At 31.7% G+C, this 57,671-nt stretch carries 61 protein-coding genes (1 of these 61 running past the window's edge); 27 read left to right on the top strand and 34 right to left on the bottom strand.

Translation table 11 applies throughout. The features are described 5' to 3' along the window. From O9267_RS00305 to O9267_RS00295, 3 genes are all read right to left on the bottom strand, one after another. Window positions 1-364, bottom strand: the start of a protein-coding gene (locus O9267_RS00305) for a D-2-hydroxyacid dehydrogenase (RefSeq protein WP_298175144.1). The gene continues 590 nt to the left of window position 1, outside the view; the window shows 364 of its 954 coding nt (coding positions 1-364); its start codon is at window positions 362-364; its stop codon lies beyond the left edge, outside the window. Between the two features lie 72 nt (window positions 365-436). Further along, complete coding sequence (gene serC / locus O9267_RS00300) at window positions 437-1,507, bottom strand: 3-phosphoserine/phosphohydroxythreonine transaminase (RefSeq protein WP_298175143.1); 1,071 nt, start codon at window positions 1,505-1,507, stop codon at window positions 437-439. Window positions 1,508-1,640: 133 nt separating this feature from the next. After that, a complete protein-coding gene (locus O9267_RS00295; protein WP_298175142.1) occupies window positions 1,641-2,699 on the bottom strand; it encodes an acyl-CoA reductase in 1,059 nt (352 codons plus the stop codon). 143 nt (window positions 2,700-2,842) lie between these two features. On the opposite strand from O9267_RS00295, the gene O9267_RS00290 reads away from it, so the two are divergent. The 3 genes from O9267_RS00290 to ychF all read left to right on the top strand — a co-directional run bounded on the left by O9267_RS00290 (window position 2,843) and on the right by ychF (window position 5,654). Further along, window positions 2,843-3,193, top strand: coding sequence for a 4Fe-4S dicluster domain-containing protein (locus O9267_RS00290; RefSeq protein WP_298175141.1), 351 nt, complete (start codon window positions 2,843-2,845; stop codon window positions 3,191-3,193). Window positions 3,194-3,303: 110 nt separating this feature from the next. Beyond that, a complete protein-coding gene (locus tag O9267_RS00285; protein WP_298175140.1) occupies window positions 3,304-4,470 on the top strand; it encodes a hypothetical protein in 1,167 nt (388 codons plus the stop codon). An 89-nt stretch (window positions 4,471-4,559) separates the two neighbouring features. After that, on the top strand, window positions 4,560-5,654 hold the full coding sequence (gene ychF, locus O9267_RS00280) for a redox-regulated ATPase YchF (protein WP_298175139.1): 1,095 nt from the start codon (window positions 4,560-4,562) through the stop codon (window positions 5,652-5,654). Window positions 5,655-5,718: 64 nt separating this feature from the next. On the opposite strand, the gene O9267_RS00275 is transcribed toward ychF, so the two are convergent. Next, window positions 5,719-6,150, bottom strand: a complete 432-nt coding sequence (locus O9267_RS00275; protein WP_298175138.1) for a DUF3592 domain-containing protein — start codon at window positions 6,148-6,150, stop codon at window positions 5,719-5,721. A 237-nt stretch (window positions 6,151-6,387) separates the two neighbouring features. On the opposite strand from O9267_RS00275, the gene O9267_RS00270 reads away from it, so the two are divergent. The 3 genes from O9267_RS00270 to O9267_RS00260 are packed head-to-tail and all read left to right on the top strand — an operon-like array spanning window position 6,388 to window position 12,110. Beyond that, window positions 6,388-8,247 carry a DNA topoisomerase IV subunit B gene (locus O9267_RS00270; protein WP_298175191.1) on the top strand — a complete coding sequence of 620 codons (1,860 nt, stop codon included), beginning with the start codon at window positions 6,388-6,390 and terminating at the stop codon, window positions 8,245-8,247. 10 nt (window positions 8,248-8,257) lie between these two features. After that, the gene (locus O9267_RS00265; protein ID WP_298175137.1) at window positions 8,258-9,361 is read left to right on the top strand and encodes a PDDEXK nuclease domain-containing protein; all 1,104 of its coding nucleotides are present in this window, start codon (window positions 8,258-8,260) and stop codon (window positions 9,359-9,361) included. Between the two features lie 37 nt (window positions 9,362-9,398). Next, on the top strand, window positions 9,399-12,110 hold the full coding sequence (locus O9267_RS00260; protein ID WP_298175136.1) for a DNA gyrase/topoisomerase IV subunit A: 2,712 nt from the start codon (window positions 9,399-9,401) through the stop codon (window positions 12,108-12,110). Between the two features lie 56 nt (window positions 12,111-12,166). On the opposite strand, the gene O9267_RS00255 is transcribed toward O9267_RS00260, so the two are convergent. From O9267_RS00255 to O9267_RS00245, 3 genes are read right to left on the bottom strand one after another with little or no spacing between them, the layout of a single operon-like run. Continuing rightward, on the bottom strand, window positions 12,167-12,739 hold the full coding sequence (locus tag O9267_RS00255; protein WP_298175135.1) for a hypothetical protein: 573 nt from the start codon (window positions 12,737-12,739) through the stop codon (window positions 12,167-12,169). After that, window positions 12,736-13,221 carry an RNA polymerase sigma factor gene (locus tag O9267_RS00250; RefSeq protein WP_298175134.1) on the bottom strand — a complete coding sequence of 162 codons (486 nt, stop codon included), beginning with the start codon at window positions 13,219-13,221 and terminating at the stop codon, window positions 12,736-12,738. Before O9267_RS00250 ends, O9267_RS00255 begins: the two co-directional genes overlap by 4 nt. A gap of 1 nt (window position 13,222) precedes the next feature. Then, the gene (locus O9267_RS00245; protein WP_298175133.1) at window positions 13,223-14,059 is read right to left on the bottom strand and encodes an alpha/beta hydrolase; all 837 of its coding nucleotides are present in this window, start codon (window positions 14,057-14,059) and stop codon (window positions 13,223-13,225) included. 173 nt (window positions 14,060-14,232) lie between these two features. Here O9267_RS00245 and O9267_RS00240 point away from each other — a divergent pair, with 173 nt between their 5' ends. After that, a complete protein-coding gene (locus tag O9267_RS00240) occupies window positions 14,233-15,906 on the top strand; it encodes a formate--tetrahydrofolate ligase (protein ID WP_298175132.1) in 1,674 nt (557 codons plus the stop codon). A 140-nt stretch (window positions 15,907-16,046) separates the two neighbouring features. Here the strand turns inward: O9267_RS00240 and lgt are convergent, their stop codons facing one another. The 7 genes from lgt to O9267_RS00205 form a co-directional block, all read right to left on the bottom strand. Continuing rightward, entirely contained in the window at window positions 16,047-16,961 is a 915-nt protein-coding gene (gene lgt / locus O9267_RS00235) for a prolipoprotein diacylglyceryl transferase (RefSeq protein ID WP_298175131.1), read from the bottom strand. Between the two features lie 6 nt (window positions 16,962-16,967). After that, on the bottom strand, window positions 16,968-17,900 hold the full coding sequence (locus O9267_RS00230) for a retroviral-like aspartic protease family protein (RefSeq protein WP_298175130.1): 933 nt from the start codon (window positions 17,898-17,900) through the stop codon (window positions 16,968-16,970). 27 nt (window positions 17,901-17,927) lie between these two features. Then, window positions 17,928-18,680, bottom strand: a complete 753-nt coding sequence (gene tpiA / locus O9267_RS00225) for a triose-phosphate isomerase (protein WP_298175129.1) — start codon at window positions 18,678-18,680, stop codon at window positions 17,928-17,930. Further along, window positions 18,680-19,180, bottom strand: a complete 501-nt coding sequence (locus O9267_RS00220; RefSeq protein WP_298175128.1) for a TlpA disulfide reductase family protein — start codon at window positions 19,178-19,180, stop codon at window positions 18,680-18,682. Before O9267_RS00220 ends, tpiA begins: the two co-directional genes overlap by 1 nt. Before the next feature lie 57 nt (window positions 19,181-19,237). Beyond that, on the bottom strand, window positions 19,238-20,353 hold the full coding sequence (locus O9267_RS00215) for a MauE/DoxX family redox-associated membrane protein (protein WP_298175127.1): 1,116 nt from the start codon (window positions 20,351-20,353) through the stop codon (window positions 19,238-19,240). Window positions 20,354-20,485: 132 nt separating this feature from the next. Next, window positions 20,486-20,842: a four helix bundle protein gene (locus tag O9267_RS00210; protein ID WP_298175126.1), complete on the bottom strand. Its 357-nt coding sequence runs from the start codon at window positions 20,840-20,842 to the stop codon at window positions 20,486-20,488. A 73-nt stretch (window positions 20,843-20,915) separates the two neighbouring features. Then, window positions 20,916-21,455, bottom strand: coding sequence for a DUF1599 domain-containing protein (locus O9267_RS00205; RefSeq protein ID WP_298175125.1), 540 nt, complete (start codon window positions 21,453-21,455; stop codon window positions 20,916-20,918). A gap of 165 nt (window positions 21,456-21,620) precedes the next feature. On the opposite strand from O9267_RS00205, the gene folP reads away from it, so the two are divergent. Together folP and O9267_RS00195 are read left to right on the top strand one after the other, a co-directional pair. After that, window positions 21,621-22,451 (top strand): dihydropteroate synthase, encoded by an 831-nt coding sequence (gene folP / locus O9267_RS00200; RefSeq protein WP_298175124.1) that lies wholly within the window; start codon window positions 21,621-21,623, stop codon window positions 22,449-22,451. A 15-nt stretch (window positions 22,452-22,466) separates the two neighbouring features. Beyond that, entirely contained in the window at window positions 22,467-23,114 is a 648-nt protein-coding gene (locus tag O9267_RS00195; RefSeq protein WP_298175123.1) for a hypothetical protein, read from the top strand. Window positions 23,115-23,191: 77 nt separating this feature from the next. On the opposite strand, the gene rlmH is transcribed toward O9267_RS00195, so the two are convergent. Continuing rightward, window positions 23,192-23,665, bottom strand: a complete 474-nt coding sequence (gene rlmH, locus O9267_RS00190) for a 23S rRNA (pseudouridine(1915)-N(3))-methyltransferase RlmH (RefSeq protein WP_298175122.1) — start codon at window positions 23,663-23,665, stop codon at window positions 23,192-23,194. Between the two features lie 6 nt (window positions 23,666-23,671). Then, window positions 23,672-23,845 (bottom strand): hypothetical protein, encoded by a 174-nt coding sequence (locus tag O9267_RS00185; RefSeq protein ID WP_298175121.1) that lies wholly within the window; start codon window positions 23,843-23,845, stop codon window positions 23,672-23,674. Between the two features lie 106 nt (window positions 23,846-23,951). Between O9267_RS00185 and nadC the strand changes: the two genes are divergently transcribed. Genes nadC through priA form a run of 4 tightly spaced genes read left to right on the top strand, consistent with a single transcriptional unit; the run spans window position 23,952 to window position 28,633 of the window. Beyond that, window positions 23,952-24,809, top strand: a complete 858-nt coding sequence (nadC, locus tag O9267_RS00180; protein ID WP_298175120.1) for a carboxylating nicotinate-nucleotide diphosphorylase — start codon at window positions 23,952-23,954, stop codon at window positions 24,807-24,809. A gap of 10 nt (window positions 24,810-24,819) precedes the next feature. Beyond that, the gene (locus O9267_RS00175; protein ID WP_298175119.1) at window positions 24,820-25,755 is read left to right on the top strand and encodes a YihY/virulence factor BrkB family protein; all 936 of its coding nucleotides are present in this window, start codon (window positions 24,820-24,822) and stop codon (window positions 25,753-25,755) included. After that, entirely contained in the window at window positions 25,748-26,170 is a 423-nt protein-coding gene (locus O9267_RS00170; RefSeq protein ID WP_298175118.1) for a DUF2147 domain-containing protein, read from the top strand. The genes O9267_RS00175 and O9267_RS00170 overlap by 8 nt, the downstream gene beginning before the upstream one ends. Window positions 26,171-26,185: 15 nt before the next feature. Next, window positions 26,186-28,633 (top strand): primosomal protein N', encoded by a 2,448-nt coding sequence (gene priA / locus O9267_RS00165; RefSeq protein ID WP_298175117.1) that lies wholly within the window; start codon window positions 26,186-26,188, stop codon window positions 28,631-28,633. Here the strand turns inward: priA and O9267_RS00160 are convergent. After that, on the bottom strand, window positions 28,630-29,325 hold the full coding sequence (locus O9267_RS00160) for a LytTR family DNA-binding domain-containing protein (protein WP_298175116.1): 696 nt from the start codon (window positions 29,323-29,325) through the stop codon (window positions 28,630-28,632). The genes priA and O9267_RS00160 overlap by 4 nt on opposite strands. A 168-nt stretch (window positions 29,326-29,493) precedes the next feature. On the opposite strand from O9267_RS00160, the gene rpsF reads away from it, so the two are divergent. The 5 genes from rpsF (at window position 29,494) to ligA (ending at window position 33,274) form a co-directional block, all read left to right on the top strand. After that, entirely contained in the window at window positions 29,494-29,835 is a 342-nt protein-coding gene (rpsF, locus tag O9267_RS00155; RefSeq protein WP_298175115.1) for a 30S ribosomal protein S6, read from the top strand. A gap of 4 nt (window positions 29,836-29,839) precedes the next feature. Then, window positions 29,840-30,136, top strand: a complete 297-nt coding sequence (gene rpsR / locus O9267_RS00150; RefSeq protein ID WP_298175114.1) for a 30S ribosomal protein S18 — start codon at window positions 29,840-29,842, stop codon at window positions 30,134-30,136. A 66-nt stretch (window positions 30,137-30,202) separates the two neighbouring features. After that, window positions 30,203-30,643, top strand: a complete 441-nt coding sequence (rplI, locus tag O9267_RS00145) for a 50S ribosomal protein L9 (protein WP_298175113.1) — start codon at window positions 30,203-30,205, stop codon at window positions 30,641-30,643. A gap of 95 nt (window positions 30,644-30,738) precedes the next feature. Then, window positions 30,739-31,209 carry a DUF6495 family protein gene (locus O9267_RS00140; protein ID WP_298175112.1) on the top strand — a complete coding sequence of 157 codons (471 nt, stop codon included), beginning with the start codon at window positions 30,739-30,741 and terminating at the stop codon, window positions 31,207-31,209. Window positions 31,210-31,282: 73 nt separating this feature from the next. Next, a complete protein-coding gene (ligA, locus tag O9267_RS00135; protein ID WP_298175111.1) occupies window positions 31,283-33,274 on the top strand; it encodes an NAD-dependent DNA ligase LigA in 1,992 nt (663 codons plus the stop codon). Between the two features lie 113 nt (window positions 33,275-33,387). Here ligA and O9267_RS00130 read toward each other — a convergent pair whose 3' ends face one another. From O9267_RS00130 to O9267_RS00080, 11 genes are all read right to left on the bottom strand, one after another. After that, a complete protein-coding gene (locus O9267_RS00130; protein ID WP_298175110.1) occupies window positions 33,388-34,113 on the bottom strand; it encodes an acyl-ACP thioesterase domain-containing protein in 726 nt (241 codons plus the stop codon). Between the two features lie 3 nt (window positions 34,114-34,116). Next, window positions 34,117-34,713 (bottom strand): hypothetical protein, encoded by a 597-nt coding sequence (locus O9267_RS00125; RefSeq protein ID WP_298175109.1) that lies wholly within the window; start codon window positions 34,711-34,713, stop codon window positions 34,117-34,119. Between the two features lie 3 nt (window positions 34,714-34,716). Further along, window positions 34,717-35,394: a hypothetical protein gene (locus O9267_RS00120; protein ID WP_298175108.1), complete on the bottom strand. Its 678-nt coding sequence runs from the start codon at window positions 35,392-35,394 to the stop codon at window positions 34,717-34,719. 12 nt (window positions 35,395-35,406) lie between these two features. Continuing rightward, window positions 35,407-36,333 (bottom strand): tRNA (adenosine(37)-N6)-dimethylallyltransferase MiaA, encoded by a 927-nt coding sequence (gene miaA / locus O9267_RS00115; protein ID WP_298175107.1) that lies wholly within the window; start codon window positions 36,331-36,333, stop codon window positions 35,407-35,409. 113 nt (window positions 36,334-36,446) lie between these two features. After that, window positions 36,447-37,808 (bottom strand): exonuclease domain-containing protein, encoded by a 1,362-nt coding sequence (locus O9267_RS00110; RefSeq protein ID WP_298175106.1) that lies wholly within the window; start codon window positions 37,806-37,808, stop codon window positions 36,447-36,449. Window positions 37,809-37,895: 87 nt separating this feature from the next. Beyond that, window positions 37,896-38,264: a four helix bundle protein gene (locus O9267_RS00105; RefSeq protein WP_298175105.1), complete on the bottom strand. Its 369-nt coding sequence runs from the start codon at window positions 38,262-38,264 to the stop codon at window positions 37,896-37,898. 53 nt (window positions 38,265-38,317) lie between these two features. Then, on the bottom strand, window positions 38,318-38,986 hold the full coding sequence (locus O9267_RS00100) for a YggS family pyridoxal phosphate-dependent enzyme (protein ID WP_298175104.1): 669 nt from the start codon (window positions 38,984-38,986) through the stop codon (window positions 38,318-38,320). 115 nt (window positions 38,987-39,101) lie between these two features. Next, window positions 39,102-40,322, bottom strand: coding sequence for a DUF1015 domain-containing protein (locus O9267_RS00095; protein WP_298175103.1), 1,221 nt, complete (start codon window positions 40,320-40,322; stop codon window positions 39,102-39,104). 146 nt (window positions 40,323-40,468) lie between these two features. Continuing rightward, complete coding sequence (locus O9267_RS00090; protein ID WP_298175102.1) at window positions 40,469-41,359, bottom strand: 3-hydroxyacyl-CoA dehydrogenase NAD-binding domain-containing protein; 891 nt, start codon at window positions 41,357-41,359, stop codon at window positions 40,469-40,471. 9 nt (window positions 41,360-41,368) lie between these two features. Further along, window positions 41,369-42,373 (bottom strand): PDDEXK nuclease domain-containing protein, encoded by a 1,005-nt coding sequence (locus tag O9267_RS00085; protein WP_298175101.1) that lies wholly within the window; start codon window positions 42,371-42,373, stop codon window positions 41,369-41,371. A 3-nt stretch (window positions 42,374-42,376) separates the two neighbouring features. Further along, window positions 42,377-43,345 carry a Gfo/Idh/MocA family oxidoreductase gene (locus tag O9267_RS00080; protein WP_298175100.1) on the bottom strand — a complete coding sequence of 323 codons (969 nt, stop codon included), beginning with the start codon at window positions 43,343-43,345 and terminating at the stop codon, window positions 42,377-42,379. Window positions 43,346-43,487: 142 nt separating this feature from the next. Between O9267_RS00080 and O9267_RS00075 the strand changes: the two genes are divergently transcribed. Next, window positions 43,488-44,129, top strand: a complete 642-nt coding sequence (locus tag O9267_RS00075; RefSeq protein ID WP_298175099.1) for a protein-L-isoaspartate(D-aspartate) O-methyltransferase — start codon at window positions 43,488-43,490, stop codon at window positions 44,127-44,129. A 1-nt stretch (window position 44,130) separates the two neighbouring features. Beyond that, complete coding sequence (locus O9267_RS00070; protein WP_298175098.1) at window positions 44,131-45,417, top strand: T9SS type A sorting domain-containing protein; 1,287 nt, start codon at window positions 44,131-44,133, stop codon at window positions 45,415-45,417. 47 nt (window positions 45,418-45,464) lie between these two features. Here the strand turns inward: O9267_RS00070 and O9267_RS00065 are convergent, their stop codons facing one another. Together O9267_RS00065 and smpB are read right to left on the bottom strand one after the other, a co-directional pair. After that, complete coding sequence (locus O9267_RS00065; protein ID WP_298175097.1) at window positions 45,465-46,514, bottom strand: Fic family protein; 1,050 nt, start codon at window positions 46,512-46,514, stop codon at window positions 45,465-45,467. Between the two features lie 75 nt (window positions 46,515-46,589). Further along, window positions 46,590-47,042, bottom strand: coding sequence for an SsrA-binding protein SmpB (smpB, locus tag O9267_RS00060; protein ID WP_298175096.1), 453 nt, complete (start codon window positions 47,040-47,042; stop codon window positions 46,590-46,592). 148 nt (window positions 47,043-47,190) lie between these two features. On the opposite strand from smpB, the gene O9267_RS00055 reads away from it, so the two are divergent. The 3 genes from O9267_RS00055 to O9267_RS00045 all read left to right on the top strand — a co-directional run bounded on the left by O9267_RS00055 (window position 47,191) and on the right by O9267_RS00045 (window position 49,837). Then, the gene (locus tag O9267_RS00055; protein WP_298175095.1) at window positions 47,191-47,856 is read left to right on the top strand and encodes a hypothetical protein; all 666 of its coding nucleotides are present in this window, start codon (window positions 47,191-47,193) and stop codon (window positions 47,854-47,856) included. A 135-nt stretch (window positions 47,857-47,991) separates the two neighbouring features. Further along, window positions 47,992-49,521 carry a S8/S53 family peptidase gene (locus O9267_RS00050; RefSeq protein WP_298175094.1) on the top strand — a complete coding sequence of 510 codons (1,530 nt, stop codon included), beginning with the start codon at window positions 47,992-47,994 and terminating at the stop codon, window positions 49,519-49,521. Between the two features lie 88 nt (window positions 49,522-49,609). After that, window positions 49,610-49,837, top strand: coding sequence for a VF530 family protein (locus tag O9267_RS00045; RefSeq protein ID WP_298175093.1), 228 nt, complete (start codon window positions 49,610-49,612; stop codon window positions 49,835-49,837). Here the strand turns inward: O9267_RS00045 and O9267_RS00040 are convergent. Beyond that, on the bottom strand, window positions 49,834-50,940 hold the full coding sequence (locus tag O9267_RS00040; RefSeq protein ID WP_298175092.1) for a hypothetical protein: 1,107 nt from the start codon (window positions 50,938-50,940) through the stop codon (window positions 49,834-49,836). The two genes, O9267_RS00045 and O9267_RS00040, sit on opposite strands and share 4 nt — an antisense overlap. Before the next feature lie 154 nt (window positions 50,941-51,094). After that, window positions 51,095-52,297: an aminotransferase class I/II-fold pyridoxal phosphate-dependent enzyme gene (locus tag O9267_RS00035; RefSeq protein WP_298175091.1), complete on the bottom strand. Its 1,203-nt coding sequence runs from the start codon at window positions 52,295-52,297 to the stop codon at window positions 51,095-51,097. 188 nt (window positions 52,298-52,485) lie between these two features. Between O9267_RS00035 and O9267_RS00030 the strand changes: the two genes are divergently transcribed. The 4 genes from O9267_RS00030 (at window position 52,486) to O9267_RS00015 (ending at window position 54,035) form a co-directional block, all read left to right on the top strand. Beyond that, the gene (locus O9267_RS00030) at window positions 52,486-52,944 is read left to right on the top strand and encodes an Lrp/AsnC family transcriptional regulator (RefSeq protein ID WP_298175190.1); all 459 of its coding nucleotides are present in this window, start codon (window positions 52,486-52,488) and stop codon (window positions 52,942-52,944) included. Window positions 52,945-53,059: 115 nt separating this feature from the next. After that, window positions 53,060-53,305: a type II toxin-antitoxin system ParD family antitoxin gene (locus O9267_RS00025; protein WP_298175090.1), complete on the top strand. Its 246-nt coding sequence runs from the start codon at window positions 53,060-53,062 to the stop codon at window positions 53,303-53,305. Then, the gene (locus tag O9267_RS00020) at window positions 53,305-53,604 is read left to right on the top strand and encodes a type II toxin-antitoxin system RelE/ParE family toxin (RefSeq protein WP_298175089.1); all 300 of its coding nucleotides are present in this window, start codon (window positions 53,305-53,307) and stop codon (window positions 53,602-53,604) included. Before O9267_RS00025 ends, O9267_RS00020 begins: the two co-directional genes overlap by 1 nt. Before the next feature lie 11 nt (window positions 53,605-53,615). Beyond that, window positions 53,616-54,035, top strand: a complete 420-nt coding sequence (locus tag O9267_RS00015; RefSeq protein ID WP_298175088.1) for an META domain-containing protein — start codon at window positions 53,616-53,618, stop codon at window positions 54,033-54,035. Window positions 54,036-54,212: 177 nt separating this feature from the next. Here O9267_RS00015 and O9267_RS00010 read toward each other — a convergent pair whose 3' ends face one another. Together O9267_RS00010 and pckA are read right to left on the bottom strand one after the other, a co-directional pair. Next, window positions 54,213-55,880: a putative transporter gene (locus O9267_RS00010; RefSeq protein ID WP_298175087.1), complete on the bottom strand. Its 1,668-nt coding sequence runs from the start codon at window positions 55,878-55,880 to the stop codon at window positions 54,213-54,215. A 63-nt stretch (window positions 55,881-55,943) separates the two neighbouring features. Then, window positions 55,944-57,545, bottom strand: coding sequence for a phosphoenolpyruvate carboxykinase (ATP) (pckA, locus tag O9267_RS00005; protein WP_298175086.1), 1,602 nt, complete (start codon window positions 57,543-57,545; stop codon window positions 55,944-55,946). Window positions 57,546-57,671 lie beyond the last annotated feature (126 nt).

Below are 57,671 nucleotides of genomic sequence, written 5' to 3'. Positions count from 1 at the left end.
TTCTATTTGAATCGTGTAAGAAACGAACTCCAGTAAATAAATGTGCAAAAACCAATTCTGCTACACTTTCTGAAGAAGATGCTGGTGTATTGATAACATGTTTTCCGTTTGCACGAGCATATTCTACATCTATATTATCCATTCCAACGCCACCACGACCAATGATTTTTAGGTTAGGACAAGCATCGATAATATCTTTACGAACTTTGGTAGCACTTCGTACCAAAATTACATCAACATTGTTTGTATTGATGAAATTGGCAACTTGTTCTTGAGCTACTTTGGTAGTAATTACTTCAAATCCACCTTTTTCTAAAGCTTTGATTCCGCTTTTTGAAATTCCGTCGTTGGCTAATACTTTCATAATTTGGTTTATGAGTTTAATAGTTTATGAGTTTAAAAGTTAGAAAACTCAATTATAATTTATTTTTGTTTTTTATATTTTAGCTTCAAGCTCTTTCATTACATCAACCAAAACTTGTACGCTTTCCAGTGGCAAAGCATTGTACATTGAAGCACGATAACCTCCAACTGAACGATGTCCAGGCAATCCTGAAATCCCTGCTTCTTTCCACATTTTGTCAAAAATAGGAGCGTGGTTTTCATCGTTTAATAAGAAAGTAGCGTTCATGATACTTCTATCTTCAATAGCTGCAGTTCCTCTAAATAATGGGTTTCTGTCGATTTCTGTATATAATAAATTGGCTTTAGCATCATTGATTTTCTCAATTGCTGCAATTCCGCCAAGGTTTTTCAACCATTGTAATGTTAATAGTGAAGCGTAAACTGGGAAAACAGGTGGCGTATTGTACATACTTTCTGCTTTAATATGTTTTTCATAATCCAACATACTTGGGATATATCTTCCAGATTTCCCTAAAATTTCTTCTTTAACAACTACTAATGTTGTTCCTGCTGGTCCCATATTTTTTTGTGCTCCAGCATAAATCAAATCAAATTTTGAAAAATCTAAAGTTCTTGAAAAAATATCCGAACTCATATCGCAAACCACGGGAACATTTGTTTGCGGAAATGACTTCATTTGTGTTCCAAAAATGGTATTGTTGCTTGTACAATGAAAATAAGAAGCATCTTCAGGAACAGCATATCCTTTCGGAATATGATTGTAATTTTGCTCTTTTGATGAAGCTACAATTAAAGTTTCTCCAAAATGTTTGGCTTCTTTTATCGCATTACTTGCCCAAGTTCCAGTGTCTAAATAAGCTGCTTTTCCATCGGTTTTCATTAAATTATAAGGAACCATTAAGAATTCTAAACTGGCTCCACCAGCTAAAAATAAGGCTTGATATCCTTTTCCTTCTAATCCTAAAAGTTCTAAAACTAAAGCTCTTGCTTCGTCCATAACGGCTACAAAATCTTTGCTTCTGTGCGAAATTTCTAAAATGGATAAATCGGAATTATTAAAATTTAAAATGGCTTGTGCTGATTTTTCAAATACTTCTTGAGGAAGAATGCATGGTCCAGCGCTGTAGTTGTGTTTTTTCATTGTTAAGTTAATGCAAATTTAAGGCGCAAATTTCGTAAATAGCTTACGAAAAAGCGGTTAGAATTTGGCAATAATTGGACTATGTTATTAACGAAAACGTTATAGTTTATAACAATTTTTGAGAAAAATGCAATCAAATTTGCTGAAGAAATGCTAAAGTGTCAATAGTATCGGCGTAATCCCAAAGATTTGGTTTTTGAGTTTCACCAAAAGCGATGGAGTTTTCCACAATGCCTTTAGAAACAATACATTGAATTTGATCAGAATCGTTTTCTAATTGTTTTTTGATATCTTCTAAATTTTCATAATATTCATAAAAAACAGATGAAATAGGCGAAGCATAACTCGAATCTTCTTTCAAAGTTAAAAATTCGTTATCCAACAATTTGAAGTTGCTCATTAAGAAAACTGCTTTATTGTAATCGTAGTTATTGGAATATTTTTCGTAAAAAATAACATCTTTATATTCGTAAATAGCTTTAAAAAATGGTTGAAAATCATAGTTTTTTGGAACAAATAGTTTAGAAACATTGCGACAACCTAAACCAAAATACCTAAAAATATCTTCTCCAAGATTAACCAAATCTTCATGCGTTTCGTTTCCATTTAAAACGACTACAGAATTCCTGTTTTTTCTAATAATACTCGGTTTGTCTTTGAAATAAAATTCAAAATAACGTGCTGTATTATTGCTTCCAGTTGCAATTACCGCATCAAAATTTTCTAATTTTCCATCGGTAAATGTGATGTAATTTTCAATTTCAGGATTTACCGAAATTAAGTAGTTAGCTAAAAATTTAATTAAATGTTGGTCATTTGATGAAGTCTTGACCAAAACTTTATGACCAGAAATCAAAACGGACAGAAAATCATGAAACCCAACAAGTGGAATATTTCCAGCAAGAATCAATCCAACTGTTTTTGATTTCACATTAGAAAAATCGTAGGGTGAAAGCCACTTGTCTAAATTTTCTTCTGTCAATGCATTTGCCCATGAATTGATGGCAAAATAGACTTGTTCTGGTGTGAACCAACCATTGTGTGATTGTGATAATTCAATTAAATTTATAAAATCATCATAGAACAAATCATTATTTAGAACAGTTTCATTTTTAGCAGTTTTTTCATAAGAAAATTGAGTTAAAAACTTACCTAATTCAACAAAACATCTTTTTTTCTCGATTTGTAACATTTGTAACTTGTTTATGAATGGTTTTGATTGTAATTTTGCACAAAATTATGAAATAGAAATTTGGCAATAGCCAAAAGTTTAAAAAGTTATAAGTTTTTTTAAACTAATAAACTTTTAAACTAATAAACTTTTAAACATTAAAAATGGCAATTATAATAACAGACGAATGTATCAATTGCGGTGCTTGTGAACCAGAATGCCCAAATACTGCAATATATGAAGGAGCAGACGATTGGAGATATAAAGATGGAACAAAGTTGAGAGGAAAAGTAATTCTTCCAGATGGTACAGAAGTTGATGCAGATGCTGCTCAAACGCCTATTTCAGATGATTTATACTATATTGTTCCAGGAAAATGTACCGAATGTAAAGGTTTTCACGAAGAACCTCAATGTGCGGCAGTTTGCCCAGTAGATTGTTGTATTCCAGACGACAATCATGTTGAAAATGAAGAAACACTTCTTAATAGACAATCATTTTTGCACAACGAATAAAACTTTTGTTTGATTAACTTTACATTAAAAAGTGTATTTTATCGATAAAAAAATACATTTTAAAGTGTTTTTAACAAAAAAGTCCTATTTTTGTTAAAACCTTATAATAAATGAAAAGGAATTTTGCTTTATTTTTTTTATTTATTTCACTCCATTTATTTTCGCAAAGTGTCGAAAAAACTATTATTCTAAAGGATATTGATAGCAATCAACCTGTAGAAGATGCTACTGTTTATGTTGTTAAAAGTAAACAAACACTGTTAAGTAATGCTGAAGGTAAAGTAACTTTTGAACTAAAAGGCGGTTCCAATATTATTATTTCGCATACTTCTTATGTAGGATCTACGGTTAGAACTTCTATTTTAAAAGAAAAAGAAAATGTTGTTTATTTAAAAAGTAATCTGAATGATTTGGATGAAATTATCTTAAGTAAGCAACATCCCCAAAAAGTTTTAAAATCATTAATTAGAAATTCTGTTAATCAACTTATTGCACCTGCAAGACTAAAAGTGTATTCAAGAGAGTTTTTTAAGTTAAATGGAAATTATTCTTATTATACTGATGGATTGATGAATTTTCAGATTTTTAGTAAATCCAAAGATTTTAAATCTAATATTTTAGTTGAACAAAACCGATCTTTTGGTCTAGTAGAGGAAGAAATAAGTAATAATTTATTGGGTTATAATTTTAATAACATAATGGAAAATTATTATAACTTCAAATACCTAAATCCATTATTAGAACCGAAAGCTCTCAAAGATTATGATTTTTTGATAAAAGTTTATTCTTCCAATAAAGATTATTATGTAATGTCGGCAACGCCAATAGATAATGCCAAAGGTTTACTTGATGATTTCAAAATTGTGTATGATCCTGAAAAGAAAATGATAATTGAAGTTAGCTCGGTTATTTCCCCTTTTACATTAGCAAAATCTAAAGAGAAAACAGCTGTTGGTTCTAAAAATATATATAAATCAATTTTTAAAACTATTTACAGAATTGATGGTTCTGATTATTATTTGATGTCATCAAAAGAAGAAATTGGTTTTGAGCGAATTGATAAAAATAAAACGACCGAAATTGAAGTTAGAAATTATTTTGTAACCACTAATTTTAGTAATCAAAATTATAGTTTCAAAGAAAGTGATGTTTTTAAAGACAAAAATCTTTTTAATAAAAAAAATAAAATTTTAACCGATTATTGGACAGATTCAGGGCTTGTTCCAACCGATGAAGAGTTGGAAATTATTAAAAGTATCGAGCTTAGACAAGAATAAACGACTTTCAATAATAGACAATTTCCTCACCTTTTGAAACTTGGTTTTAATACGTTATATTTGCACACTTTTAAAAATAAAACCCAAAAATGAAAGCAGGAATTGTAGGATTACCAAACGTAGGAAAATCAACTTTATTTAATTGTTTATCAAATGCTAAAGCGCAAAGTGCTAACTTTCCGTTTTGTACAATAGAGCCTAATATTGGTGTGGTAAACGTTCCAGATCCACGAATTGTTCGTTTGGAAGAATTGGTAAAACCACAAGCAGTTCAAATGGCAACTGTTGATATTGTTGACATTGCAGGATTGGTAAAAGGAGCAAGTAAAGGTGAAGGTTTAGGAAATCAATTTCTTGGAAACATTAGAGAATGTAATGCTATTATCCACGTTTTGCGTTGTTTTGATAACGATAATATTGTGCATGTTGACGGAAATGTAAATCCAATTCGTGATAAAGAAACGATTGATATCGAATTACAATTAAAAGATTTAGAAACAGTTGAAAAACGTTTAGAAAAAGTAAATCGTGCAGCCAAAACTGGAAATAAAGAAGCGCAAGTTGAAAAAGCACTTTTAGATAGAATTCGTGAAGCTTTATTACAAGCAAAATCGGCTAGAACAGTTGTTCCTCAAAATCAAGATGAAGAAGAATTGATGCAAGATTTTCAATTAATTACAAATAAATCAGTACTTTATGTTTGTAACGTTGATGAAAGTTCAGCTGTAAACGGAAACAAGTATGTTGATCAAGTTCGTGAATTAGTAAAAGACGAAGAAGCTGAAGTAATCATCCTTTCAGTAGGAGCAGAAGCAGATATTACTGAATTAGAAAGCTACGAAGAAAGACAAGTTTTCTTGGAAGATATGGGACTGACTGAACCTGGTTCGGCTGTTTTAATTCGTGCAGCTTACAAATTATTGAAACTTCAAACGTATTTTACAGCTGGAGTTAAAGAAGTTCGCGCTTGGACAATTAACATTGGCGATACAGCTCCAAAAGCAGCAGGAGTAATCCACACTGATTTCGAAAAAGGCTTCATCCGTGCCGAGGTTATTGCATTTGAGGATTATTCTACATTAGGTTCTGAATCAAAATGTAAAGAAGCAGGAAAACTAAGAGTGGAAGGAAAAGAATATATTGTTAAAGATGGTGATGTGATGCATTTTAGATTCAACGTTTAGTTTTAGAAAATAGAAAAAAGAGAATAGAAAATAGACTAGCCGCAAAAGTGATTTTGCGGTTTTTTTATAGATTCATTTCAATATATCCTAACAAGCTTAAAACACTTATTAAACAAAACAAAAATCCAATTAAAAGCATAAAAATTAAGCTAAAATTATTAAAATTAGTTTCACTTTCTATTATAATTCTATTTGGAATATTTTTATCGTAAATAATAGATATTTTTTGATCAATTTTATCATTATAAGTTTTAAATATGCTTAAATCAGTAGTAGCATAATAAAATGGTTTTTCTACAAAACTTTCTCCTTCCCTTGTTTTGTATTGAATATAAGGCTGTTTGTGTCCATCACTGTCAGCTTTATAAGAAATGATTTTTCCTTCTGTGTAAGCTCCAGTTTTCTTTATGTTTTTTAAGAAAATAAAATAATCAAGACTTTTCAAAAAAATCATCAAACCAAGTAGGAGAAATGAAAGCGCAGGTTTTACAAACATAAATATTACAAATATACCAACGTAATAGTTCCAATATTTGTCAAGATATTTCATTTTCTTCTTTTCTAATTCCCAAATATATAAAATAAATCCCCAAAATTCATCCTCTATTTTCTATATTCTATTCTCTATTTTCTTACTTCAAATTGTCAAAAACATTCTTAATAACTTCTATAAAAACCATTGAAAAATCAGCTCGAAATGCACTATATTAGCACAAAATCGATACATTTTAAAATGGCTCAAGAAACACAATATAACGAAGACAATATACGCTCACTCGATTGGAAAGAACACATCCGAATGCGTCCCGGAATGTACATTGGGAAACTCGGTGACGGTTCATCTCCAGATGACGGAATTTATATTTTATTAAAAGAAGTAATCGACAATTGCATCGACGAATTCGTTATGGGTGCAGGAAAAGTGATCGAAGTAACCATCAAAGATAAATTGGTAACCGTTCGCGATTACGGTCGTGGAATTCCATTAGGAAAAGTAGTTGATGTAGTTTCCAAAATGAATACCGGTGGAAAATACGATTCTAAAGCGTTTAAAAAATCGGTTGGTTTGAATGGAGTTGGTACCAAAGCCGTGAATGCTTTGTCCAATTATTTCCGTGTGGAATCGGTTCGTGATAACCAACAAAAAGCAGCCGAATTCTCTGAAGGAAATCTTCAAGTAGAAGAGGAAGTTACCGAAACCACAAAACGTAAAGGTACAAAAGTGGCCTTCATTGCTGACGAAGTTATTTTTAAAAATTATAAATACCGAAACGAGTATATTATCAAAATGCTCAAAAATTATTGTTATCTAAATCGTGGATTAACAATATATTACAATGGTGAAAAATACCTTTCAGAATTCGGTTTAAAAGATTTATTAGAAGAAACAATTACGGAAGAAGATATGCAATATCCAATTATTCATCTTGAAGGTGAAGATATCGAAATTGCACTAACGCACAGTAAGTCACAATATTCCGAAGAATACCATTCGTTTGTAAACGGACAAAACACAACACAAGGTGGAACGCACTTAAACGCTTTTCGTGAAGCTATTGTAAAAACCATTCGTGAATATTATAACAAAGGTTTTGAAGCTTCAGATATTCGTAAATCCATTGTTTCTGCGGTTTCCATTAAAGTGGAAGAACCAGTTTTCGAATCGCAAACCAAAACCAAATTGGGTTCTAACGATGTTGGTCCGAATGGTCCGACGGTTCGTACTTTTATTCACGATTTTATAACAACCAAACTAGATAATTTTTTACATAAAAATCCAGAAGTTGCCGATTTACTTTTGCGCAAGATTTTACAAGCGGAGCGCGAACGTAAAGAACTTTCAGGAATTAGAAAATTAGCGAAAGACAGAGCAAAAAAAGCAAGTTTACACAATAAAAAATTACGCGATTGTCGTGTGCATTTAACCGATGCTAAAAATCCAAGAAGTTTAGAAAGTACACTTTTCATTACCGAAGGAGATTCGGCTTCGGGTTCGATTACCAAAAGTCGCGATGTGAATACACAAGCCGTTTTTAGTTTGCGTGGTAAACCTTTGAATTCTTACGGAATGTCGAAGAAAATTGTCTACGAAAACGAAGAATTCAATTTGCTTCAAGCGGCATTAGATATTGAAGAAAGTATCGAAGATTTACGTTACAACAATATCGTAATTGCAACCGATGCCGATGTCGATGGAATGCACATTCGTTTGTTATTGATTACCTTTTTCCTTCAATTTTTCCCAGAAATGATAAAAGAAGGACATTTGTATATTTTACAAACTCCATTATTCCGTGTTCGAAATAAAAAAGAAACCATCTATTGTTATTCTGATGAAGAACGTCGCGATGCCATAGAAAAACTAAAACCAAAACCAGAAATCACACGATTCAAAGGATTAGGAGAAATTTCGCCTGATGAGTTCAAACATTTCATTGGAGAAAGCATTAGATTAGATCCAGTAATGTTGGACAAAGCCACATCAATAGAAACGTTGTTAGAATTCTATATGGGTAAAAACACGCCAGACAGACAGATTTTCATTATCAACAACCTGAAAGTGGAATTGGATAAGGAATTAGTGGAGAAATAAATTTAGAATTTTGTCAAAAGAACTTCAAAATAAAGAGTTATTCCAACAAGTAGTTGTGTTATTGCAAAATGCACAACAACAAGTTTTGCGTACGGTAAATTCAACAATGACCTACACGTATTTCGAAATTGGAAGAATGATTGTCGAAGAGGAACAAAACGGAAAAGAACGCGCCGAATACGGAAAACAAATCCTAAAAGGACTTTCTCAACAATTGACAAATGAGTTTGGGAAAGGGTTTTCGTTAAGTAGTTTAGAGCAAATTAGAAAATTTTATTTGATTTATTCAAATTCGACTATGCTCTTACGGATATTAAATATTCAAATTCCACAGACACTGTCTACGGAATTGGATTCGCAAAAAACGCAGTCACTGTCTACGGAATTCAAAAATATTGATTTTCAAACACTTATATCTTTTTTTAAACTTACTTGGTCACATTATACTTTTCTAATGCGAATTGATGATGAAAAAGAAAGAAGTTTCTATGAAATCGAATCTGAGAAACACAATTGGAGTGTACGTGAATTAAAACGTCAATATGATTCAGCTTTGTATACACGATTGGCTTTAAGTAGAGATAAAGAAGGTGTTTTAAAATTATCAGAAGAAGGTCAGATTATTGAAAAACCAAAAGACATTATAAAAGATCCTTATATTTTAGAATTCTTAGGATTACCAGAATTACATAATTATTCTGAATCCGAATTAGAACAAGAAATAATCAATAAATTAGAACATTTTCTATTAGAATTAGGTGAAGGTTTTGCCTTTGTCGCGCGTCAAAAACGAATTACATTTGATGATAAACATTTCTACATTGATTTAGTATTTTACAATAGAGTTTTAAAAAGTTTTGTTTTAATCGATTTGAAAATTGGCGAATTAAAACATCAAGATTTAGGTCAAATGCAAATGTATGTCAACTATTATGACAGAGAAATGCGTCTTGAAGGAGAAAACAAAACCATTGGAATTGTACTTTGTCAAAACAAAAGTGATTTGGTTGTAGAATACACATTACCAGATAATAACGAACAAATTTTTGCAAGTAAATACAAAACAATTTTACCAAGCAAAGAAGATTTAATAAAATTAATTAATAGTAAATAGAAGTTAATTTAAACAGATACTGAAATATTCAGCATAAATGAAAGACGAAGAAGAAGATAACATTAACGAAGAAGAAACTAACGACGAGTTAGAATCGACCAACGACGAAATTGCTGACGAAGGCTTTGAGGACATCGTTTCTACAGGCAAAAATCACTTTTACGAAAACGACGAGAATCCAGAAGATACCATCACCAAAGTTACAGGAATGTACAAAGATTGGTTTTTGGATTATGCTTCCTACGTAATTCTCGAGCGTGCTGTGCCTGCTATTGAAGATGGTTTCAAACCAGTGCAACGTCGTATTATGCACTCGCTGAAAGAGTTGGATGATGGTCGTTACAATAAAGTGGCGAATGTCGTTGGACATACGATGCAGTATCATCCTCACGGTGATGCGAGTATTGGTGATGCGATGGTGCAAATTGGTCAGAAAGAATTACTTATAGATTGTCAAGGAAACTGGGGAAATATTCTAACAGGCGATAGCGCTGCAGCTTCGAGATATATTGAGGCACGTTTATCTAAATTCGCTTTAGAAGTTTTGTATTCTCCAAAAATTACCGATTGGGGTGTTTCTTACGATGGTCGTCGTGCTGAGCCGAACAATCTTCCTGTAAAATTCCCATTGCTTTTGGCTCAAGGTGCAGAAGGAATTGCGGTTGGACTTTCTACTAAAGTGTTGCCTCACAATTTCAACGAATTGATTGATGCTTCGATTAAAATTTTAAAAGGAAAACCTTTTACATTATATCCAGATTTTCAAACGGCAGGAATTGCTGATGTTTCTAATTATAACGATGGTTTACGTGGCGGACGTGTTCGTGTTCGTGCCAAAATATCGCAATTGGACAAGCAAACATTGGTGATTACTCAAATTCCGTTTTCAACCAATACGTCGACTTTGATTGATAGTATTTTGAAAGCCAACGAAAAAGGTAAAATCAAAATCAAGAAAATTGAAGATAATACCGCTGCAGAAGTTGAGATTCTAATTCACTTATTTCCCGGAGTTTCTCCAGATAAAACGATTGATGCTTTGTATGCTTTCACAGCGTGCGAAACATCTGTGGCACCTTTGGGCTGTGTGATTGAAGATAACAAACCTTTGTTTATTGGAGTTTCTGATATGTTGAAAATTTCGACTGAAAGAACGGTTGATTTATTGAAGAAAGAACTCGAAATTCAATTAGAAGAGCTTAAAAATAAATGGCATTTCTCGACTCTAGAAAAGATTTTCATTCGTGAAGAAATGTATATTGATTTCAAATTGTATTCTGATAGAGAATCACTTTACGAATACATGTACAAACGATTTGAGCCATTCAAAAAATCATTTGTACGGGAAATTGAAGATGAAGATTTGCAGAAATTAACCCAAATTCCGATGATTCGTATTACTCGTTTCGATTCGGATAAAGCGGATGATTTTATTGCCAAATTGGAAGACGAAATGAAAGAAGTGCAACATCATTTAGATAATCTAATTGATTTTGCAATAGATTATTTTGCCAAATTAAAAGAGAAATACGGAAAAGGTCGCGAACGTCTAACCGAATTGAGAAGTTTTGAAAATATTGAAGCTACCAAAGTGGTTTTAAGAAATACAAAATTATATGTAAACAAAGAAGAAGGTTTCTTTGGAACAGGTTTGAAAAAAGACGAATACGTTGCCGATTGTTCTGATATTGATGATGTTATCGTTTTCTTGCGCGATGGAAAAATGATGATTTCTAAAGTAGATGACAAAAAATTCGTAGGAAAAGATATCATACACATTGACGTATTTGATAAAAATGACAAGCGAACTATTTATAACATGATTTATCGTGATGGTAAAAATGGTTCAACATTTATAAAACGTTTCAATGTTTCTGGTGTTACTCGTGATAAATTTTACGATTTAACACAAGAAAAACCAGGTTCACAAGTGTTGTATTTTTCTGCCAATCCAAATGGTGAAGCTGAGGTTGTAACGATATTATTGCGTCAAGTTGGAAGTGTAAAAAAACTAAAATGGGATGTCGATTTTACCGATATTGCTATAAAAGGTCGTGCTTCTCGCGGAAATACAGTGACTAAATATCCAATTAAGAAAATCGAATTGAAGGAGAAAGGAATTTCTACTTTGCGTCCGAGAAAAGTTTGGTTTGATGATACCGTTCAAAGATTGAATGTTGATGGAAGAGGCGAGTTGTTGGGTGAATTCCGACCAAATGATCGTTTGTTAATCATCAATCAATCTGGAAAATTGAAAACCATTATTCCAGAACTGACTACGCATTTTGATGAAGATATGATTGTGCTAGAAAAATGGAATCCGAAGAAACCTATTTCTACAATATATTATGATGGAGAAAAGGAACGTTATTTCATTAAACGATTTTTGGTCGAAAACGAAAATAAAGAAGAAGTTTTCATCACCGAACACGAAAAATCACAATTAGAAATTGTTTCTACCGATTGGCGTCCAGTGGCGGAAATTATTTTTGCAAAAGTAAAAGGCGTTCAAAAAGACAATCAAACAATTGATTTAGAACAATTTATTGCGGTAAAAGGAATTAAAGCAATAGGAAATCAATTGACGACTGATAAATTAAAACAAGTCAATCTTTTGGAACCATTGCCTTATGAAGAACCAGTAGAAGAAGTTCCAGAAGAAATGGAAGTTCCAGGTGAAGATAGTGTGATCGAAGATATTCAAACCGAATTGGATGATGACGGACAAATTACTTTGTCATTAGAATAATAAAAAAGCCTTTCATTGAATATGCCCCAAAAGTTAGACACTATTTGGGGCATTTTTTAGTATTCAATATTTTTTAAGAAAGCTAAAATTTTCATTTCTTTTTTTAATTTTTTGTTTAGAAAGAACGCAAAAACTATCAGAAATCCGTAGCCGCTTATTAGAAGATAGATGAAAAAAGGTGTAGAAAATTGTTCTTGAAACGTTGGTATTAATAGCGAAAACCCAATTGTATATACTATGTAAATAATTGGCGTTGCAATAAAGTGAATACCTTTTCTCCATGTGTAAAATAATGCTGCATTTTTGCTATACTCTAATAAAGATGTTTCAATATTTAAAGTATTAAATTTTTTAACACTTATCAATTCCAAAATGATTCTTAAAATCAATGAACTAATCATCAAACCTAAACCTATTGTAAAAATAGAAACCGAGTAAATTCCTAACCAAATAAAATAACATAGTAATATTAAAGTTGTAATGCCAATTATAATAAGTGTTGCAATATGATTTAATTTTATTTTTTTTCTATGTTCCTCTGATTTTTTTATTAGTTCTGAAGCTGTTTTATTTGTATTGAAGTCATTTTGTTGGTTCCAAATATCTTGTAAATTTTCAAATGTTTTCATTGTTGTATGCATTGAGTTAAACTTTTTTTAATTCTGTGAATTCTCACTCTAAGCGTTTCTTCGCTTATTCCTACTACTTCTGATATTTTGTCGTAGTCAATTCCTTCCAAGACCATAAGGATAATCATTTTCCCAGTTTCATCTAATTTTTGGATGCATTCGTACATTTTTTTAAGTTTCACTTCTTTTTCTTCGGAATAATCATCTATTTGTAGTATCGGGAAAGAATCAGTTGAAACTTCTTTTTTAGTTTTTTCCTTCCTTAAATAAAGCAAACATGTATTTACGGTTATTCTATATATCCAAGTACTGATGCTTGATTCATTTCTAAATTGCTCAAGCTTCTCCCAAACTTTTATGAATACTTCTTGTGTAGCATCATCTGCAAAATACTCATCACCATTAAAATAACCCTTACAAAGTCGAAATACTTTTGGGTAATGCTCTTGAAAAATTTGATTGAATTGTTCTTCCTTTTTCACTTTAATTTAGTGCTAGTTTAACATTTTCGATGAACCAATCAGGTTGATCATACATTACAAAGTGAGCAGCATTTTCTGCATAAAGAATTTTAACAGTAGGTAAATTTTGATATTGCGTTGCATATGTATTTTTCACTACATCTATACCTAAACTAGTTGCTGCTAAAATTACGACAGGAATTTTAATTTTTGCAATTTCTTTTCTCAAATCTAAGTTAAGCATATCAATATAACCATGAACATATGTTTTTCTATCAGCCATATTCATCCAATTACTAATAACTTTATGTTTTTCTTTGTTTAGACACATGTAAGCAACAGATTGTGAATTCATAGTATAAAAACTGTTTTTATCCATTTGAAGTATCATTTTACTTTGTGGATTGTCATATTCAATGATTTCTCCTTTGTAGTTTGGAATCATCAAAGCAGCTGTTGCAGGTAATGCGTCAACTAAAATAGCTTTTTTAAATAATTCAGTTTCTAATGATGCCAACCAAAGACTCAAAGTTCCACCTAAACTATGCCCCAAAAGTGTTGGTTTTTTTAATTTTTTTTCTTTTACATAACTTATAATTTCATCTTTTATAGATGATAACCATGGTGTTTCAATAGGGGGTACATTTCCAAAACCTGCAAATGTAAAAATGTGACATTCATTTGTTTTTGACAATTCAGCAACAGTTTCATCCCACAATTCGCCAGTACATCCAAAACCAGGAAATAGTAAAATTGGTTCTCCTTTTCCTTTTACCGAAACAGAAAACGATTTTTGAGCTGTTGAAATTTGTGTAATTAACACAGAAACGAATACGAGTAATAATGATTTTGTTTTCATGATATTTTTTTTAAAGTTTTACTTTTGATACAGTAGTGTTTAAATTGTTACATAAAAAAATGTTTTTTTTAAATTAATGCTTGAAATGTTCATAAATACTTCTCTTTGATTTATATATTTGTATACTTAATTTTGAAAAAAAACAGATTAAATTCAAAACAAACCTCCTATAAATGTCAACATTTCCATCCGATATAGAGATTGCTCAAAATGCAACCTTAGAACACATTCGAAAAATTGCTGAAAAAGTAAATATTCAAGAAGACGATATAGAATATTACGGAAAGTATAAAGCCAAATTGCCATTAGAATTACAAGCTGAAAATCCAAAAGGGAAACTGATTTTGGTTTCTGCGATGTCGCCAACTAAATATGGTGAAGGAAAAACCACAATGACTATTGGTTTAACTGACGGTTTGAACTACATTGGTAAAAAAGCTATTGGAGTTTTGCGTGAACCATCACTTGGACCTGTTTTTGGTTTGAAAGGTGGCGCTGCAGGTGGCGGATATGCTCAAGTTGTTCCGATGGAAGATATTAATTTGCATTTTACAGGTGATTTTTCGGCTATTGAAAAAGCAAATAATTTACTTTCTGCAGTAATTGATAATAACCTTCAAAATCCAAAATATTCCTTGAACTTAGATCCAAAATCTATTGCATGGAAACGTGTGATGGACATGAATGATCGTTCGCTTCGCCAAATAATTATTGGTGTTGGAGCCAAAGCCAATGGAACAATGAGAGAAGATGGTTTCAATATTACTCCAGCTTCTGAAGTGATGGCGATTTTATGTCTTTCCAAAGATTTAGAAGATTTAAAATTCAGATTAGGCAATATTTTTGTTGGAAAAACTTTTGATGGAAAAGCGATTTTTGCTCGTGATTTGAAAGTAGTAGGAGCAATGGCAGTTTTACTTAAAGATGCTTTGAAACCTAATTTAGTGCAAACTTTAGAAGGAAATCCTGCGATACTGCACGGTGGACCTTTTGCCAGTATTGCACAAGGAACGAATACTGTAATTGCTACTAAAATGGGACTTTCTCTTGGTGATTATGTAGTTACTGAAGCAGGATTTGGTGCCGATTTAGGTGCCGAAAAATTCTTTCATATAAAATGTGGACAAAGCGGATTGAAACCTGACGCAGTGGTTTTAGTTGCAACTATTCGAGCAATTAAACATCATGCTGGATTGAGTTCAGAAGATTTTAAAACTGAAAATGTAGCTGCGATTGAAAAAGGATTTTGTAACTTAGAAAAGCACATTGAAAATATTCAGAAATTTGGGATAAATCCTGTTGTTTCTATAAATGCTTTTCCCAATGATACTCAAGCTGAATATGATAAATTGAAAGCATTATGTTTAGCAAAAGGTGTTACAGCAATTGTAAGTACAGCTTTTGTTGATGGTGGAAAAGGTTCGGCAACATTAGCTGAAAAAGTAATAGCTGAAATTAATAAAGGTGAAGCAAATTATAAACCTTTATATCAAAAAGAGGATTCGATTGAACATAAAATAAATACGATTGCCAAAGAAATTTATGGAGCAAGTTCCGTTGAGTTTTCTCCAAAATCGAAATCACAATTGAAAATGATTAATGATTTACGTTTTAATGAATTTCAGATTTGTATGGCAAAAACTCCAGCCAGTTTTTCGGATAATGAAAAGATAATAGGCCGTCCGACGGATTTCACTATTACTGTTCGTGAATTTGAAATTGCAAGTGGTGCTGGGTTTATTGTACCTTTACTTGGTGATGTTATGCGAATGCCAGGTTTGCCAGCTGTGCCTAATGCAGAGCGAATAGATATTGATAATAATGGTAAAATAACAGGGTTGTCTTAGAAATTTTGAATAAATAATCAATACAAAAACTAAATAGCCCTGATAGCAGTGAAAATAAAAATGCCTCGTTGTTCGAGGCATTTTTTATTGTAATGGATAGCAGGAATTACCATAACTGATAATACCCGAGCCATTCGCTCCTAATCTAAGTTTTTAATTGGTTTTTGTGCCATCAAAATAAAATATAGTCCAACTGCTACTAGCGGAATACTTAACCATTGACCTGTTGAAAATAACCCTAGTGATTCTTCAAATCCGCCTTGGCTTTCTTTTACATATTCTACAAAGAAACGAACGGTGAAATTAAGTACCAAAAACGAACCGAATAACAATCCTTGTTTTTTGCGAGCATCGGTTTTCCAATACATGAAAAATAGGATGGCAAACACGAAAATGTAGAAAAAAGCTTCGTAAAGTTGTGCTGGATGTTTGGCTGGAACTTCTTGTAATAAGTTGGCAAAATTTGAATCGTTAACTATTGCACTATAAGCATCATTTGCCTCAGAAATTTTGGTTTTGGCAATTGCTTCTCTTGATGAAAAATGATCTCTAACAAATCGAACTCCGAATTGAGATGTGGTTTCTTTTCCAACAATTTCAGAATTGAAAAAGTTTCCTAATCTTACGAAAATTGCACCGCTTGCTACAGGAATTACAACTCTGTCTAAAACCCAAAGCAAAGGTTTTTTCATTATATTTTTGCTAAAAAAATACATGGCAACAATAATTCCTAGAGCAGCTCCATGACTTGCCAATCCTTGAAATCCTGTAAATTCAAATTCGGGATCAAAACGAAATGGCAATAGAATTTCGGCTAAATGATTTCGATAATATTCCCAATCGTAAAAGAAAACATGACCTAATCTAGCTCCAAGTAAAGTTGCTATAAATGTCCAAATAAAAAGTGAATCTAGTTTTTCTAATGATTCTTTTTCGCGAATGAATATTTTTTTTGTGATGTACCAACCAAGTCCAAATGCGATTACAAACATTAGACTATAAAAGCGAACCGTTATTGGTCCTAAACTTATTCCTTCTGATGGATTCCAGATCATAATAGATTATTTTTTTGAAGTAGTAAGTGATTGAAGAAATTCTTCTTTTGTGTATGGTATTGGTAATTTTGATAAATTATCTTTTGGTAAAGTATATTTTAATTTTATGGTTTTATCAATATATATAAAAACCAAATTAAAAGTTGTTGTGTCATAATAGTCCATAATTGCCTTGGTTTCTTCTGAAGTATTTATAAGTTTAAATGTTTCATACATCATTTTACCAGCAACTGTTTTCTGATTTAGTTCAATTTCTTCATTATAAGCTTGGTCGTTTTTACTTTCTTTACCCATATCAATTTTAAAAGTTAATGAAACTCTAAGCTCTTTTGCTTCATTTTTTTCATTTCCTCTTACAAATCTTCTAAGATTAGCAACTAAACTATTTCTAATTGCTTGATTTGCATCGTCAATTAATTTAGTTCTTTGGCTAGCTGAAAATTCTTCATTTGTCAAATCAAATTTTATGGCTGAATAAGGTTCAACTAAGTTACCAAAAACAAAATTATTGTTTTCAATATTTACCTTTCCTAACTTTGAAAGAATTTTGGTTCCAAAAATCAATGGAATTTCTTGATCTTTAACTACTAATACATCTATGTTATTCAGAATCAAACCACCAATAGCAATTTCTTTCAAATTAAATTTCATACCAGCAGTTACTCCTTTTTTTTCAAAATCATAAAGAACTTCCATTCTTAAATCTTCTTTTAGTAAGCTGTTGTTTTTGAACAAATAATCGGCATCAATCAATGAAATTTTAACATCGTAATTTAAAGTATCAACAATAAATTTCATTGGAATTCTGTTAACAGTACATGGAAAAACAGTAATCTCTTCTGTTTTGATAGTTTGTACAGCTACAGCCGTAGAATCAGCAGTTTGTGCAAAAGAAATTGCACTTAAAAAGAATATAAATAGTAAGGAAAACTTTCTCATATTTTGAAATTTTAAAAAATAGAAATCTTAAATAGCGTTTACAATAGCAGCAAAATCATCTGCTTTTAGAGCTGCACCACCAATTAATCCTCCATCAACATCTGGTTTTCCAAAAATTTCTTTTGCATTGTCTGGTTTTACGCTTCCACCATATAAAATTGAAACGTTGTCAGCAATATCGCTTCCGTATGATTTACGAACCGTTTCTCTAATAAATTCGTGCATTTCTTGTGCTTGTTCAGGCGAAGCAGTTTCTCCTGTTCCGATAGCCCAAACTGGTTCATAAGCCAAAACGATATTTTCCCATGAAGTTTTATCTAAATGAAACAATCCGTCACGTAATTGATTTTCAACTACATTAAAATGTTGTTTGTCTTGTCTGTCTTTCAATTCTTCACCAAAGCAAAAAATTACACTCATATTATGTTTTAAAGCTGTATCAACTTTATATGAAATGATAGCATCAGTTTCACCAAAATAAGCACGACGTTCTGAATGCCCAAGAATTACAGTATTTACACCAACACTTTGTAACATGTCAGCCGAAATTTCACCAGTATAAGCACCATTTTCTGCTTGATGCATATTTTGTGCCGCAACACTAATATTAGTGAATTCTAAATGTTCTACAGCCGAAGCTAAGTTGGTAAATGTTGGTGCTACAATAATTTGAACTTCTTTATCATTTGGAAGTTTACTAATTAATTCATTCAATAAATCTTCAGTTTCTTCAGCATTTTTGTGCATTTTCCAGTTTCCTGCAACAATTTTAGTTCTCATTATTCTAGCGTTTTTAAAGTTGTATTTATTTTTTCAAAATCTGTTTCGATGGCTCTGTAGATAACTACATTTTGTTCTTTATCAATAACAATATACCTCGGAATCCAATCTAAATCTATTGATTTCCCGAATGCACCTTTCATCATTTTCTCATCATTTGCCCAAAAGTGTTCACCTTTTAACTCGTGTTTTTCTATTCCAGCTTTCCATTTATCAACCACTTTGTCCATTGAAACAAATAGGAAAACAACATTCGGATTATTGGCTTGTAATTCTTTTACTTTTGGCATTGCTTTTACACAATCGCTACACCATGATGCCCATACTTCAAGCACAATTGTTTTTCCTTTGTATTGATTTAAAACATCACCAAAACTAACTTCTTTACCTTCAAGAGTGGTTAATTTCTGTTTTTTACTTTTACTAGAAAATTGTTTTTGTGCATTGGTACACGATATCGTAGTCATAATAAGTAATAAGGCAATTGCAATATTTTTCATAATTTCTAATTTTTAACAAAGTTACTAAAGCTGTAACTTCATTTTCATAAAATTGCGTTATAATTTAGGATTTGTTTTTTTTAATTCAGTATAATCCTTTTTGATAAATTGATTGAATTCTGAACCATTAAATTTATTGTCGGTAATTCCCCAATAAAATTTAATATCGTTTCCATTCCAAAGATACTTAACGCCAGGCGTATCTTTTCCGCTACCAAGAATGGTCCAAAACGGAATAATTTCTAAAACTTGATATTGATAAGTGGCACCCGCTTTTTCAAAAAATTGAGGAATCAAATCGGCTTCTTCATTCATAAAAAGTATTGATAATGGTGGCAAACTAGGATCTTTTTTGCGCATTTCTGTTAGTTGTTTCGCAGTTTCTATACAATGTTCACAACCTGGTGCAAAAAAGCCTAGAATTTTTTTGTTTTTATCAATACTTGGAAAAAACTTAGCATAACCTGATTTTACTTTTTTAGGTTCAACAGCTTCTTTTTCAACTTTTACAGAAGTTGCAACAGAATCTTTCTTGATTTCAGTAACTGGTATTTCAGCTTTTACAGAGTCAATTTCAATTGAATTCCCATCAGTAATTGTGTCTTCAACCGTTTCTTCTATTGGGGAAACCGTAAATTTTGCTGCTGGTGGCTGAATTGGTGCCAACATATAAATTGCTAATATTGAAGCGAACAAAACAGTTGTCAATATCCAAAAGTTGTGTTTTATTGAATCAAATTTTGGCAAAATGGTGAATAAATACGCTAACAAACCAATAGCAACAAGGTTTTTGATAATTGCTTCAATTGGTGTCATTGGAATTAACTCGCCAAAGCAACCGCAATTTCCAGAATTTCCACCACTTAAAAAAGTTACATACGTCAAATGTCCAACAAAAACTGCTAAAAGTAATATTGTGGCTGGAATAATAAACTTGCGCAACCAATGATTTTGCAATAATAAAAGTCCTAAAGCCATTTCAATTCCAATCAAGGTTCTTGAAAAATAAGGTGCAATACTTTCTGAAAAACCTAATGAGTAAAGTTGTTTTACTTCAAATGTTGAAATTGCAAAATAAGGTGATGGATATAATTTGGCAATAGCCGAAATAATGAATAAAAAGGCAACAATAATTCTGATTGCCCAAGCTATGTAAGTCTTTTTGTTTTCCATAAATTTATTTTTAACAAAGGTAAAAAAGCGAATCTTTATGAGTTGTTAATGAGATGTTATTAGGTTAAATTCCAAATTACAAATTTCAAATTTCAAATAAATTCTGAATCATTAATTTTCAAAATTCTAAACTTATTCTTTTGATTTTTCCAATATGGCAGAAAATATTTTTTTCAATTCTTCCGCTTCTTGAATTAAAATTGAATTGGCTTTTTCGTTTTCTTCTGAATTGGTTGCTTTTATAATTTTCAACCAATAGGAACATTCTTTTGATTCTTTTCTACAAATCTTAATTCTATAATTGAAATCTTTTTTACTTAAAGATTCATTTGCTTCAATATAATTTGCTCCAACAGAACCAGATGCTCTAACCAACTGTTTACCATCTTCAATATTAGAAATTGTTTTGGGAATCTTTTTCAAAAACAACCTACAATCAATAGCATATTGGAGTGTTCTCTCTTCTAAATCATATTTTTTCGTTTCCATAAATTTCGAAAATTGAATTTTAAAATTTTGAATTTATTTGAAATTTGTTTTTTGTTATTTGCTATTTGATAAATTAAAACTTCTTCATTAAAATCAACGCAAAAACCGAATAGTTAATCATATCTTGGTAATTAGCATCTATACCTTCTGAAACCAATGTTTTTCCTTTGTTGTCTTCAATTTGTTTTACGCGAAGTAACTTTTGCAGAATCAAATCGGTTAATGAACTTACTCGCATTTCGCGCCAAGCTTCACCGTAATCATGGTTTTTGTTTTCCATTAATTCTTTAGTTAATGCAATTTTTTCATCGTATAATTTTGTGGCTCTGGCAACATCCAAATCGGGTTGATCAACAACACCTAATTCTAACTGAATCAACGCCATAATACAATAATTGATAATTCCGATGAATTCACCCGTTTCATCTTCGTCAACTTTTCGAACTTCATTTTCTTGCAAACTGCGAATACGTTGCGCTTTGATGAAAATTTGGTCGGTAAGCGATGGCAATCTCAAAATGCGCCAAGCACTTCCATAATCGGTCATTTTTTTGGTAAATAAATCGCGGCAAATGCCAATAACTTTGTCGTATTCTTGTGAAGTATTCTTCATTAATAGTATCTTTGCAATATATTTTTTACTACGTACAGTTCGACCTAAAAAGGTCTTGGGTCAAAAGTAGTGAATTATGTCTAATATCAAAAATAGAAAAAACTCAAAAAACTTCTAAACTTTTAAACCTTTAAACTCTTAAACCCTTAAACTCTTAAACTTTCAATGACAATAAACTGCAAAGGACAACTTATCGATTTCGCCACACCAAAAGTGATGGGAATCCTCAATGTAACACCTAATTCTTTTTATGATGGTGGAAAATTTGTAGATGGGAAAGCTGTACTAAATCAAGTTGAAAAAATGCTGAATGAAGGCGCGACTTTCATAGATATTGGCGGTTATTCAAGTAAACCTAATGCTGAATTTGTTTCAGAAGAAGAAGAATTGCAACGTGTTATTCCTATTATTACTAGTATAATTCAAAAATTTCCTGAAACACTTATTTCTATTGATACTTTTAGAAGTAAAGTGGCCAAAGAAAGTATCGAAAATGGTGCTGCAATTATAAATGATATTTCAGCAGGAAATCTTGATGAAAACATGATGAAAACTGTTGCCGAATTGCAAGTTCCGTACATTATGATGCACATGAAAGGAACTCCGAAAACCATGCAATCGCTAACCCAATATGAAAATATTGTAAAAGAAATGATTTTCTATTTTTCTGAAAAAGTTGCTAAAGCCAGAAGTTTAGGAATAAATGATTTGATTTTAGATCCTGGATTTGGTTTTGCAAAAACACTCGAACAAAATTTTGAAGTTTTGAACAAACTAGAATTATTTCAAATGCTAGAATTGCCAATTTTAGCTGGAATTTCGAGAAAATCAATGATTTACAAAACCTTAGAAACTGATGCACAAAATAGCCTAAACGGAACAACATCGTTAAATACCATTAGCTTAATGAAAGGCGCCAAAATTCTACGTGTTCACGATGTTAAAGAAGCGGTAGAATGTGTCAAATTATATACTAAATTAAATTCCAATAGTTAAATCCCAAATTCCAAAATGAAAAATATAGTTTATTTTTTTTTAGTTTTAATGTTAGTTTCTTGTAGTAATAAAGAAGTTTTGTTGCCACAAGTTGATAGAACAATTGTTGCAACTGTTAATGATCATTCACCGATTTATATGTTTTTTGAAACCAAAGAAAATGATACTTTAGTCGATTTAAACCGAAAAAACTCCATAAGTTCAACCAACTGGATTTTCAACATTGATAAGCGTTTACCATTGAAATTAGTGATTCCTGAAGTCATAAAAATGCAAGCAAAAAAATCGGGAAGTATGCACAACAATGCTGAATCCCAAAACTATTTTTCGTATTCAGATAGCATTCACAAAAAGTTAGCATTTGTGCCTTTTACAAAAATAAAATATGTAATTGGTAAACCTCAATTTGGGATTCAAATTTATTTTGAAAAAAATGATAAAATTATTGTTATAGAAAATCAAGGTAAAAACCAAACAGAAGTAAAGAAAGAAAAATTATTTGAATATCTACTATCAATTCCTAGTGACAAACCGAATAAGTATATTTTTTGTCATGATTTAAAAAGTAATTATCAAAAATTTATCAGAAATAATGTCTATATAGCAGAACTACAATTTCAAATTCCAGTTATGAATTTAACCAATGAAGAATACTTTTATTGAGATTCTTCTTTCGTCAGAATGACAAACGAGCAATTAAACTGCTTACTGCGACTGATAACTGTAAACTTACAACCAAATCACTGATGATGATAAGGTTCGTTTCTTAAAATAGTAAATCCGCGATATAATTGTTCAATCACAAAAAGTCGAACCATTTGATGCGAAAAAGTCATCGCCGAAAGTGAAATTTTACCTTGTGCTTTCTTGTAAACTTCATCGCTAAAACCATAAGGACCGCCAATTACAAAAACCAAGGTTTTGATACCGGCATTCATCTTCTTTTGCAAATAATCGGAAAATCCAACACTCGAAAATGTCGTTCCGTTTTCGTCAAGTAAAATTAATTGGTCGGTTGCAACTAATTTGGACAAAATAAGTTCGCCTTCTTTCTCTTTTTGCTGACTTTCAGAAAGATTTTTTACGTTTTTTATATCGGGAATAATTTCTAAATCAAATTTGATGTAAAACGACAATCGTTTTGTGTAATCATCAATTAGTGTTTGCAACGATTTGTTGTCTGTTTTGCCAATGGCTAGCAATTTGATATTCATAGAAAACTATCTGTTTTTTAAAGTAACTAGTATTTCACGCACAAATAATGCTGTTATAGCACCAAGTGCAAAAATAGACAAAAAGGCAACAGATTTTACTTCGCTAGTGTTTCTACTATAATTTCCTAATGTAATAATAAATAAAATTGCCAAAATGATAAGTTTTTTTCTTGCTTTCATATTTATAAAAATATATTGGTTAGGCAAAGTAAAGATACAATAAAATCACTTTTATCATTATTCAAATCAACAAATTTCATTATTTTAGCCATTCAAATTTTTTACTATGATTTCAGAAGCACAATTTCAAAACGAACTTAATCTAATTATTCAAAATGCCATCCGAGAAGATGTCGGCGATGGCGATCACAGTTCACTTGCTTGTATTCCAAAAGAAGCAACAGGAAAAGCTAAACTTCTAGTTAAAGATAACGGAATTATCGCTGGCGTTGATTTTGCCAAAATGGTTTTTAAGTATGTCGATGCCAATCTCCAAGTGGAGACCTTTATAAATGATGGAGAAAAAGTAAACTATGGCGATGTAGTTTTTCATGTTTCTGGAAGCTCACAATCTATTTTGAAAGCGGAACGATTGGTTTTGAATTCGATGCAAAGAATGTCGGCAATTGCAACTAAAACAAATAGTTATGTGCAGTTGTTAGAAGGAACTTCGACCAAAATTTTAGATACTCGCAAAACAACACCAGGTTTCCGAGCTTGCGAAAAATGGGCTGTCAAAATTGGTGGTGGCGAAAATCATCGTTTTGCTCTTTACGACATGATTATGCTAAAAGACAATCACAATGATTTTGCTGGCGGAATTACCAATGCCATCAACAAAACAAAGGAATATTTGCAACAAAATAACAAAGATTTAAAAATAATTGTTGAAGCTAGAAACCTTGATGAAATCAAAGAAATTCTTCAATCTGACGGTGTTTACCGAATTTTGATTGACAATTTCAATTTTGAAGACACCAAAAAAGCAGTCGAATTAATTGGAACCAAATGTCTAACAGAATCTTCAGGAAATATCAATGAGAATACCATCCGACAATATGCCGATTGTGGGGTGAATTATATTTCGTCAGGTGCCTTAACGCATTCAGTTTATAACATGGATTTGAGTCTTAAAGCGATTTGATTGAAAAAAAATGGATGAAAAAGTAAAAATACTTGTTGGCAAAATTCCATTAGTCAAGGGAATTGTTCGGTTTTTAAGAAGCATCAAACTTCCGTTTCTCAACGGAATGTCGCTTTATGAATTCTTAGAACATTACACCATCGGAATTATCGAAGGCGATTTGTCGTATCGAGCGGCTGCAATTTCGTTCAGTTTCTTCATGGCACTATTTCCATTTGCACTGTTCATTCTTAACTTAATTCCGTATATTCCAATTGAAGGTTTTCAACAAGATTTTCTTGAGTTTGTCGAGCAAGGTGTTCCGCCAAGAACGTATGATGCTATTGCAACAATCATTAATGATATTCTTAATAATAGTCATTCAGGCTTGTTATCTTCGGGTTTTATTTTGTCTATTTTCTTAATGGCAAATGGTTTAAATGCTGTGCTTAGCGGTTTTGAAAGTTCCAAAAATATCGCTATAAAACGACCGTATGTTCGACAATATTTAGTAGCAATTGCCATGTCATTATTGCTAACAACAGTGCTTTTTGTAACCATCGCAACTATCATTGTTTTTGAAGTATTAATTCAGCAAACCATTCTTCAAGATGTTTTGAGTGAAAAAATTTCGCTTATCCGAATTGGTCGATACATTTTCGTTATTTTAATGATACTTATGACCACTTCCATTTTATTCAAATTTGGAATAAAACGAGATAAAAGACGTGCCTTTATAACCGTTGGTTCCATTACGACTACTATTCTAATATTGCTTAGTTCATATGGATTTGGAATTTGGGTTGAAAAATTTTCAAAATACAATGAACTCTATGGTTCAATCGGAACTTTGCTAATTTTGATGTTTTTTATCTGGATAAACTGCATAATTTTGCTACTCGGATTTGAACTAAATGCAATAATTAACAAGCATAAAAATAATTTTAAACAGTTGAAGTATGATTAGATTGGTTATTCTTGTAAGTATGATTTCATCAAATCTTTTTTCGCAATCAATAATTGGAAAATGGAAAACTATTGATGATGAAACCGGAAAGGAAACTTCTGTAATTGAAGTTTTTCAAAAAGATAAAAAAATATATGGTAAAATTGTTGAAATAATTGACGCCGAAAAACGAGACAAACTGTGCAGTTTATGCCCAAATTCAGATAAAAATAAACCAATACTTGGTCTTACAATCATTAAAGGATTGGTTAAAGATGAAGATGAATATAATGATGGGCAGATTTTAGACCCAAAGAGTGGCAAACTTTACAATTGTTACATCAAACTAGATGGGAAAGACAAGCTAAAAGTTAGAGGTTTTATAGGACTATCTTTGTTAGGTCGTACTCAATATTGGTACAGAGTTAAATCATAATTATAGAATTTGCAAATGTATTTTGTCGAAGTAATTCTGCCATTATCGCTTTCTAAAACCTTTACCTACAGAATTTCTGAAGCAGAATACCATTACATTCAACCCGGAATGCGAATTGCTGTACCGTTTGGCAAAAGCAAAATCTACACTTCATTAGCAGTCGAAGTGCATCGCAACAATCCAACATTGTATGAAGCAAAAGAAATACATCAAATTCTTGACGAAAAACCAATTGTAAATTCTTTCCAAATTCAACATTGGCAATGGATTGCATCTTATTATATGTGTGCCATTGGCGATGTTTTTAGAAGTGCTTTACCGAGTGCTTTGTTACTCGAAAATGAAACGATTATTTCACAAAAACAAGACGTTTTTATTGATGAAAGTTTGCTTACTGATGATGAATTCTTAGTTTTTGAAGCACTGCAATACCAAAGTTCAATCAAGATTGATGCTATTTCAGCTATTCTGAATAAGAAAAATATTTTTCCAATAATTCAAAGTTTGCTCGATAAAAATGTGTTGGTGCTTCACGAAGAAATGAACGAAACTTACAAACCAAAGTTAATTCGTTATGTTCGTTTGCACACCAAATATAGTTCAAGTGAAAGTTTGAATGAATTGCTAGAAACACTAAAAAATGCTGCAAAACAAAGAGAAATAGTTCTGAGTTATTTTCAGTTAAGTGCTAGTTTCAAAAAGCCAATTACTGTTAAACATTTGGTAGAAACCGCGAATTCTACATCTTCAATTGTAAAAGCATTAGTAGATAAAGAAATTTTTGAAGAATATTATTTGCAAGAAGACAGAGTTAATTTTGATAAAAACAAAAAAGAAAACCAGTTACAATTAAGTCAAGCACAACAAAAAGCACTTGACGAATTGCAACAAAATTTTGAAACTAAAGAAGTCAATTTGCTGCACGGTGTAACTTCAAGCGGAAAAACCGAAATTTACATAAAGCTAATCGAATCATATTTGGCTAGCGAAAAGCAAGTTCTTTATTTGTTGCCCGAAATAGCTTTGACAACTCAATTAGTTACTCGTTTAACTTCTTATTTTGGTAATAAAGTTGCTGTTTTCCATTCTAAATATAATAATAACGAACGCGTTGAAGTTTGGAAACAAGTTTTAGAAAATTCCGAAAAAGCTCAAGTTGTAATAGGAGCAAGGTCTGCTTTGTTTTTGCCTTTTTCTAATTTAGGTTTAATCATTGTTGACGAAGAACATGAGCAAACTTTCAAGCAAGTTGATCCTTCGCCACGTTATCATGCACGAGATGCGGCTATTGTTTTAGCCAGTTTTCAAAAAGCAAAAGTGGTTTTGGGTTCGGCAACCCCAAGTATTGAAACTTATTATAATGCACAATCGGGAAAATATGGTTTGGTAGAAATTTCCGAGCGATACGGAAAAGTGCAAATGCCAGAAATCCAGTTGGTTGATTTGAAAGACAAATATTTCAGAAAAAAAATGAACGGTCATTTCAGCGATGATTTGATTGAATCTATAACAGAAGCCATTTCACTTGGAGAGCAAGTTATTTTGTTTCAAAACCGTAGAGGATTTTCGCCCGTTGTTGAATGTATGACTTGCGGTCATGTACCTCAATGCCAGCAATGTGACGTGAGTTTGACGTATCATAAGCATAAAAATCAGTTGCGTTGTCATTATTGCGGTTATTCCATTGCCAATCCGACCAATTGTCATAATTGTTCAAGTGTAGATCTTACAACCAAAGGTTTTGGAACAGAACAAATTCAACAAGAATTACTAACTCTTTTTCCGAATGCCAAAATTGGGCGAATGGATCAAGATACAACTCGAGGAAAATTTGGTTTTGAAAAAATTATTGATTCTTTCAAAAATCGTGAATTTGATATTTTGGTAGGAACTCAAATGCTAGCCAAAGGATTAGATTTTGATAATGTAAGTCTAGTCGGAATTATGAACGCTGATAATATGCTGTATCATCCCGATTTTAGAGCTTTTGAAAGAAGTTACCAAATGATGACGCAAGTTGCCGGTCGTTCTGGTCGTTCTGAAAAACGTGGAAAAGTTGTAATTCAGACTTATAATCCTAATCATAATACCATTCAGCAAGTTACTAATAATGATTATAGTGGTATGTACAAAGAACAATTGTACGAGAGAAGTATTTATAAATATCCACCGTATTTCAGAATGATAAAGTTCACTTTGAAACACCGCGATTTTGATAAATTAAAAGAAGGTTCGATGTGGTTGTATCAAGTCATGCAACAAAATCTTTCTATTCCAGTGCTTGGACCAGAAGAACCGCCAATTAGTAGAATTCGTAATGAATACATTCGAACAATAATGATTAAAATTCCGCAAAATATACCTTTAACACCAACAAAAAAAACTATCCAGAAAATACTGAATAGTTTTGAAACGGTTGCGCAATATAGAGCTATAAAAATAGCCGTAAATGTAGATTTTTAAGCAATAGCTAAGGCTTTAATTAAATCTTCTTTTTTATTTCTGCTCAATGGGATTTTGGTAATTCCAATTTCGGCAAACTTACTATTAAAACGTTCTACCTTATCTATATTGATAATATAGGATTTGTGAACTCTAATGAATTTTTCTTTTGATAAATCTTTTTCAAAAGATTTCATAGTCGATAATACTAAGTTGGTGTCTTCTTCGGTAACTACTTTTACATAATCACCAAAAGCTTCAATCCATTTGATTTTAGCAGTGAAAATTTTCAACTTTTTTAGATTACTCTTAATAAAGATATGATCTCCAGTTTCATCATGATTTTCTCTTTTAAGCATATGGTTTTCCATCGCTCGCTTAACAGAGGCATTAAATCTATCTAAAGCGATAGGTTTTTGCAGATAATCTGTTGCATCATAATCAAAAGCTTTCATAGCATATTCAGCTTTTGAAGTAATAAAAATAATTTGAGGTTTGACTTTTAGCCCATCTAGAAAATCGAAACCACTTATTACGGGCATTTCAATATCTAAAAATATCAAGTCTATAGTATGCACAGACATACAGTTTTTGGCTTCAATGGCGTTAGAAAAATCGCCTATTAAACGTAGATTGGGATGGTTATTTACTAACTTTGCAGTTATCATTCGTTGTAACGAACTGTCATCCACAACAACACAATTTAGCTTCATATATATGTATATTATGAGATTTGGAATAACGAAAGTAATAACAATTATTTAACAAACCTAATTTTATCGGATATTTTTGCATTACAGCGATAAAAATGAAATAATTGCTTGTCAATTTAAAAAGAATGATTACTTTTGCACCCATTTTAATAATTAAATACAAATTATATGAATCATTATGAAACTGTTTTCATTTTAAATCCCGTTTTATCTGACGTTCAGGTAAAGGAAACAGTAAGCAAATTTGAAGAATTTCTTACGTCTAGAGGAGCTGAAATGGTATCAAAAGAGGATTGGGGTCTGAAAAAAATGGCTTACGAAATCCAAAACAAAAAAAGTGGTTTTTACCATTTATTCGAGTTCAAAGTGGCACCAGAAGTGCTAATCGCTTTTGAAACTGAATTCAGACGTGACGAAAGAGTTATGCGTTTCTTAACTGTAAGTTTAGACAAACATGCAATTTCTTGGGCTGAAAGAAGAAGAGCTAAATTAAAAACCGCAAAAGCATAATCTAATGGCTACAATAGAACAATCTGCAAAAGGAAAAAAAGATGGAGATATCAGATATCTTACACCTTTAAATATAGATACGAATAAAGTAAAAAAATATTGTCGTTTCAAAAAATCAGGAATTAAGTACATCGATTATAAAGATGCTGATTTCTTGTTGAAATTTGTTAATGAACAAGGAAAAATTCTTCCTCGTCGTTTAACAGGAACTTCATTGAAGTACCAAAGAAAAGTGTCTGTTGCTGTGAAAAGAGCAAGACATTTAGCATTAATGCCATATGTGGCGGATTTATTAAAATAATACATTAAATTAAGTTGTTGTCACGCTTTTGGCGTGACTAACTTCTAAAAATAAAAGGACAACAACATGGAAATTATATTAAAAAAAGACGTTCAAAACTTAGGTTTCAAAGATGACGTAGTTACTGTAAAAGCAGGATACGGAAGAAACTTTTTGATTCCTCAAGGATTTGCTCATTTAGCAACATCGTCTGCAAAAAAAGTATTAGCTGAAAACTTGAAACAAAAAGCTCATAAAGAAGCTAAAATTGTTGATGACGCTAAGAAAATTGCTGAGGCATTAAAAGCTTTAGAAATTAAAATTACAGCTAAAGCTGGTGGTGAAAAACTTTTCGGTTCAATTACAAATATTGATGTTGCTGAAGCTCTTGCTAAAGCTGGTCAAGAAATTGATAGAAAATTCATCACTTCTGGAATTGTTAAACGTACAGGTAAATATTTTGCTAACGTTAGACTTCACAGAGATGTAATTGTTGAATTACCTTATGAAATCGTTGCTGAGCAATAATAGCTAGCTTCAATCATACAAAATCCCGAATCGTTGCAAAACGAAATCGGGATTTTTTTTAATTTAAAATTTAAAGATTTAGCCAAACTTTCAAAATGAAATACGCAAGACTTACCAAAGAACAATTTGAGGAACTACATCCAGAATTTACTAATTTTCTAGCTTCACAATCTATTGATAAAAAAGAATGGGATACCATTAAAGAAGAAAAACCAGAAGTTGCTGAACAAGAATTGGATGTTTTTTCAGATTTGATTTGGGAAGGTGTTTTAACTAAAGCTGAATACCTTGAGCATTTCTCCAAAAATCATATTTTCTTATTTCATTGCAAAGAAGACTACATAGATTCTATGGTTTTGAAATCATTAGTTCCCGAAGTTGATTTTCTTACCAAAGAAGGTTTACAATGGTTAACCGACAATATTTTTACAGAAACTGTTGAAATTCTGACAGGTAAAAAGAACTACGACAAAGAACGCAACGAATCACTATTCGATTTGATAATGCAAGGCACCATTTTGAGCGATGGACAGCTTTACACACAAATTAAGACAATTATGCAATAGTTTTTTTGCAACAAATTCAAAATTATTGGTTATTTTAGTGCAAAATTAAACACTATTATAGCCAATTTTTTTTATGGATATTTCAAGTACGATTCAATCTTTGCGTGAAGAACTCAATCAGCATAATCACAACTATTATGTGTTGGATAACCCAACGATTTCTGACTTTGAGTTTGATCAAAAGCTAAAACAACTTCAAGAATTAGAAGCCATGCATCCTGAATTTTTTGATGAAAATTCACCTTCACAGCGCGTTGGTGGAACTATAACCAAGAATTTTGCAACTGTTGTTCATGAAAATAGAATGTATTCGCTTGATAATTCCTATTCAAAAGAAGATTTGTACGATTGGGAAACCAAAATTCAAAAAGCTCTAGGAAATGTAAATCTAGAATATACTTGCGAATTAAAATATGACGGTGCATCTATCAGTATAACTTATGAAAACGGAAAATTAGCAAGAGCAGTAACGCGTGGCGATGGTTTTCAGGGTGATGAAGTGACTAATAATATTAAAACTATTAAGTCAATTCCGCTGGTTTTGAAAGGAAATTTCCCGCCTAAATTTGATATTCGTGGAGAAATTATTTTGCCGTTTGAAGGTTTTGAAAAAATGAATCAAGAACTTATAGAAATTGGTGAAACTCCTTATTCTAACCCGAGAAATACTGCTTCTGGAAGTTTAAAATTGCAAGATAGTGCCGAAGTTGCCAAACGCCCTTTGGATTGCCTTTTGTATTTTATTATAGGAAACAATCTTCCTTTCAACAGCCAATTTGATGGATTGGAAGCAGCTAGAAAATGGGGTTTCAAAGTTCCAAGTGAATCTAAATTAGCAAAAAACCTTGAAGAAGTTTTTGAATTTATCAATTATTGGGACACGCATCGTCACAATTTGCCTTATGAAACAGATGGTGTTGTGATAAAAGTGAATGATTTTAATCACCAAAATGAGTTAGGCTATACAGCCAAATCTCCACGTTGGGCGATTGCTTATAAGTTTAAATCAGAGCAAGTTACAACAACATTAAATTCAATTTCGTATCAAGTGGGTCGTACTGGAGCGATTACACCTGTTGCCAATTTAGAACCTGTTCAACTCGCTGGAACTATTGTAAAACGTGCTTCTTTGCACAATGCCGATCAAATTGAAAAGTTAGATATTAGAGTAGGCGATGATGTTTTTGTAGAAAAAGGCGGCGAAATTATTCCAAAAATTATTGGTGTTGCCAAAAGAGGCAATGCAACGCAACCGACTCAATATATAACACATTGTCCAGAATGTGAAACAGAATTAATCAGAAAAGAAGGCGAAGCGCAACATTATTGTCCGAATTTTTATGGTTGTCCGCCGCAAATTATAGGCAGAATTCAGCACTATATTTCGCGAAAAGCGATGGATATTGAAGGATTAGGTGGCGAAACCGTAGCTTTACTATACAATAATGGTTTGGTTCAGAATTATGCTGATTTGTACGAATTGACAGTTGACCAAATCAAACCATTAGAAAGAATGGCACAAAAATCGGCTGAGAATTTGGTGAATGGTGTGCAGTTGTCTAAAAATGTTCCATTTGAGCGTGTTTTGTATGCATTAGGAATCCGTTATGTTGGAGAAACTGTTGCCAAAAAGTTGGCTAAACATTACAAAAGCATTGATGCCTTGCGACAAGCTTCTCTATTAGATTTGGTTTTGGTAGATGAAATTGGCGATAGAATTGCGCAAAGTGTAATTGAGTTTTTTGAAAATGAAACCAATGTAATCACAGTTGAGAGATTAAAAAAGCATGGAGTTCAATTTGAAGTTGTTGAAACTTTTAATCCAAATGCAACTGATAAGCTAGTTGGAAAAACCTTTGTGGTTTCGGGTGTTTTTGAAAAATTTTCAAGAGATGATTTGAAAAAAGCAATCGAAGATAATGGCGGAAAAGTGGGAAGTTCTATTTCGTCTAAAACTGATTATGTGGTGGCAGGCGACAATATGGGACCAGCCAAACTTGAAAAAGCCAACCAACTCGGAATAGCAATTATCAGCGAAGATGATTTTATTGGGATGATTGGTTAAGGAAAAGACACGAATTTCACGAAAATTTCAAAACTTAAATTTCACAAACTTTAATTAGTGAAATAATAAATGCAAAATAATTTGTGATAATTTGTGGAATTTGTGTTGAAATATTACACTATAAAACTCAAAGCAAAACAAGTCTTACCATCTTTATTGATAGTTATAACAGATTCTTTTTGAGCAATTGTTACTTGGTCAGAAAGCGATAATTCTTTTAGATAATTCATTTCAAAACTTTTGAGTTTGCCAGAAATTAAGTCTTTTGGATTGATTGTGTCTAAACACCATTCTAGATATTTTACGCTATTCATGTGATTTACAATGTCTAAATCAGATAAAGCAACTTTTCGTTCGATAATAGTTGTAAATTCATTTTGAATGTTGATTTTTGAAAATGAATTTTGTGTTGCACTTGCTTCAGGATATTTTTCAAAGTGATCGCTTGGCAATGCTAATGATTCGGGACGACGAGTTTGAGTATTGAAAACCGCCCAAAAAGTTTCGCAGCCTACTAATTTTTCTTCACCAAGATAAAGTTCTAAACAACGAACCGAACGCGAATTTTCTAACGATTTAATCCAAGTTTTTACGGTTACTTTGTCTTTCCATTTGGGTAATTTATGCACTTCTACTAGCATTTTACTCAAAACCCATGCTTGATGAAATTCTTGCATGTCGCTAAAACTAATGCCGCCCAATTCAGAATGTGCTGCCGCTGTTAACTGAAAAAGATTGCACAATTCGGTGTATTTCAAATTCCCATTTGGATAACATTGCAGAAAATTGATTTCCCAATCTTTGGATAGGATAGAAGTGAAGTTTGGTGAAATCGGCATTTTTTAAGAGTGAAATTTTATTCCAATTGAAATACTTATTGCGGTTGCATTTTTAAAATAATCTAAATATTCTTGAGAAGTTTTCGTGTTGAAATTATAATCTGAATAACTTACATTAGAATAAATAGAAAAATATTTTTCAAACATATAATTTATGTTAATTCCAGCGCCATATCTAGTCCCATTTTGTTCACCATAAAATTTCCCACCACTTTTTTGTCTTAATTCTATTCCACCATAATTTAATTCGGGGCTAATTATAAGTTCATTATTTACGGGTATTTTATAAGATAAAGTGCCAAAAATTGAATTTGTATTTGACTTATCAATATTTCCTCCAATTGATTTATCAATTACTTTTTGAGTACTTTTTTCTAAACCAATTCCTAGGCTGAAATCATTGTAATGAATCCAGTTGCTTTTTATTTGTATTCCAATACTTCTATTTTGATGCCCTTTTGATAGATAATTTTCTCCAAAATAGTTGTTTGTAACAATTCCAATTGCAAAATCAGGATGAACTAAATTCTGCTGATTTTGGACTTCTTGAGACCATAAAAAGGATGAAAAAAGTAGCGTTATGAAAAATAATTTATTCATGCTTTAGAAATTTAGTGTGTAATTAAATTCAGTAACATTGGGAATTTCAATATTTTGTTCTTGCGTTGTTGTTTCATTAGTCAAATAATTTTTCACTTCATATTTTACTACTATTGTTTGATTTTTTTTTACTGTAAATGCATTTTCAAAATAATTTACATTTTCTTCAATACGATTAATATATTCAATTTCTCTAGGAATTTCTCCAAAATACTCAAGTTTTGTGATTTGTGAATTGGTGTTTAGAGGATTTAGAATTATATTTAAAGTACATAAATCTGACTTATTATATAGTTTAGAAGTAGGCAATATTAATTCGAAATTACTGAAGTTAGTAAGGTTAATATTTGCAAACTGTTTTTTGTTATAAATAGAATTATCAGAATTAGTAATAACCACAATCTCTCCAAAATTTTTAGGTTGAGGAATTACAATTGTATAGTTTCCATTTAAATCTGTTTTAGCTTTTCCAATGAAATTGGTTTCAGACGGATAGCCAAAAATAAAGTTTTCACCACTACTGTTTATTGAAACTAATAAGTTAACTTGATTATTACTAATTGGCTCGTTATTTTGATTAATAACTTTTCCTTTAACAACTATTTTTGTTTGTCCATCATATTCTATTTCACAAGAGGAAAAAAAGAGTATTACTAGAAACAGAATGTATTTATTTTTCATTGTATTATTTTTTTATAAAGTTACTATTTTGCTTTCTATAAAATGTATAATTTCATTTCTGTCAGTCAAATAATCAAACCAAGTTGCATTTTCTGTTCGTTTGAACCAGGTTAATTGGCGTTTTGAAAATCTTCGTGTGTTTTTCTTGATTTCTTCGATGGCGAATTCTAATGTTGTTTTTCCTTCAAAATAATCGAATAGTTCACGATAACCAACGGTTTGTAAGGCATTCAGTTCTTTATTTGGAATTAATTTTTCAGCTTCGACTAGCAAGCCTTCATTTAGCATGATGTCAACTCGTTGGTTGATACGGTTGTACATAGTTGCTCTTTCGGCTTCTAAACCTATAATGATCGGCGTGAAGTTTCTTTTGTTTTTTTCTTTATTCAAAAACGATGAATAGGGTTGATTTGTACTCAAACAAACTTCGACAAAGCGCATCATTCGTTGCGGATTTTGCAGTGTTTGTGGATTGGTTTCTGTTATGAAATTAAAATATTCTGAATCTAATTCTTTTAATTGATTTAGAAGAAATTCGATTCCGTGTTTTTCATAGTTTTGGCGAACTTCATCTCTTATTTTACTATCAATTTCAGGAAATTCATCAAAACCTTTTAGAACTGCATCAACATACAAACCTGAACCACCAACCATGATTTGAATGTTATTTTTCAGAAATAATTCATCTAATTTGGCAATAGCTTCTTTTTCGAAATCGCCTACAGTGTAATTTTCAAAAATAGATTTGTTCTGGATAAAATGATGCGTTGCCGAAGCCAATTCTTCATCGGTTGGAACAGCAGTACCAATTTTCATTTCTTTGAAAAACTGGCGACTATCACACGAAATAACATCGCAACCAAAATGTTTTGCCAAAGTGATACTTAAGGAAGTTTTTCCTATAGCTGTTGGTCCGATTATGGTAATTAAATAATTCAAAAGTTGTAGTTTTGCAGTGATGAAACTAGCCCCGATAGTAGTGGAAATCCTTTTCTTTTTTTCTTTAAAAAAGAAAAGATTGCAACGGATAGCGGGAAATAGCTCCTAAAAAATTAAAATTTAAGTATTCTCATTACTTTGTTTTTTCTTAAATAACCTTGAATAATTGTACGTGTATCGCGGTTATTTTGCATTGGAATGATGATATTTTTTAATATTTCGATGTTGTTGACTTGGTAATTTAGATCGAAAAAACAATAGCCTTTGTAAATGCCGTTTTCGATTAGAACTGCGCTTCTTTCGTTGACGGTTCGACCTCTATCGATTACTACCATATTGTTGTTTTCAAAAGTCAGTTCGTTTATGAATTCATCGACTCTTTCGTTATATATTTCGGGCGATTCAATGCCTAAACATGCGCCATTGCACTCTTTTATTTTGTACTGAAAACAACCGTTTTGGGTTTCGTACAAGCCATTTAATTTTTGGCATAAATTGTATTTTTCAGTGATTCTGAAAAGCGCATTTTTGCCTTCTTGAATGGATGTAAACGAGGTGATTTCCTTTTTGCGACCATCGGCTTTTTGCAATTTTAGATTGAAATAACCTTTGGCATCTTTTTCTTTATACAAAGCCCATTGAAAAATGCTTTTTCGTTGCGCACGATTGTAAATAGGTTTGTTGATTTTGATTTCTTCGCTTTCTTTGAGAAGCGCGATCAATTCGCTACCTGTTTCTTCAAAAGTTACGGCAAATACTTCACGCTGAATCTTTTTGCTTTTGCCAGAAGTTCCCGTAAAATGCTGATTGATACGCTTTTTGATGTTTTTGCTTTTGCCGATATAAACTAGATTTCCTTTTTCGTTGTGAATGTAATAAATTCCCGTTTTAGAAGGTAAACTTTCAACAATATCAAGCAATTTTGGCGATAAACCCGTTTTGATTTCGGCTTTTATTGAACTAATTAAAATTTCTTTTTCGGTATCTTTTGCCAAAAGTATTTTGAATAATTTGACTGTTGCCATTGCGTCACCACTAGCACGATGTCTATCAGCCATAGGAATTCCCAATGCGCGAACAAGTTTTCCTAGACTATAGGAAAGTTGGTCTGGAATTAATTTTTTGGAAAGTTCAACGGTGCAAAGAGTTGGTTTTATAAAATCATAACCTAAACGATTGAATTCTGTGCGTAAAATTCGGTAATCGAAAGAAGCGTTGTGTGCCACAATGATGCAGCCTTCGGTGATTTCGATAATACGTTTGGCGACTTCATAAAACTTGGGTGCCGATCGCAACATGGCGTTGTTAATACCAGTTAACTTCACTACAAACGGCTGAATGGGAATTTCGGGATTGACCAAACTGATAAATTGATCCACGACTTCGTGACCATCAAATTTGTAGATGGCGATTTCGGTAATTCCTTCTTCATTGAATTGACCTCCAGTGGTTTCTATGTCGAGAATGCAGTACATTTTCAATGGCAATATCAATATCAATTACAATGTCAATAACAAGTTTCAAGATTGAATTTTGTCATTGATATTGCTATTGACATTGAATCATTTTTTGTTAATTATCATTTTTGATGCTATTGCTATTAATTCTTCAACTTCCTTTATAAGCAAAAGTCTTATAGTTTCATCTCCTTCTCTTATATAGTTTAATATTTTCAACGAATTTCGAGATTCTTTTAATTCTTTAACGGCTAAACCTACTTTAAAAACAAAATCCTTATCGCTAATTGTACCTTGTGCTTCACCAAAATTTAATGAAGAACTTCCTGAAGATCTAATTAATTGATTTTTGTAATATTCATTTTCATAAGATTTATTCAAATTCCTTGTAAAGAAAATGCATTCTCCAGCAAATCGAACTAATCTATCTTCAAAATTGAAAATTTTTTCACTGAAAACATTGTTTTCTTCCATTTTTATTTTTTAAATTGATTTTTGATATTATAATTGCAATTGATTTTTGAAATTTATCGCACACCAAAGATACTACTTCCTATTCGAACCATTGTGCTTCCGCATTCGATTGCTAGTTTGTAATCGCCTGACATTCCCATTGATAAGGTTGTAGGTTGTAGGTTTTGGGTTTTAGGTAACATTTTGAGTTTGTCAAAAATTGATTTTAAATGAACAAGTTCTTTTTTTATTTGGTTTTGGTTGTCTGTGAAAGTTGCCATTCCCATTAAACCAATGACTCTAATATTTTTATAAATTTCACTATTCTGAGTAATAAATCTCAGAATTCCATTCAATTCGTCTTCATCCAATCCAAATTTACTTTCTTCTTCGGCAATAAAAATTTGAAGTAAACAATCAATAACACGATTGTTTTTTTGAGCTTCTTTATTGATTTCATGGAGTAATTTTAAACTATCAACACCGTGAATTAAGTTAACGAATGGTGCAATGAGTTTTGCTTTTCTGGATTGTAAATGACCAATAAAATGCCATTGAATATCTTTAGGTAATTCTTGATGTTTTTCAACTAATTCTTGGACATAATTTTCTCCAAAAATACGCTGACCAGCATTATACGCTTCCATCAAATCGGCAACAGGTTTGGTTTTAGAAACCGCTACAAGAGTTACGTGATTTGGAAGTTGGGATTTTATTTGGAGAAGATTTTCTTTTATTGACATTTTCTTTACTATTTCTATATTTATTGGAACACAGATTTAAGAAATTTGAGAAATTTTTAAAATTTTATAGATTTCTTAAATCTGTGTTCTCAAAAACCTAATCTTTTTTCTAAAATTACAACTCATAAACCATCAATCCACTTCTAAACTTAGGTTCGATATAAGTTGATTTTGGAGGCATGATTAAGTTGTTGTCTGCCAATGTTTTAATTTCGGAAATATCACTTGGATATAGCATAAAACCAACTTCAAATTCGCCTTCGTCAACCAATTCTTTTAGTGTCAAAATAGATTGCTTTCCAGGAATGTATTCTATTCGTTCGTCGTTTCTTAAATCTTCAATTCCGAGTAATGGTTGTAGCACTTTGTCGTATAAAATTTGAGCGTCGAGGTTTTCTAAAATATTGTCATTATTGCCATTTACTTGTTTGTAAAATAAAGCATAAAAACTACCATCAAGATACATTCCAAATTCAAACTTACTTTGTGGTTTCCAAAGTTCTTGTTCTTTTGTTTTGATAATAAAATGTTCCGATAATTTTAAAATAAAATCATCTTTAGAAAGTCCATTCAAATCACGAATAATTCGATTGAATTCATAAATTTTGACATTGCTTTCGGCAATTAGAAAACTCATGAAATAATTTAAATTTTGATTTCCCAAATGTTTATCTTGATCATATAATAATTCTGCCGATGCAGAACGATGGTGACCATCAGCAATATATAATTCAGGAATGTTTTCAAATTGATATTCTAACCACTTGATTTCAACATCAGAATCTACTTTCCAAAGTGTATGTTTTTCTTTGTTGGTTGTGGCAAAATGGTAAATTGGTTGCTCTTTTTTCTTTTCAGAAATCCAGTCATTTAATTCTAAATTATCAGGATACGTTATCAAAACTGGTTCTGTATTAAAACCTGTTTGATGCAAATAATCTTTGAATAATTCCACTCGATATTGCAACGTATCTTCGTGTTTTTTGATGACATTGTTTTTGTAATCAGCAATTGAAGTTCCGCATACAATTCCGGTAAATGATTGACTTTTCGTCTGAATTTCATACAAAAAGAAAGCTGGTTTAGTATCTTCAAGAAAAATACCATCGTTTTTGAAATCTTGGTATTTATGAGCGACACCTTTAAAACGTTTATCCAAAGTAATCTTTTGCGAATGAACGTAAGCAGGATTTATGACATGTAAAAACGAATACGGATTGAAATCCAACCACGAAGCCAATTCCGCAGGAGAATAATCATCATAATTACGACAAGTTACCAACGCGACTTTATCTGGAGTTGGACGAACGGCTTTGAAAGGGATTATTTTGCTCATATTTTATAGTTTTCAGTCTCAGTCTCAGTATTCAGTTTACTGCGACTGAAAACTGTGACTCTTTACTTCAAAAATTGTTTAGAAACTTTTTTTTTATAGTTTTCAGTCTCATTATTCAGTTTACTGCGACTGAAAACTGTGACTGTTTACTTCAAAAATTGCTTTGCAATTTTCTCTGCTTTTTTACTTTCCGAATAATCATAGAAACCTTCACCCGATTTTACTCCGAGTTTTCCGGCCATTACCATATTTACTAAAAGTGGGCAAGGAGCATATTTTGGATTTTTGAATCCGTCGTACATCACGTTTAAAATTGAAAGACAAACGTCTAAACCAATAAAGTCTGCTAATTGCAATGGTCCCATTGGATGTGCCATTCCTAATTTCATTACCGTATCAATTTCTTCAACGCCAGCAACTCCGTTATATAATGTTTCGATAGATTCGTTAATCATTGGCATTAGAATTCTGTTGGCTACAAATCCTGGGTAATCGTTTACTTCTGTTGGAGTTTTTCCTAATTTTATAGATAAATCCATGATGATTTTAGTCACTTCATCTGAAGTAGAATAACCGCGGATAATTTCAACCAATTTCATAATCGGCACCGGATTCATAAAATGCATTCCGATTACGCGTTCTGGATGAACAACTTGAGCTGCAATTTGCGTGATAGAAATTGAAGAAGTATTGGTTGCTAAAATCACATTATGATCGCAAACTTCACTCAATTGTTTGAAGATATTCAGTTTCAAAGTTACATTTTCTGTTGCGGCTTCAACTACTAAATCACAACCAACAACACCATCTTTTATGTCGGTGTAAGTGATTATATTTCCGATTGTTTTGTGTTTGTCGTCTTCGGTAATTGTTCCTTTTGTAACCATTCGGTCAAGGTTAGAAGCAATTGTTGCCATTGCTTTTGCAATTGTAACTTCTGATTTGTCTATTAATTTTACGGTAAATCCGCTTTGTGCAAAAGTGTGAGCAATTCCGTTGCCCATCGTTCCTGCGCCTATTACAGCTATTGTTTTCATTATGTTTGTTTAGTTTGTATGTTTTAAAATTTCTATTTCTCGTCTAATTTCAGTCAATAATTGTTCTTCTGTTGGAAGATATAATTGGTATTGACTTGCTAAAATGGAATTGTTGTTTTCTGGTAATGAGTATTTTACTACGGCATCATTTTTATTGGCACAAAGTAAAATTCCAATCGTTGGTTTTTCGTGAGCTACTTTTTCAACACGATCATAGTAGTTCACATACATTTGAAGTTGACCTAAATCTTCATGCGTTAATTTGTGTGTTTTAATTTCAAATAAAACAAAACATTGCAACAATCGATTGTAAAAAACCAAATCTATAAAAAACTCATCTCCATCTAAATGAATTCGTTTTTGTCTTGCAACAAATGAAAATCCGTTTCCAAGTTCTAAAAGAAAATCTTGAAGATTGGTGATTATTGCTTGTTCAAAATCTTTTTCGTAATAAGCACTTTCACGTTTTAATCCTAAAAATTCTAGAATTAATGGATCTTTTATAATTTCATTTGGATTGGTTGGAATGACTTCATTTCTAGCAACAGCCAAAACACTTTCTTTGTCATTACTCAATAACAATCGTTCAAATAATTGACTGTTTATTTGTCGCTCCATTTGACGAACCGACCAATTATTTTTTGCGGTTTCTGCTATGTAATATTCCCTTTTATCTTCATTATCAACTCCTAAAAGTAATTTGTAATGCGACCAGCTCAATTGCGTCCGCAGTGTGGACGCAATTGGAAAAGTTCTATAAAATTGTCTATAACGTTCTAATTGTCTTACAGAAAATCCGCTTCCATATCCAGGTTGAAGTTGCTCAGATAAATATTTTATTAAATAATTACCATAATCAGCTCGGTCTTTTCCTTGTTGTTCTTCGTTAAAAATTCTTTCGCCAATATGCCAATACATTACCGTTCGATGATGATCTACCGAACGAATTGCGCCTTCTTTTGCCTTAGCAATTAAAGATTTTATTTCATAAATTAAGTTTTGGGAAAGGTTCATTTTTTATTTTTCATTCATCGAATCAATAATCATATAAGCAACTCGTAACGCTTCGGTTCCGTCTTCTAATGTTACAATTGGAGTTGTATTATTTACAATTGCATCAGCAAAAGTTTCTAATTCATCCAAAATGGCATTATTTGGAGAAACTTCCGGATTGTTGAAATAAATTTGCTTCTTTTCGCCTTCAGCATTTTGTAAAATCATATCAAAATCACCTGGAACTTCTGGCGCGTCTTTCATTTTTACCACTTCACAAATTTTATCTAAATAATCTACAGAAATGTAGGCGTCTTTTTGAAAGAAACGTGATTTACGCATGTTCTTCATTGAAATTCTACTCGAAGTAATGTTGGCAACACAACCATTTTCAAATTCAATTCGAGCATTGGCAATATCTGGCGACTGACTTAAAACAGAAACTCCACTTGCATGAACGGCTTTAACTTTTGATTTTACTACACTCAGAATTGCGTCAATATCATGAATCATCAAATCTAAAACCACTGGAACATCTGTACCACGAGGATTAAATTCTGCCAAACGGTGCGTTTCTATAAACATCGGATTTTCGATTTGATCTTTTACAGCAATGAATGCTGGATTAAAACGTTCAACGTGTCCAACTTGACCTTTAACATTGTATTCTTTTGCTAAAGCAATGATTTCTTGTGCTTCTTCTACTGTTGTTGCAATGGGTTTTTCTATGAAAACGTGTTTACCACTTTTGATGGAAACTTTAGCGCATTTATAATGAGAAAGAGTAGGAGTTACAATATCAATAACATCTACTGCGTGAATTAATTTGGCAATAGTATCAAATTGTTTGTATCCAAATTCGGCAGCTATTTTTGCTCCATTTTCTTGATTTTCATCATAAAAACCAACCAATTCGTATTTTTCTGATTGTTGTAATAAACGCAAATGTATTTTTCCGAGGTGACCGGCACCTAAAACGCCAACTTTGAGCATAAAATTAAATTTTATCAAAAGTACAATTTTAGTTTTTAGTTTAAAAGTTTAGAGGTTTAAAAGTTTAAGAGTTTTTTGGAATTTGGAATTTGTTTATTGATATTTTTAACTTTATTTTTACCAAACTAAAATACATGCCCAAGTGAAAGATACAAATAAACATCAAGGACTTCGAAATCAATTAGCAAAAGTTCTTGAGGAGAAAGGAATTGCCGATAAAAATGTTTTGGAAGCCATCAAAAAAATTCCAAGACACTTGTTTTTGAATTCTAGTTTTGAAGATTTTGCTTATCAAGATAAAGCATTTCCAATAGGTGCTGGGCAAACAATTTCACAACCTTATACAGTTGCTTTTCAATCGCAGTTACTAGAAGTTAAAAAAGGCGATAAAATTTTGGAGATTGGAACAGGTTCGGGTTACCAAACGGCTGTTTTGTGCACAATGGGAGCAACTGTTTATACAATTGAAAGACAAAATGAATTATTTAAATCAACCTCATTATTATTACCAAAATTAGGAATTCGACCTAAACATATATCATTTGGTGATGGTTATAAGGGTTTACCAAATTACGCTCCTTTTGATAGCATTATAGTTACTGCTGGTGCGCCAATTATTCCAAAACCTTTAATGGCACAACTAAAAATCGGAGGAAGATTAGTTATTCCAGTTGGAGAAAACGAACAAATCATGACCATGTTGATTCGTAAAAACGAAACTCAATTTGAGAAGCATGAATTTGGTGATTTTAAATTTGTACCTTTATTGGAAAATAAAAATTAACATGATAAAAAAATTACTCTTCCTAATTCTTCCTTTAGTTGGGTTTTCGCAAGGATACACCAGTTATTTTACAGGAAATACCACAAATATAACTACTGCAACTTCTTTTGGTGTTTGCTTAATGGGTGGCGCAACTGAAAATGATAATGCTATGAAATGGTTATTACAGAAAGCTAATGGTGGTGATGTAGTAGTTTTAAGAAGTTCAGGTAGCAATGGATACAATAATTATTTGTATTCTGAACTTGGAATTCCTGTAAATTCAGTAGAGACATTAGTAATAACTTCGGTTGCAGGAGCTACAAATCCTTATGTATTAAACAAAGTTGCCAATGCAGAAATGATTTGGTTTGCTGGTGGAGATCAGTTTAATTATGTTTCTTATTTTAAAGATAATGCGTTAGAAGATTTATTGAATAATCATATCAATGTAAAAAATGCTCCTATTGGTGGAACAAGCGCGGGAATGGCTATACTTGGAGGACATTATTTTTCTGCTCAAAATGGTTCTGTCACTTCAACACAAGCTATGACAAATCCATTTGCTAGCAATGTAACTCTTGGTAACAATGATTTTTTAAATGTGCCTGTTTTAAATAATGTAATAACAGATACGCATTTTGATAATCCTGATAGAAAAGGAAGATTAATGACTTTTATGGCAAGATTATATAATAGTTTTTTTGGAACAAATTACGGAATTGCATGTAATGAATATGTTGCTGTTTGTATTGATAATGAAGGGAACACACAAGTATTTGGCGATTATCCAAATTATCAGGAATTTGCTTATTTTACTGTACCAAATTGTATAAGTGGGAGTATGCCAGAAATCCTTCAACCTAATGTGCCATTGACATGGAATGTAAATGGAGAAGCAGTTTCGGCGTATAAAGTGGCTGGTTTACCTAATGGTTCTCCAGTTTTCAACATTTACAATTTTTACCAATATTATCAAGGATTGGGCGGAAGTTGGAAAAATTGGAAAGTTGTAAATGGCGTTTTTACTGAATCAAATGGAAATCAACCGTTGTCATGTTTGTTAACAAATGATGATTTTCAAAAAAATCAAATTGTTTTATATCCTAATCCTGTAAATAATATTTTGATAATAGATGGAATTGCAAATTACAATTATTCAATTTATGATTCATTAGGAAAGTTGATAAATGTTTCAAGTTATGGCAATTCAAATGAAATAGATGTTTCCTCGCTAAGTATTGGAATTTATCTGATAAAAATAGCATATAAAGAAAAAATCATAACAAAGAGATTTAATAAGATATAAAACAAACCCTAAATAAAATTACTTATTAAAAGGGTTTGTTAAATAAATTACGGTCGAATAATATCAAGATATCGCTCTAAACACTCTTTTTCAATATTGGCAATAAAAAGTAAAAAATCTTCCTTGTTACCAGATGTCTGAGCATTTTCTAACGATTGATAATAACGCATTCTTGATTCATAATCACCTTTAATATTGGCAATAACATAGCCATTTTGAAGCAAAATTAAATTCATAACCAAACGAGAAGTTCTTCCGTTTCCATCTATAAATGGATGAATGGTTACTAATCTTTCATGCATTTCAGCTGCTAGAATTATTGGATGTAATTTGTTTTTGTTTTCATCATACCAAATAAAGTAATCTTCCATTTCTTTTGGAACCATATAAGGTTGTGGCGGCATGTGTGAACTTCCTTTTATCATTACTTGCACACGACGATAACGACCAGCATCTTCGGGGATGATTCCTCTTAGAATTAAGTTATGGATTGAAAGTAGTTCTCTTTCATTGAAAGGGAAATTTCTTTCCATAAGTTGCTTTATGTATCCAATAGCTTCAACGTGATTGATTGCTTCAAGGTGTTCACGCATACTTTTGCCAGAAATAGTTAAACCTTCATTGATAACCAAATCGGTTTCTCGTAAGGTTAGCGTGTTTCCTTCTATTCTGTTACTTTCAAAAGTATATTCGAGTTCTAAAGCTTGGGCAATTCTAAAACTATCAAATTCTCTAAAAGAATCTAATTGTTTTTTCATTGTATCAATTTCGTCTAATATTGATTGAAGATTTTTGGAAATAATTCTCTTGCTAATTTTATAACTATTTTCAATTTCTTCTCTAACCATTGACATTGCTTGTAAAGCCAAGTTATCATCTCCAATTTCATAAAGAATTTTTTCTTTTAGCCAAGCAATCATTAATGTTTCAAAATCTATATCTAATAAAGAGGCTAATTTTGAAATTTGTTCTTTGGTTGGTCTTCTTGAACCATTTTCAAACTTACTTATTAGGGCTTGATCAATTTTTAGTAGTTGAGCAACTTCTCTTGTTTTTAAGCCTTTTTTCTCTCTTGCATTTTTTAATAGCGTTTTCATTTTTATGACTTTTAAATTCTTGACAAATTTAGTCATATTTTTAAATAAAAAAAACTTTCCTACTATTTTATATATTTAATAAGCTTTTTTAATTCTATCTATATCTCGTTTGGTATCTTGTTCTTTTAATGATTCACGTTTGTCATACGTTTTTTTACCACGACATAAAGCAATATCTAGTTTCGCCATTCCTTTTTCATTGGTGAACAATTTAAGAGGAACAATTGTCAAACCTTTAGATTGAACATCACGTGCAAGTTTTTTTAATTCTCGCTTATTAAGAAGTAATTTTCGTTCGCTACGAGATTTGTGGTTAAACTGATTACCAAAAGCATATTCTTCAATATAAGTATTGATAGCGAATAACTCATTATTATTAAATTCACAAAAGCTTTCTGCAATTTGAGCTTTTCCTAAACGAATAGATTTTATTTCTGTTCCAGTAAGCACAATACCAGCAGTATAAGTATCAATTATCTCGTAATCGAACTTAGCTCTTTTATTTAATATATTAATAGTTTTTAGCATTGGCACAAATGTACTATAAAAAAGATTTTTTATGCAATTTAAAATGGCTATTTTAAGGTTAAAAAAAAAATCAAACAATGATTTATATCAGTTTTTCAATGAATCGGAGCTATTAAATTTGTCACATAATTTTAAAACTAAAAACAAAATGAAAAAATTATTTTTAATTGCAGGAATTGCTTTAATGAGTTTAACAGCTAGTGCTCAAGATTTCAAAGCTAAGGCAGGAGACGTGACTGTTGATTTAGCAGTTGCTGGAGGTTTAGGAAACACTACAGTAAATTTAGCAGATCAAGGTTTTGGTAATGGAGCTATGATTAGAGGTCGTTATTTTAAAACAGAAAAACTTGCTTATAGAGGATTAGTATTTTTAGTATCTGGTAGTTCAACAGATAAATCAGTTCCTAATTCTGAAGCAAAAAATTCTAATACAGGAATCGGACTTGGATTTGGTGTTGAAAAACATTTCACAGGAACGGATAGATTAGCTACATATGTTGGTTTTGACGGAATTTTAGCATTTAATTCTGTAAAAGATGAAACTACATTAACTGCTGGAGGAACTACAGTTACTACTGAGATAAAAGGACCAAATGATTTCAGAATTGGTGTAAGAGGTGTTTTTGGAGCAGATTATTATTTTGTAAAAAGAGCCTACATAGGTGTTGAAGCTGGCTTAGGTCTATATTATAAAAGCATAGGAAAAGAAACTACATCTGTTACAGGAGCGCCAGATGTTGAAGTTGATGGAAGTTCTTCATTTAACATTTCACCTTCAATTGTTACTGGATTTAGATTAGGTTACGCTTTCTAAAAAAATAAGTTATTGGTTAGTATCGATTAGTACTCGGTCGGAAAAGTCGCTGTTCTTAATTGAATAGCGATTTTTTTTGTGATTATTAAAAAAAATATGCTACATTCGTAAAACCAACCTTAAAAAAATAACAATATGACAAAGAAATTTCTCTTGCTGCTAAGTCTTTCTATCATTTTTTTAGCATCCTGTAACCAAGATAATCATGAAGACATTACCATTGACGCTTCAAAAACTTCTGCTCTTACAGCTGAAAGAATAAATACCTCAATTGACGAATCTATTTCTGTTAGAAATACTTTTGATTGGAGTCAAGTTGATGATAATTTTCTATGGAGTGCTATTCAACGAGGAAATTATATTGCAACCATCGGTTTTGGAACTTCCAAAAATGATTTTGATAGAAGTAAATCTCCTGATAACCAAAAAATTGAGCAAGAACTTTTGGATATTATACAGCATTATGAAGGGAAATCGCTAGATAAAATTGTAATTTCATCAGATAAATTTTTGAATTTAGTAGATGTTTTAATTGAAAAGCAAGAAACTGTTATTGCTTTAAGAAAAAGTCAATATATCCGCTATTTTGAGCCATCAGATTATAAATATTTTCAAAATAATGCCCCTTATAGAGCTTCAAATGCTAATGGTTCTTCTAACACAACGAACTCATCTGGTTCATCTGGTTGTGGTTATGAGTCTGAAGTATTAAATTCAGCTGATTATACTACAGTTACTCCAAATGCTAAGGCACCTTGGACATTTTATAAACATAATATTCCTGCGGCTTGGAGTTTCAGTTCTGGTGCTGGAGTTACAATAGGTGTTGTTGATACTGGAATTTCTCCTAGTCAATCACTTATGGGGTCAAGTTTTAACAATGGTTTGTCAACTGGACGAACTGTTTACAAATATGGTGTTTATGTAGATTCTATTTGGCCTTGGAGTACAACTACTGATGGTCCAAATGATCAATGTGGTCATGGTACAAGTATGGCGTCGGTTGCGGCTGCACCAAGAAATGCTAACGGAATGCCTGTTGGTGTTGCTTACAACGCAAATTTAATAACATATAGAGCAGCTTCAAATGTAGTTTTAGATGGTTATCATGAACAAAATGGTGTTAAAAATGCTTTTGTCGCTTTAGGAAATAACGCTGCAGTAAAAATTATTTCAATGTCGATGGGACATATTTTTTCTGTTGGAAAGATTGAAGATGGTGTTAAATATGCTTATAGCAAAGGAAAACTGATTTTTTGTGCTGGCGGAACTTCTACAAGTTTCACCAATTTTGTAGGTGTAATTTTTCCAGCTTCTATGGCTGAAGCGGTAGCTGTAACTGGTGTTGTAGAAAATACTTCTAATGTAAAATGTGATGTTTGTCATTCTGGTGGAAAAATAGATTTTACTATTCAAATGCAAAGAGCAACTTCTGGAAATACGGTTCCTGTGAATAGTTATTACAACGCACAAACCGATTATGTTGGTGGTTCATCGGTTGCTACAGCTACTACTGCCGGAATTGCAGCTTTGGTTTGGGCTAAAAATCCAACTTGGACACGTGATCAAGTATTGACTAAAATGAAGCAATCTTCAACTTATTATCCAGTTAAAAATGCTGAATATGGTCATGGAAACATCAATGCTTTGTTAGCAGTTCAATAAGAAAATATTATAAAAAGTTAAAACCATCAAGAAGTAATTTTTGATGGTTTTTTTATTGAGTTCTGTTTGAGAATTGTACTTTTGTTGTATGCAAAAATCGAAAGATCCACTTCACGGAATTACACTTCAAAAAATTGTTGAAACACTTGTTGACTATTACGGTTTTGATACTTTGGCGGAATTGATAAACATTAAATGTTTTAAAGAAAACCCGAGTGTGAAATCGAGTTTGACTTTTCTTCGTAAGACCGATTGGGCAAGAAAAAAAGTAGAAGACTTGTACCTTAGAACATTAACAAAATTCAACAAAAATTAATTAGAATATTGAATTTTTTTTATTCTTTCTCCGTTTTCATATTCTATAATAATTACTTGATTGAATGTTTCTAAGGAAATTTTTTGCCCTAAAAGATTATATACATTTTTTATTTTTGAATTTACTGTAGTTGTTTCAATTTGAGTATTGCTTAACGATTGTTCAGAATCTTTTGAAACTAATTCACGATAATTCTCGGTAGAACTTGAAGTATTATTTTCTGTTGGAAGCATTAATAAACTTTCATTATGATTTGTAATATTGTATTTTAAAATCATATTATCATTATCGGTAATGAATAAACAAGCTATTTCCTTTGTAGAATTTAAATAAACTAAATCATTAGATGGATAATAGTTCATAAAATTTGATGTTAATTGATTTGTAGAAATTATTGAGCCATTATTCTTATTAAGCTCAATAATATAATTAACACTTTGGTTTCCAGTATAATCATCTTTTCTTATAAACAATCTGTTATCAGCAAAAATAATTCCTTTGTAGGAAACACCTAAATTTTGCCCATCAAGTGTAAAAGTATTTAGTGCTTCTGTTAGAATGTTGTACTTCAATAATTTATTTCCTAAGATTATAAATATTTCGTTGGTGCTATCCGATTTTGTAGAGCCATATCCATTGGTAGCTATGGTAACTTCCCAAGTATGAGAATTAATTATGAAGTTGTCAATTTTACTCAACTCAAATAATGTTAATTCATAATTCATGCCACCAGTATTGAGTAATTTTGTTGCAAAAATTCGATTATTTAGATGAATAATTTCTCTAAAAAATAAAGGAGCATTTGTTAAACCTTGGAAAGAATTTATTGGTGTAAAATAGGTTCCATCATGTTCATAAACTATATTTTCTGAAAATGAGAATATGCTATTAGTTTGATTATCATATTCAAGCCCACTTGGAATAAGTGATGGATTGCTATTTTGTGAGAAAAAATTAGTACTAATGATACTTCCATTTGTAGTATTTACTTCTGATAAATATTCAGTAGTCATGGAATTATCAGTAACTGTTTTAGTAACAAATAGGTTTTGACTAACCATAAAAAATGGTACTAATACTATTCCTAATGAGAATTTCTTCATAATCTTATTTTTTTAAAAAATGGCATTTCAAATATAATAAAAATATATAACAGTTTGAAATAGAGAAAAAAAAACCGTCAAAGCCAAAGCTCCAACGGTAATTCCTATCTAACTTAAATAATCTGAAAATTCGCAAATAAATAATCAATGAAATTTACAAAACGCCCAATTCAATCATACATTCTTTCATTGATTGGTAGGTTCTTTCAATATCATTATCCAAGCCAATGGAAAAACGAATTAAACCGTCGGTTAATCCCATTTCTTTTTGTTCTTCTAGCGGAATTTCGGAAGATGTTGACGTTCCGGGTGCGCTGAATAAAGTTTTGTAAAAACCCAAACTCACTGCCAAATAGCCCAAATTTTTGTCTTGCATCAATTCCATTAGTTCGTTGGCTTTGTCAATGGTTCCCACATCAACCGTCATCATTCCTCCAAAACCATATTCAGGATTTATCATTCCAGCATACAATTTATGACTTGGATGACTTGCCAAACCAGGATAAACTACTTTCAAACCATCATTTTCGAATTTGTTTGCCAAATACATTGCATTAGAACTATGTTGTTTCATTCGGATGTGAAGCGTTCTTAAGTTTTTCATTACCGAAGCACTTCGCAAACTATCCATTGTCGGTCCAAGAAGCATACTTGCTCCTGAATTCACATCTTTCAAGCTATTAATAAATTCACGAGAACCACAAACTACACCGCCAACTGTATCGCTACTTCCATTGATGTATTTGGTTAAAGAATGAATCACAATATCAGCACCCATTTGAGCAGGCGCAACCGATAAAGGTGAAAAAGTATTGTCAACCACTAATTTCAAATTGTGTTTGATAGCCAATTTAGCTAAGCCAGTAATATCAGCCACTTCCAATAACGGATTACTAACCGTTTCACAATATAAAACTTTGGTGTTTGGAGTAATAGCAGCTTCCACAACATCTAATTTAGTGATGTCAACAAAAGTTGTTTTAATACCAAATCGAGGTGTGAAGTTTTTCAAAAATGCATACGTTCCTCCATAAATAGTGCGGCTTGAAACAATATGATCACCATTACCACACAATTGCAAAAGAGTAGGAGTAATGGCGCCCATTCCAGAAGCCGAAACATTAGCCGCTTCTGTTCCTTCCATAGCTGCAATTGCTTTGTCTAAATACAAATTACTTGGCGACGAATGACGCGAATATAAGTAGCAACCTTCGGCATTTCCTTCAAATGTATCAAACATAGTTTTAGCCGAAAGAAAGGTATAAGTAGAAGAATCGGAAATAGATGGATTGACACCACCAAATTCTCCAAAGTATTGTAAATCTTGAATTTTGTCTGCTGGATTGAAGTTTTTCATTAGTTTTTTGTTGTCAGTTGTCAGTTATTTTTGTTATCTGTTGTTCAAAATTCGTTATTATTAGATTAATAGTCAATGATTTTATATAAAATTAGATTTTAAAACTATTAATGAATTTTTATAAAGAAAAAACAACTATTTTTGTATATAAAACAGCTTTTAAATAGATAATATAAAACAACTGATAACTGCAAATGGACACAATCGACAAAAAACTGCTGCAATTGCTACAACATGACACTAAGAAAACCACTAAAGAACTTTCGTTGAAGCTCAATCTTTCGGTAACTGCGGTTTATGAGCGGATTAAAAAACTGGAGCGCGAAGGAATTATTGCCAAATATGTTGTTTTGCTCGATAAAGAAAAAGTAGGGAAGAACTTTGTGGTTTTTTGCCATTTGAAATTGATACAACATACCAAAGAGTTTTTGACCAAGTTTGAAAGCGAAGTAGTGCAACTAAAAGAAGTTCTCGAATGCCATCATGTGAGCGGTGATTATGATTATATTTTGAAAATAGCCGTAAAAAACATGGAAGAATACCGCGAGTTTTTGGTAACCAAACTTACCACACTAGAACATATAGGAAGTACTCACAGTACGTTTATGATAAGCGAAGTTAAGAATACTACGGTTTTGGAGTTGTGATAAAATCTATGACTTTTATTGATGGATATAGGAATAAGAAATATTTTTTAACTCAAAAAAATTAAAATTAATTTGTATTGAATACCAATAATTGGTATTTTTACCAAAAAAAATTATGGCACGAAATACTTCAATTTTGTTAGGTGACTATTTTGAAAATTTTATTAATGAGCAAATTTCTTCGGGAAAATATAGTTCTGTAAGCGAGGTTGTTAGAACAGCATTGCGAATATTTGAAGAGAGAGAAAACAGTACAAAGTCATTAGTGAATGAACTTAAAATAGGTGAAAAAAGTGGCAAGATTAAAAATTTTGATAGAAATAAAAACCTTGAACAGCTAAATACCAATTTTCAGAAATAATGCCAACTTATATCATTAGTGAAAAAGCACTTGAGGACATTAATAAGATTTGGATTTACACAGCTGAAAATTGGTCTGTTGAACAAGCAAATCGATATTATAATTTAATTTTTGATGAGATTGAATATATTGCTGCTAATTTTTTGATGGCACGTGATTTTGAAAATATCAGAAAAGGTTATAGATTTTCTAAAATAAAATCACATCTTATTTTTTTTAAGAAAAATAAGTTTAACGAAATTGAAGTCATCAGAGTTTTACATGAAAGAATGGATATTGATAATAGATTAGCAGATTAAATAAAAACCCAATGAAACTCCCAATACTATTCCTAACAATCCTATTTTTCTCTAGCTGCAAACCAAAAGAGGAATTAGCGACCAACGACCAAGCCCTAAAAAGAGTATGGATGCTAACAAGTTTTAAAGATTTTGAGAAAGAAAAACTCATGCAATTTCAAGCATTTATTGACTTGACAACGGTAGAAAAAGGCACTGCCAAAATGGGTTGTAATGCTATCTTTTTTACTTATAATGTAAAAGGAAACAACATAATCAACTTTTCCAACGTAGGAAGCACCGAAATGTATTGCAATGAAAAAATGGAAGTTGAAAACGCTTTTGTGAAAGAAATTGCAAGTTATAAAACCTACGAAGTAAAAGGACACAAACTAATCCTAACAAACGACAAAAACGAACAAATAGAATGTATTGCCCAAGATTGGGATTGATTTTGTTTCACAAGAATTTTTTGAAAAGTATTCAATTAGTGAAATAATGACTATTTTTTTATTCGTGCTAATTGGTGTAATTCGTGTCAACTTTCAATGCAATTTGTGTCTAAATAAAATTATCCCGACTAATTGAATAATCGGGAAAATTTTAAAACCAACAAATATGAACCTTGTTTAAGAGAACATTAAAATGAGTAATTGTGCAACGATAATTCTCAAAATCATCGTTAGCGGATATACAGTTGCATAAGTTGCAGACGGTATATCATTTCCAGCGATTTTTAGGGCAAAAGCCAACGCTGGCGGATCGGTAGAAGCTCCTGCCAATAATCCGCAGATTTCAAAGAAATTCTTTTTAAAATATCTTTTAGCAATAATGCCAACAACAAGCAATGGAACAATGGTGATTAGAATTCCTAATCCAATCCAATAAAAACCATTTCCACCTGCAAAGGCTTCCACTAGTTTAGAACCACTGCTTAATCCAACACTAGTGAGGAATAAGGTAATCCCTAATTCTCTAATCATCAAATTGGCGCTATTGGTGGTGTAATTGTTTAGGTAGAATTTATTTCCAAAACGACTTAAAAGCAAAGCTATGATAAGCGGACCACCAGCCAAACCAATTTTGACAGGAACAGGAATATTTGGTATTTGAAAAGGAATGCTACCGACAATAATACCAAGTACAATTCCGATAAAAATAGGAGCAATGTCTGGCACTTCTAATCGTTTGAGAGAATTTCCTAATACATTGGTAATACGTTCCAAACCTTCTTTAGAACCAACCACTTTGATAGTGTCACCCAATTGAAGCGAAATATTTCCATTAGGAACCATTTGTGTACCAGCACGATACAATCTTGTAAAAGTGAAATCATGTTGGTTAAATTCAGGAATATCGCCTAATCGTTTGTGTGTAATATTTTTGTTGGTAACCATCACATGACTAGAAACCAAATTGCTATCTAAAGCTGTTTTCAGATTCATGTCACTTTCAGAACCGATAATTAATTCTAATTGTTCAAAAGTGTTTTTGGATGCTACAATTAACAGAACATCATTTTCAGATAGAATTTCCTTCGGTGTTGGAGAAATAATAGTTCCTTTATGAAACATTCTAGACACTACAATCGGTGTTTTGATAATTTCAAAAATGGCACTAATAGGTTTTCCAACTAGTTGATGATTTTCTAATTTTAAATGTTTAGAAATCACTCTATCTTCTCTAAGATTCGCCAATTTATTCTGTAGTTCGGTTTCATGTTCAATGTTTACTCTAAATATTTTTTTGAGCACAAGCATCGCAATAATAATCCCAAAAACCCCAAAAGGATAAGCAACTGCATAAGCCAATGTTACCATTGAAGCATCAGCAGTTGTTTGATGTAAATTGGTCATTGTAGTTTGAGCAGCTCCAAGTCCAGGAGTGTTTGTTACGGCTCCACTCATAATCCCAGTCATAATAGAAATAGGATTGGATGAAAAGTAAAACAAAATCAACGTGGTTACTACTCCAAACAGTACTACTAAGCCAGCTAGCATATTGGTAACAAGTGCATTTCTGTTTAAAGAAGCAAAAAAACCAGGTCCAACTTGCAATCCGAGTGTATAGACAAATAGGACTAATCCAAATTCTTTGAGGAAATCTTGTAATTCAGGATTAATGGAAACACCCATAAAAGAAAAGAACAAGCCAATGAATAAAACCCAAGTTACTCCAAGTGAAACGCCAAAGATTTTTATTTTCCCGAACCAAATTCCTAGTGCAATCACAACACCAAAAACTATAATTGTTTGTGCAAATGATTGCTTTGTGAGTAAATCAACTATCCAGTCCATTTTTTTGTTTTTTAAATACCAATGGAAAGATAATCATTTCCATTGGTATTAGTATAAAGTAACTTATAAACTTGGTCCAGCAGCTACTAATCTTTTACCTTCTTCGGTATCGGTATATTGCTCAAAGTTTTTATTGTAAAGAGAAGTCAACTTTTTAGCTTTTTCTTCCCATTCTGCCACATTACTATAACTAGTTCTTGGGTCAAGAATATTGTCAACATTAGTTAGTGTTTTAGGAGCAGTCAAGTTCAAGAAAGGAACTTTTACAGTTTCTGCGTTATCGATAGAACCATCAATAATGGCATCTATTATAGCACGAGTATTTTTTAGAGAAATACGTTTTCCGGTTCCGTTCCAACCTGTGTTTACCAAGTAAGCTTTGGCATTGTGTTCTTTCATTTTAGACACCAATGTTTTAGAATACATAGTTGGGTGTAAGGTTAAGAAAGCTTCTCCAAATGCTGGTGAGAATGAAGGTTGAGGTTCTGTAATTCCACGTTCAGTTCCTGCTAATTTAGAGGTAAATCCGCATAAGAAATGGTATTGAGCTTGGTCTTCATCTAAGATAGAAACTGGAGGCAATACACCAAAAGCATCTGCAGATAAGTAAATAATTTTGCTTGCATGTCCAGCTTTAGAGGGAAGCACAATTTTATTAATATTATAAATTGGATAAGAAACACGAGAGTTTTCAGTTATAGAGTGATCATAATAATCAACTTCTCCATATTCGTTTACCACCACATTTTCTAACAAAGCATCACGTTTAATAGCTCTCCAAATATCTGGTTCATTTTCTTCAGATAAATCAATTACTTTGGCATAGCATCCACCTTCGTAGTTAAAGACACCATTGTCGTCCCAACCGTGCTCATCATCACCAATCAAATAACGTTTTGGATCGGCAGATAGAGTAGTTTTTCCAGTTCCAGAAAGTCCGAAGAAGATAGCAACATCACCTTTTTCGCCAACATTAGCAGAACAGTGCATAGAAGCCATTCCTTTCAGCGGTAGATAATAGTTCATCATTGCGAACATTCCTTTTTTCATTTCGCCACCATACCATGTTCCACCAATAATTTGAATTTTTTCAGTAAGGTTGAATAATACGAAATTTTCAGAGTTTAGACCATGTTCTTTCCAATTAGGATTTGTTGCTTTTGAACCGTTCATTACAATAAAATCTGGTTCGCCAAAGTTTTCAAGTTCATAAATAGAAGGTCTAATAAACATGTTGGTAACAAAATGCGCTTGCCATGCTACTTCCATGACGAAACGTACTTTTAGTCTTGTATCAGCATTTGTTCCGCAAAAGGCATCTACTACGTATAATTTTTTAGAAGCAGAAAGTTGTTTTAGAACTAAATGTTTCAATTCGCTCCAAACTCCTTGAGTTGTTGGAAAGTTTACCTTGTCGTCCCAGTAAATAGTATCTTTGGTAACATCATCTTTCACAATATATCTATCTTTAGGAGAACGGCCTGTGAAAACACCTGTTTTTACAGCTACAGCACCAGATTCGGTAACCGCACCTTTTTCATAACCTTTTCTCAAATGAGAAGTTTCCGCTTGAAATAATTCTTCATAACTAGGATTGTAAACTACCTCGTGATAACCAGTAATTCCTAAATTGTGTAATTCTTGTATGACTTTAATGTTTTTCATCTTGAAATGATTTTAATTATATGATTTATATTGGTTAAATTTTATATTTCAAAGTTCCAATTTTTAAGCATTTAAAAAACTGATAAATGTCATACAAGAATTACACAATTTAGGAATTACTGGTTA

This window comes from Flavobacterium sp., assembly GCF_027531705.1.
Classification (GTDB): Bacteria; Bacteroidota; Bacteroidia; order Flavobacteriales; family Flavobacteriaceae; genus Flavobacterium.
The sequence above is the reverse complement of the archived record's forward strand: the minus strand, read 5'-3'. Positions and strand labels throughout refer to the sequence as shown.

Excerpts from the sequence above, each read along its gene's own strand:
- O9267_RS00140 (WP_298175112.1), top strand. The coding sequence starts at position 30,739 with ATGAAATACGCAAGACTTACCAAAGAACAATTTGAGGAACTACATCCA.
- O9267_RS00080 (WP_298175100.1), bottom strand. The coding sequence starts at position 43,345 with ATGCTCAAAGTTGGCGTTTTAGGTGCCGGTCACCTCGGAAAAATACAT.
- lgt (WP_298175131.1), bottom strand. The coding sequence starts at position 16,961 with ATGATCTGGAATCCATCAGAAGGAATAAGTTTAGGACCAATAACGGTT.
- O9267_RS00040 (WP_298175092.1), bottom strand. The coding sequence starts at position 50,940 with ATGAAGAAATTCTCATTAGGAATAGTATTAGTACCATTTTTTATGGTT.
- smpB (WP_298175096.1), bottom strand. The coding sequence starts at position 47,042 with ATGCTAAAAACTATTAATATATTAAATAAAAGAGCTAAGTTCGATTAC.
- O9267_RS00035 (WP_298175091.1), bottom strand. The coding sequence starts at position 52,297 with ATGAAAAACTTCAATCCAGCAGACAAAATTCAAGATTTACAATACTTT.
- tpiA (WP_298175129.1), bottom strand. The coding sequence starts at position 18,680 with ATGAGAACTAAAATTGTTGCAGGAAACTGGAAAATGCACAAAAATGCT.
- O9267_RS00085 (WP_298175101.1), bottom strand. The coding sequence starts at position 42,373 with ATGAACCTTTCCCAAAACTTAATTTATGAAATAAAATCTTTAATTGCT.
- O9267_RS00170 (WP_298175118.1), top strand. The coding sequence starts at position 25,748 with ATGATTAGATTGGTTATTCTTGTAAGTATGATTTCATCAAATCTTTTT.
- O9267_RS00010 (WP_298175087.1), bottom strand. The coding sequence starts at position 55,880 with ATGGACTGGATAGTTGATTTACTCACAAAGCAATCATTTGCACAAACA.
- O9267_RS00175 (WP_298175119.1), top strand. The coding sequence starts at position 24,820 with ATGGATGAAAAAGTAAAAATACTTGTTGGCAAAATTCCATTAGTCAAG.
- priA (WP_298175117.1), top strand. The coding sequence starts at position 26,186 with ATGTATTTTGTCGAAGTAATTCTGCCATTATCGCTTTCTAAAACCTTT.
- O9267_RS00270 (WP_298175191.1), top strand. The coding sequence starts at position 6,388 with ATGGCTCAAGAAACACAATATAACGAAGACAATATACGCTCACTCGAT.
- rpsR (WP_298175114.1), top strand. The coding sequence starts at position 29,840 with ATGGCTACAATAGAACAATCTGCAAAAGGAAAAAAAGATGGAGATATC.
- O9267_RS00295 (WP_298175142.1), bottom strand. The coding sequence starts at position 2,699 with ATGTTACAAATCGAGAAAAAAAGATGTTTTGTTGAATTAGGTAAGTTT.
- O9267_RS00205 (WP_298175125.1), bottom strand. The coding sequence starts at position 21,455 with ATGAAGAATACTTCACAAGAATACGACAAAGTTATTGGCATTTGCCGC.
- rplI (WP_298175113.1), top strand. The coding sequence starts at position 30,203 with ATGGAAATTATATTAAAAAAAGACGTTCAAAACTTAGGTTTCAAAGAT.
- O9267_RS00215 (WP_298175127.1), bottom strand. The coding sequence starts at position 20,353 with ATGGAAAACAAAAAGACTTACATAGCTTGGGCAATCAGAATTATTGTT.
- O9267_RS00025 (WP_298175090.1), top strand. The coding sequence starts at position 53,060 with ATGGCACGAAATACTTCAATTTTGTTAGGTGACTATTTTGAAAATTTT.
- O9267_RS00120 (WP_298175108.1), bottom strand. The coding sequence starts at position 35,394 with ATGAAAAATAAATACATTCTGTTTCTAGTAATACTCTTTTTTTCCTCT.
- O9267_RS00110 (WP_298175106.1), bottom strand. The coding sequence starts at position 37,808 with ATGTACTGCATTCTCGACATAGAAACCACTGGAGGTCAATTCAATGAA.
- O9267_RS00160 (WP_298175116.1), bottom strand. The coding sequence starts at position 29,325 with ATGAAGCTAAATTGTGTTGTTGTGGATGACAGTTCGTTACAACGAATG.
- O9267_RS00125 (WP_298175109.1), bottom strand. The coding sequence starts at position 34,713 with ATGAATAAATTATTTTTCATAACGCTACTTTTTTCATCCTTTTTATGG.
- O9267_RS00290 (WP_298175141.1), top strand. The coding sequence starts at position 2,843 with ATGGCAATTATAATAACAGACGAATGTATCAATTGCGGTGCTTGTGAA.
- O9267_RS00220 (WP_298175128.1), bottom strand. The coding sequence starts at position 19,180 with ATGAAAAATATTGCAATTGCCTTATTACTTATTATGACTACGATATCG.
- O9267_RS00255 (WP_298175135.1), bottom strand. The coding sequence starts at position 12,739 with ATGAAAACATTTGAAAATTTACAAGATATTTGGAACCAACAAAATGAC.
- O9267_RS00095 (WP_298175103.1), bottom strand. The coding sequence starts at position 40,322 with ATGAGCAAAATAATCCCTTTCAAAGCCGTTCGTCCAACTCCAGATAAA.
- O9267_RS00130 (WP_298175110.1), bottom strand. The coding sequence starts at position 34,113 with ATGCCGATTTCACCAAACTTCACTTCTATCCTATCCAAAGATTGGGAA.
- O9267_RS00185 (WP_298175121.1), bottom strand. The coding sequence starts at position 23,845 with ATGAAAGCAAGAAAAAAACTTATCATTTTGGCAATTTTATTTATTATT.
- O9267_RS00020 (WP_298175089.1), top strand. The coding sequence starts at position 53,305 with ATGCCAACTTATATCATTAGTGAAAAAGCACTTGAGGACATTAATAAG.
- O9267_RS00285 (WP_298175140.1), top strand. The coding sequence starts at position 3,304 with ATGAAAAGGAATTTTGCTTTATTTTTTTTATTTATTTCACTCCATTTA.
- rlmH (WP_298175122.1), bottom strand. The coding sequence starts at position 23,665 with ATGAATATCAAATTGCTAGCCATTGGCAAAACAGACAACAAATCGTTG.
- serC (WP_298175143.1), bottom strand. The coding sequence starts at position 1,507 with ATGAAAAAACACAACTACAGCGCTGGACCATGCATTCTTCCTCAAGAA.
- O9267_RS00260 (WP_298175136.1), top strand. The coding sequence starts at position 9,399 with ATGAAAGACGAAGAAGAAGATAACATTAACGAAGAAGAAACTAACGAC.
- O9267_RS00065 (WP_298175097.1), bottom strand. The coding sequence starts at position 46,514 with ATGAAAACGCTATTAAAAAATGCAAGAGAGAAAAAAGGCTTAAAAACA.
- O9267_RS00070 (WP_298175098.1), top strand. The coding sequence starts at position 44,131 with ATGATAAAAAAATTACTCTTCCTAATTCTTCCTTTAGTTGGGTTTTCG.
- O9267_RS00275 (WP_298175138.1), bottom strand. The coding sequence starts at position 6,150 with ATGTTTGTAAAACCTGCGCTTTCATTTCTCCTACTTGGTTTGATGATT.
- O9267_RS00045 (WP_298175093.1), top strand. The coding sequence starts at position 49,610 with ATGCAAAAATCGAAAGATCCACTTCACGGAATTACACTTCAAAAAATT.
- rpsF (WP_298175115.1), top strand. The coding sequence starts at position 29,494 with ATGAATCATTATGAAACTGTTTTCATTTTAAATCCCGTTTTATCTGAC.
- O9267_RS00105 (WP_298175105.1), bottom strand. The coding sequence starts at position 38,264 with ATGGAAGAAAACAATGTTTTCAGTGAAAAAATTTTCAATTTTGAAGAT.
- ligA (WP_298175111.1), top strand. The coding sequence starts at position 31,283 with ATGGATATTTCAAGTACGATTCAATCTTTGCGTGAAGAACTCAATCAG.
- O9267_RS00210 (WP_298175126.1), bottom strand. The coding sequence starts at position 20,842 with ATGGAAACGAAAAAATATGATTTAGAAGAGAGAACACTCCAATATGCT.
- O9267_RS00240 (WP_298175132.1), top strand. The coding sequence starts at position 14,233 with ATGTCAACATTTCCATCCGATATAGAGATTGCTCAAAATGCAACCTTA.
- folP (WP_298175124.1), top strand. The coding sequence starts at position 21,621 with ATGACAATAAACTGCAAAGGACAACTTATCGATTTCGCCACACCAAAA.
- O9267_RS00100 (WP_298175104.1), bottom strand. The coding sequence starts at position 38,986 with ATGTCAATAAAAGAAAATCTTCTCCAAATAAAATCCCAACTTCCAAAT.
- O9267_RS00230 (WP_298175130.1), bottom strand. The coding sequence starts at position 17,900 with ATGAGAAAGTTTTCCTTACTATTTATATTCTTTTTAAGTGCAATTTCT.
- O9267_RS00090 (WP_298175102.1), bottom strand. The coding sequence starts at position 41,359 with ATGAAAACAATAGCTGTAATAGGCGCAGGAACGATGGGCAACGGAATT.
- nadC (WP_298175120.1), top strand. The coding sequence starts at position 23,952 with ATGATTTCAGAAGCACAATTTCAAAACGAACTTAATCTAATTATTCAA.
- ychF (WP_298175139.1), top strand. The coding sequence starts at position 4,560 with ATGAAAGCAGGAATTGTAGGATTACCAAACGTAGGAAAATCAACTTTA.
- O9267_RS00050 (WP_298175094.1), top strand. The coding sequence starts at position 47,992 with ATGACAAAGAAATTTCTCTTGCTGCTAAGTCTTTCTATCATTTTTTTA.
- O9267_RS00015 (WP_298175088.1), top strand. The coding sequence starts at position 53,616 with ATGAAACTCCCAATACTATTCCTAACAATCCTATTTTTCTCTAGCTGC.
- O9267_RS00195 (WP_298175123.1), top strand. The coding sequence starts at position 22,467 with ATGAAAAATATAGTTTATTTTTTTTTAGTTTTAATGTTAGTTTCTTGT.
- O9267_RS00055 (WP_298175095.1), top strand. The coding sequence starts at position 47,191 with ATGAAAAAATTATTTTTAATTGCAGGAATTGCTTTAATGAGTTTAACA.
- pckA (WP_298175086.1), bottom strand. The coding sequence starts at position 57,545 with ATGAAAAACATTAAAGTCATACAAGAATTACACAATTTAGGAATTACT.
- O9267_RS00245 (WP_298175133.1), bottom strand. The coding sequence starts at position 14,059 with ATGAAAACAAAATCATTATTACTCGTATTCGTTTCTGTGTTAATTACA.